We start from the raw sequence: 55,469 nt of genomic DNA on the forward strand, positions 1-55,469 counted from the left end.
TAACCGGTCCGGTATTCACGCGGCAACTCCCTCGTCTCGGAAGCCGCCAGCGATGGCGGCGCGGGTCTCGCGGTCGGTCTGTCCGGCGCCCATCCCGGCGTCGTACAAGGCGTTCATGGCGTCGCGGAGGCTGATGGTGTTGGCGGCGACCATCCGGGCAACGCCTCGAGCGCAGCCGTACAGGGTGGCGCGGCGGCGGCCCTTCGGCGCGTGGCGGACGGTGTCGAGCAGGGACTTGAGCAACGCGTCGGGTGACGAGATGCCCCCGCCCCACGTCGTGCTCGTCGCCCTGGCCGTGCCCGTCGACGGCTCCGTGGCCGGCGCGGGTCGGCAGGCGGCGACGAGACCCGGGGGCATCTCAACCACCGGCCGCCCGCTAACCCACCGGTACGGGCGGCCGGTGCGTGGGTGGATCGACGGCGGCGCAACGACATACCCGCCGTCCCCGCGCACGTCGATGCCCTCGCCGAGGCGGCCCTGGCTGTTCAGGACGGCCGTTCCCGGGTGGCGGTAGTACAGGTGCCACCCGCCGCTTCCCGTGACGACACAAGAGGTTTGCGGCATGAGTGCGGGGTCGAGGGCGCCGCCGTGGCCGGGGTCGATGTCGACGACAACCAGGCCGGCAACCGCGCCGGTGCGGATCGCCAGGAGGCCGGTCGGCTGCGCGGCGACCATCGCGGTGATGCGCTGCGGGTCGAGGGTGGCGGCGTAGAGGCCGTGGCAGAACAGGCAGGGGCAGGCGTCGCGGTCGTGGTCCGGCGCGGCGTCGCGGCAGGCGTCGCAGTTGGCCATGGGCCGCTTGGTCCGGCCGAGCAGGAACACCGGCCAGCCGCGCCCGATGTAGTCGATCGCGTTGCGCAGCAACGCTTGGGAGTCAGGCCGAAGGTCCATTCGTGGTTCCTCCCTCGGATCGGTTGAGTGCGGAGAGCAGGACGTCGGCGTGGCAGGGCTGATCGAGCGGGCACCAGCAGGCCAGGTCACGGCCGGTGAGCTGGCGGCGGGCCGCCGCCAGCAGGTCGGGACGCGCGGTGAGCCAGGTGGTGTACAGGGCCACGGCCGCCGCCCTGCCGGCCGGAGTTGGGATCGCGGGGAATGGGTTGCCCCACCGGGTCGGCCGCCCGACGTAGATGGCCCCGGCGGGCATGCGCCAACCAGGGGTGCGGCGCCGCTGGATCCGCTGTGGCATCAGGCAGCCCTCCGAGCGCTGGCGCGGGTGGCGCGGCCGATGATGGCGGCCAGGTCGCGGGCAAGGCCGAGCAGCTGCACCCGCGCGCACGGCTCGTCGTCGGCCAGGGCGATGGTGAGCCGAACTTCGGCGTGCTCCCGGCCGTCCGCGCCGCGTACGCGGGTGAGGGTCGCCCGGCCGTAGCCGGGCAGCGCGATGACGAGCGGGTCGGCGCGGTGTTCGCCGAGGTTGCAGCGGTGGCCCTGGGCGCACCAGTCCGGGTGGCGCTGGGCAGCGCGTGCGGCGCGGCGGGTGGCGAGCGTGGTCATCGGGTGCCTCCCTTGCGGTGGCTGGTGTCGTTGGCGTGCAGGGTGCGGAGGTAGTTGAGGGCGCGGCGGCCGGGGCGTAGTTGGCGGCCGGTGCCGTCGCAGCGGCGGCAGATGCCGAACGCCTTGCCGCCGAACAGGGCGCGGCGTTTGCCGGTGCCGTGGCAGCGGCGGCAGGCGACGAACGGCCAGAGCCAGCACGCCATTGCGTAACCGAGCGTCATGACGATGAGGGCGAGGAAGAGGAGTGCGGCGGCGGCCGGTTGGTGGGTAGCGGTAGCGGCGAGCGGGGTCACGTGGGTGCCTCCAGGGCCGGTTTTTGGGTGCAGAGGGCTGCTGGCGCTACCTGCTACCGGTGTGGGTAGCGGCTGGCCAGGTTGGTAGCGGGGTGGGTAGCGGCAGCGCTACCGGTAGCAGGGCCGCCGCTACCGTTCAGGCGCTCTTGCGGCGCTCGATCGCGGTGTCGATGTCGGCGAGCCGGGCGCCCCGGAGGACCTCACCGCGGACCTTGACGTTCACGCTCGGTACACGGTCGCGGAGTTGTGCCGAGATGGCGTCGGCGGTGATGTCGGCGTAGTGCTCGGGCAGTTGCTCGGCGAGCCGGGCGGCGATGACCGGCCAGTGCAGGCCCTTTTCCCCGGGCAGGAAGACGGCGCGGACGTCGGCGAGGGTGTCGCGCATGTCGCGGGTGATGGTCTCGCCGATCGCGGCGCCGGACAGCGTGCCGGCCGTTTCGCGGTGCTTGCGGGCGGCGGTGAGGATGCGCTCGGCGTCGGCGTGGTCGGCGAGGTACGTGCGCACGGTCGGGGTGTCGTCGGTCGAGCCGTAGAGGTAGCCGACGCCGCGGTACTGCGGGCCGTTGGGCAGCGCCGACGCGTCGTAGCCCTCGGAGTACGCCTCACCGCCGAGGATCGCCTCAGACACCAGGCGGTTGCCGCACTTGAGGGCGAACCGCACGGCGTGGTTGTCGCGGTAGCGGTTGAACAGCCGCCCCACGTCGCCGGCGCCGACGCCGGAGGGCTTCTGGCTGCTGGACAGCAGGATCACGCCCGCCGAGGGACCAACGGCCATGATGAAGCTGAGGAGCGCGGCGATTTCCTTGTTCTGCTCTTGGCTGTCCAGCTCGTAGTAGACCTGGAACTCCTCCATCACGAGCAGCCACACCCGCAGCTGCGGGTACTTCCGCGACAGTTCCCGGGTGATCTTCCCCTCCGGGCACTCCGCAGTGGACAGCGAGGCGAGGAAGTCGTTGACCTCCTGGATGTGGGCCTTGACCTCGCGCAGCACTTCGAGGAGGTGCTCGACCGGGTCGTTGTCGCGGCTGTTCGGTACGGTGCCGAACACCATCCGGTGCGCGACCAGCCGGAACTTGTCCCAGTCCGGCGACATCTTGCCGTCCACGACGATGATGCGCACGTACGGGTCAAGCGCCGCGTAGAGGGCGAGGAGGCGGGCGGCGAACGTCTTGCCTTTGCGGGGCTGCGCGCCGACCAGGACGCTGATCCACATCAGCAGCAGGGACACCTTCCGGCCGCGCTCGTCCAGGCCGAGGGGCGCCTCAGTCCAGATGTCGCGGGGCTTGCCGTCCAGCAGCGGCGTGCGGCCGGCCGGGATGGCGAGGGGGTCGCGGTCGGCGACGAACAGCAGGTGCCGCCGATGGCTGGACGGGTCGCGGGTAAGGAAGACCTGGTTCACGGACACGTCGAGGCCGGAGGCGATGCCGCCCTTGGCCTTGAGCACGTCCTCCCACGTCTTGCCGTAGGGCAGGTCAATGACCACCTGCGAGCCGGTGCCGGTGGTGTCGCGGGACATCGTGGAGCCAAAGGTGATCTGCTGGTTGGGCTTGTCCGGGTGGCCGAGGCCAGCGGCGTAGTAGGCGCGCAGGATGATGTCGGGGTTGACCCGGCGGTAGCGGCCTTCCACCACGGCCGGGCGCAGGATGGGCCGGTCCTGCGGCCGTCCGATGCGGGCCAGCCCGCACACCGCCCCGGCGGCGGCCAAGCCAACGACCCACCAGGGCGCCATCGCGTAGGCGATCGGGCCTCCGATGCCGAGGGCCAGGGCCTCGGCGGCGAGGACGATGCCGCGCCACGCGCGCGTGGCCTTGACCTCGCGGTGCAGCTTGTACCAGGTAGCCGGGTCGTTGGCGTCGGCCGCGGCCTGCCGCAGCCCGTACTGCTCCGACAGCCACCACCAGCGCAGTTGCCGCCCGACGAGCTTGAACACGCCCACGGCGGCCCAGAATCCAGCCTGCACCGTGTACCAGGGCGCCCGCACGGCGTGGTAGCCGGCGCGGTGCAAGACGTCCTCAGCGATGTCGCGCACGGCCGCCTTGAAGTTCTGCCAGCCCAGCAGCCGCCCGGGGATGATCGGGCGGCGGCCCTTGGGGTCGGCCGGCGGCGCGTCGACCAGCACGCCGCCGGGCTCGGGCTCGTCATCGAGCGGGACGTCGAAGTGCCCCGCAGCGGCCGGGCCGCCCCTGCGGGCGCGGGCCGCGCCGAGGTCGACCACGTCGGCGACGTCGGCCACTTCGGCTTCGTAGGTCGACCAGTCGAACCCGTTCGGGTCCTCGCGGTCGGAGTGGTTGTTCGTCATGCTGGAGGTCTCCTGACTCCTTGTGGAGAGATGGGGACCGGTGCGCGGCCAGGTTTCCTAGGCCATGGGGCCGCGCACCGGGCGGCGCTACTCGTGGTTGGCGTGGATCAGGTGCGCGAGGGCGGCGCCCATGCCGAGCACGGCGACGGGCAGGCAGGCAACCGCCGTGGTGATCCACCAGGGGGCATGCGTAACTCCGGCGGCGGTGAGCAGGTGATAGGCCACCTGACCGGCGCCGCCGAAGACCAGGGAGCCGATCGCCGAGGCGCGGGCGAACCGGCGTGCGGCGACCGGCGCGGTGCCGGTCAGCCACACGAACAGGGCGTACGCGGCGTACGTCTCGACGCCGATCGGCAGCGTGATCGCGGTGTTCAGGCTGAACGAGTCCACGATGCCGGGAAGCGGGTGCACGACGCCGAACCCGGTCAGCTCGCCGAGGCCGACCCACCCGGACCAGATCGCCACGAAGGCGGGCAGGGCCAGCAGCATCACCGGCCAGGAACGCGGTCGGCGTACCGTCCGGGCGACCGGCGCGGCCTCGGCCGCCGGGGTGTCGATGGTGGCATCGGCGCCCGGGTGTCCGTCACCCGTGGCCAGCGGCGCCGCCTCGGGCGCCAGATCGGCCAGCGCGGGCGCCTCGGCCGCCTCGGGTTCGAGGTTCACGGTGATCGGCTCCGGGTCCGGCGCGACGTCGGGCAGGACCGGCAGCGCGATCGGGGCGGCGGTGAACTCCGCGGCCTGCAATGCCTCGCGCAGCGCGGTCGCCTTCGGCGCGCCCACCTTCAGCTCCTTCATGAGCCGGTTGCGCGACGGGACCTCGCCGAGCTGCACGGCCATCTCTCGAGCGCGGGGCAGTAGGGCGGACAGGTCGAACGGGTACGCGCTCGGCGCGGTCGTGGTGCTCATGCGGCGGCTCCGATCAGCTCGGCGGGGATGACGGCGATGACGGCGTGGTACGAGACGTGCAGGCGCTTGGCGATCGCGGTGGGCGTCATCGCCCGGCCGCGCAGCCGCTCGACGGCGGCGGCGAACTCCACCCGGGTCAGCTCGACCCGCTCGCCCCGGCAGGCGAGGTCCACGGCGATCTCGTCCACGTAGTCCGGGTCAGGCGTCAGCTCACGCGGCAGGCCGCACTCCACAGCGAACCGCTCGTCGTCGCGGATCGCCCGTTCCCAACAGGCGCCGCAGGCCACGGTGCGGGAGAGCGGTGAGCGGTGCCCGTCGCAGTGCCGCGCGGCGACGTCGGCCAGGACGTGGCCGGGGCCGAAGTGGGGCGTTTCGGGGGACAACTTCCTCAACCTCCAGTGGAAGAGTTGCGCTTCTCTGTTGCGCAACACGGTAGCGATACGCGGGTCTGTTGCGCAAGCCTGTTGCGGTACGGTGTGTGAGTGAGCGATGAACCTGCGGTCGATGCCCGAGACGAACTAGCCGGCGCGACCAAGCGCTACCGGCGCACGGAAACCGCCCATGAGCAGGCCCGCCAGGAGGCCATCGCGGCCGTGGTCGCGGCGCTGAAGGCGGGCGTCCCGCCGACCGAGGTCGAGCGGCTGTCGCCGTTCACCGGGGCGTACATCCGCAAGGTCGCCCGGGACCACGGCATCCCGCCAGCGCCGCCCGGACCGAAGCGGTCCGGCGGCTCGTCGTGAGCCATCTCCGTCATGCCTCAAGCACACCAGCCACGCGGCACACATAGAACGGCGGCTATACGGCTGACGCTCGTCAGCCTGTAGGCATCCAGTAGGCATCCGGCAACACATCGGGCAGATTGACGACCCTGGGGAGGTACCAAGTGCCCTCGAGCGCGGCCGACGCCACGCCGAACGTTGTGCTCTACAACCTGCGGGAGAATGCCGGCGAGACTCAGCAGGACGTCGCCGAGGCGCTCAACGCGTTGGGCGCGAAGTACGGCCGCCCGCTCGCCATCACGGCCAACCAGGTCAGCCGCTGGGAGCGGGGCATCACAGGCGCCACGCCCTTCTACCGCAAGTTGCTCGCCGAGCACTTCGGCGTGTCCGTCGCCGAACTCGGCCTCACGCGCCCGCGCGTCACGAGCTCGCCGCGCGCCGAGACCGCCGACGTGTTCGCGATCCGCAGCGACACGAATGAGCCTGAGATGCCCCGCCGCGTCGTGGAGAGCCAGCAGCAGTGGCGCACGACGCGCCGCGCCCTCAACGCTCACCGGGTCGCCCTCGCACGGGAGGCCGTCCGGCTCTACGACGCCGAACTACGCATAGGCACCACCGGCCTCATCGCGCCGCCGAGCTGGTTGCCGAGCGCGCCACTCGAGCTGGCTGCGTTCGGCGTCGCCCTCGACAGCGCGGCCAGCGAACCGGACGTCACCGGCACCGAAGACGCCAGCGCCCACACGCGGCCGTTGGCCAGCGAAGAGCGGCGCTATGCGCGGTACAGCCAGGCAATCCGCGACGTCGACCACCCACGGCTGTTCGAGAACCGGCTTGCCTGGCGGCTCACCGGCGTCGACTGGGACCAGGCCGATGCGGCGCTGACCTTCAGCACCTCTACGTACTTCGGCATGGTCGACACCGCCGAGGCCTTCGCGCACGAGATGGCCGCGCAGCACCTCACCGGCACGGCCGGGGGCATCTCGCCCGCCTCATGGCGCGGGTTGACGTTCCGCCGCCACTTGGGTGACCCATTCGACCTCCACCGCCGCGCCCTGGTCTCGTCCACCGATACCCTCACCATCCGGCTCGACGCGGACGGCGCCACGTTCGTGCTGCACAACCGCAGCGCGGGCAACGTCGCCGTGGCCGGCGGGATGCTGCACATCATGCCGGCGGGCGTCTTCCAGCCCTCGAGCATCTTGCCCGCCGCTCAGGCCGCCGACTTCGACCTGTGGCGCAACATCATGCGCGAGTACAGCGAAGAGTTCCTCGGCAACGCCGAACACGGCGGCGACGGCAACCCCGCCGACTACGCTGCCGAACCGCTCGCGTCCTTCGAGGCGGCCCGCACCACCGGCCGCATCCGCGTGTACTGCCTCGGCGTCGCCCTCGACGCACTGACTCTCTACGGCGAGCTGCTCACCGTGGCCGTCTTCGAGGGCGAGACCTACGACCGACTGTTCGTCGACATGGTCGACAGCAACGACGAAGGCGTCGTAGTCAAGACGGGCAAGGTTCAGCCGACGTCGGCCCTGCCGTTCACCCGGCACGTGCTGGATGAGCTGGCCCACGGTGGGCGCCTCGCGCCCGCTGCGGCAGGATGTCTTGAACTGGCCTGGCAGCACCGCCACACGATCCTCGGGAGGAACTGACGTGCGGGTACTGGTCACCGGCGGACTCGGCTACCTCGGGCATGCCGTCACGCTCGAGCTCCAGGCCACAGGCCACGACGTCACCGTAATGACGCGCGGCCGGCCCGACGCCAAACCACCCGCCGGCGCCGACCTGGTGGAGGGCGACATCCGCAACCGCGACCGCGTCGCCGAGATCGTCCGCGCCGGCCACTTCGAGGGCGTGTGCCACCTCGCCGCCGTTACCCAGGGCCGCGAGTCGTTCGCTGATCCCCTGACCTACTGGGATGTCAACACCAGCGGAACCCTCAACCTCTTGCTGGCACTCGACGCCGTCAAGCACGAGCACCCACCGGCACGGTTCGTTTTCGCCTCATCCCACGTTGTCTACGGCGCTGAATACGAGGGCAGCCTCACGGAGGACCTACCCCCTCGGCCGAACAACCCGTATGGGGCTTCCAAGGCGGCCGCCGAGAGCTTAGTGAACGCCTACGCTGCAACCGGTGCAATTGGCGCGCAAATCCTGCGGGTCTTTAACCTCGCCGGCGCCGTTGCCGGCGTCGGCGACACCGACACGGCGCGCATCATTCCCAACATCTTCCGCGCCGTCACTGGCGAACTCGAACAAGTCACGTTGAATGGGACCGGATCGGCTGTGCGGGACTTTGTGCACGTCCGAGACGCAGCCGAAGTCTTTCGGCTTGCACTGTGTGCGGTCGAGACGCAAGCAAGCAACATAGTGAACGTCGCAAGCGGCAAAGGAACAAGCGTCGCCGAGATTATCGGCGCAGTTGAAGGCGTAACCGGCCGCACCGTACCTGTCGTGAGAAAGTCGCCGCAACCTGAAGCGCAGCAACTGGTGGCTGACATCAGCCGTGCCGCCTCGACATTGCGATGGGCGCCACAGCATTCGACGTTGACTGAGATCGTGACTGATGGCTGGGAAGCCTGGCGACGTGAGCGCGATATCTAGAGCGAGACGCTAATTCGCATCCGCCAAACTGGCATTTAAGTTCCGGCTTTTAAATTGTTCAAACTTCGCCGAAAACACGTAGACGTAGTCAAGCAACGCCTCGGCAAGTTCCAACGCATCACGTGCGTCGTCCGCATTGATGGCGCCGCCAGCAAAATGAGCCGCCTTGTTGCCCAGCACTCGCAACTCTTGCGCCCACTCCAGGAGTCGACCCTCGATCAACCCACGCGATTCCAACTCTTTGAGCGACGAGATCAAGCTTCCGGGCTTGGTTCCGAGGTTCTGCCCCACGCCTTCAAGCGTGCGCCTGACCATCACTGCGGCGGCGGTGTATGCCTTAGCCCGAAAGCAAATCCGAGCCTCGTTGTGAACATCACGAAGTTCTTTCGGTATGGCATCGCTCAGTTCGCGTTCCGGGGCAGGCCAAACGCGCTCAGGGGACGCACCCGGCGTGGACTTACTCATCAGAGTAGGCATCAGGCAGGACTCGCACTGCAGCAAAAGCAAGCTACTATCGGCCGCTACCCCATTAAATTCTTCCGGCACACCAACAGTCCCAGCAACTTCCATTAACACCGGATCATCGCAGTTGGGACAGACCAGAGTAACTTCCCGTGGCTTAACGCCCGACGGTTCAAACTTCATGCAAGGATGATACGCCTATCAATGATCCCAGGGAAAGCTCTCCTTGTCGATCAAACTCGACTCGATGTCGACGTTCGCCTGTAGAACACGCTCTGCCGGGGAACGTTCGCCGCCTTGTTGGGAACTCATGCGGTCGCAGTAGCTTCCCCCGACAGCACTTGCGCAATCACGCTGCCTCTGCGGAGCCGGCGAGCGCGTTCGTTCGAGCCAGAGATCACCGCCGCATGATACTGCTGGGCTTCACTCGAACTGTCCTCGCCCGCGTTGACAGCCTCCACTGCGGAGTAGAAGCCGCGCAACCGCGTTCCTGCTGCTTCAATCGCTTCACGATCGTCAACTGAAAGCGCCGACCTATCAATCTCGGTCAGCAAGGTCAGAAGATCCGCTTTCTGCCACGCCCTGCTGTCTTCACCGAGATTAAGGGCCTCAGCAAGCTGGATTGCCCGGTCTATCCGGCCACGCAAATCGTCAGCTTCCAGCAATTCGTCATTATGCCTGCGCAAGAAGTTTTCGTGCTCAGTGTCTCGATTAAAGTAACCGCTCATAAATGTGATAAGCAGAGTAAGGCACCAGCCAACGTCGCGCATCCGCCGAATGTCGACCACATTGAAGACTTTGTGGTCTTCAAAGAACGGCTCTTCAGACAACGAAGATGCCAGTTCCTTTAGCGGACCCGCGAAGCGCGCGTTGTTGACTTCGATCGCATTTAGACCGTAGTTGGTTGAGTTCATCCTATGAAATACCTCCCTGACCTCATCCTCGGTCAGGGTGCCTAGGTCTCGTACTACTACCTCATAGTTTAGATATGCGCGCTTTTCCTCGTCGGCGAGGTCGGAATAGGCTTTTAAATCACCCAACGTGAACTCGGGACTCGATGTGAAGTACTGAAATAGGGTCGTCACTCGCTGCTGCCCGTCGACAACTAGCCTCTGGCCTTCCCCCGTAGTGAGATCTACCTCTCCGTCGCATAGGAATATCTCAGGAAATGGCAGCCCCTCTAGCACGGTTCGAATGAAAGCCTGTTTGTGCTTCTGAGTCCACACCAACCGCCGCTGAAACTCCGGACGCGGTACAAGCCGATCATTGGCAAGATCCGCCATTATCTCGCGTACTTTCTTATTCGTGGCGGTTGTCTTCATAACCCCTCCCGGACTCGACATGCAGCCACTCCTGCCGCTTGATAATCTTCAAGAGACCGGATTGAGTGCCATAATGCAATCTTGACTGGATACGGTCCCGCCGCGCGCTGTGCCTGTAACGACCTCTGAATGTCGAATAGTCGGCGCTGGGATGGAACTGAAGGTGAAACCGGCAGGTCCTCGATTCGTATCCGACCCTTCAGGTGATAAGACCTGAACCCCCGCAGCCTGTCAGGCTCCCACAATCCCTTGTTGGAATGGAATACGCGAACCTCGTCCCACACTTCGTGGTACAGCACTTCCGACACGATGGCAAGGTCGACATCGCTTTCATCGCCAAAAGCCCTAAACATGGCGTGCGGCTTGAGGCTAAAGCCTAGCTGCGCGGACCCGACTGTGTACACATCGCGATTGGGATGGACACCAAGTGCGGAAGCAGCCACTCGACGGACTCGCGCATGCGTTGCCCGATCGAGCATGGCACACGAGCCGTGCGTGACGAACTCCCGCACAATGTCAAGATCAGACACCGTTTGGTCTCGAAGGGCCGACCTAAAATCGGCAAGACGAACCGCTATCGCGTCATCAGCGACGGTGTCCATGCGCAGGACCTTACCGTGGCCCCTGTCGACTTCCTACAAGCCGGGGTGTCGCGTCCTCGGCGACAGGCCCAACCTGCGAGGCAATCCCAGGATTCTCGCCCAACACCCATCGCCACGCCGGTGGCTCAGCCCGTCCAGCGGCGCTGCATCGTCTCCCGGCACCGTGCTCCCCCGCCGCCGGCGAGACGACCGGTCGACCCCTCGTCTGATGCCTTTGCGGCAAATCCGCGGCCAAAACCTACGGCGAGTCGGGAAACTCTTGGGATATCCGCAGGTGAAGGGCCATGCACATGCAGAAGAGCCTGCCCCTTCCGGAGGCGGTGCTCATTGCGCTCCATCCCCTGACTGACGTCTGCTGCCAAGTCGTCGGCCCTCGACGGGAGGCCTCAGTCGAGTGCCCAAGTGAGTGTCAGCGATGTCGGACAAAGACGGACACCCGCGAACCGCGACGCCCGGCGATGGCTGGTGAGGCAAGGACTTTGCGCAGGCCAGGACACATCCAAGACGCCTTGACACGGAAGAGGTCACTGGTTCAAACCCAGTATCGCCCACCACGAAGTACCAGGTCAGAGGCCAGATCCGGAAGTCGCGGATCTGGCCTCAAGATCATTTGACGGTCATTTGACCGTGGACCCAGCCCCAGACGGTGGCACAGATCACCACGTCGTTCGGTAAATGTTGCCTCGTTCGCGCAGGGGGGTGCCGATGCCCTGGACTCGACGACGGGCTGGCAACGCGAGGACGCATGACGCGCCGGACGGATAAATTCGGCCACGCAGTCTCGCCCTGTTCGGTCAACTCGCCGCGGCTCGAACGCCGGATCCAACCTTGAGAACGGGAAACATGGCGTTCGTCTTGCCGTCTCACGAGGGAGGCGGGCTTCGATGATCCTTACTTTGTTTCGCTTCCTGAACGGGCATGTGCGTGGCGGGCCGGCATCAAGCCCGCTCTTGGCCGCTTCTGGCGGAGTCGTAGACGTCTGAGACCACGCTGTGTATGGCCTTAATCGTCTCGACAGCTCGGTCGATCGGTATGACCGTATCGAGACGACCGTGCACGGCCTTGCTCCGTAGCTCAAAAGCGTCACTCAACGTCTCAGCGGACTCTGGCAGCAGGAGGCTCCGCCGGGTCGCCTCTCGGATGAGGTCCTGAGGCAACGTGTCTGTTGGTACGTCGAGGCACCGACACAGCGCCGCTTCCAGTGTCGTCCAAGTCCAGGAGACGGCCACCGGCACCATCTCGGGACGTTCAAACGCGTGAGTGGTTAGGTCCCGAGCGGTCCGCAGGCGTTCCGCGATGTCGTCCGGTACAGCCGAGGAAACCTGCCATCGCTGTACATACTGTTGCAGCGATGGTTGGTCGCCGAACGCGGGTTGCTGCATGGCGAGCTTCGCGAGGTTCGCCTTGTGGGCGAGTCGAAGGGCGATCGGGGGCCGAAGATCGACGACATCCAGCATCTCCAGCGCGAAGCGACGAACCACGTCACGTTGAGCTGCGGGCAGGTTTTGGGTTTCCGTGATTAGGCCATCGATCACCTGTTCCGCGCCGTCGTCCCTGAGTTGGCGGGCGATCTGCACGGCGTACTTCCCGACATTGTTCCACTCTGGCCTGCCTAGGCGTGGCGCAAGCTCCTGCGCCACCTGCGGAGCATTGTAAACGGTACGAGCTAGATGATTGGCGGCGCAGAACTCCATGAACGTCCGGTGGAAGAACCCGTACGCCCCGTCGCCGTCGGCAGTAAGCCCAAGATTGGCGATGACCGCGGCGCGTTGTTGGAGGAAGTCCAGTTCCAGCCTGGCGGCGTGCTCAGCGTTGTCTCTATCGATCGCCTTCTCGCTCAGGAACGCGGCTACTACCTTGAGGAGGGTCGTGCGGGAAATCGTCCGGTCCTCTCCGGCGTGGCTCAGCATCCAGAACGCTAGATAACCGAGGGTGGACATGTCCACCTCAGTTGGATGCCGGGCGACCTTGACGCCCCGGCTTGCGTCCCAGTCGAGCTGGCTCTGCCAGTACGCCTGGTAGAGCTCCGGTCTCGTTCGGGGAAGGTGGCCAAGGCGCCGGTACAACTCGCACAGCAGAGACAGCTGCAGAGGGTTTGATCGAAGCTCGGTGACAGAGGCGCTCTCCTCCATGAATCGCACAGCCGTCTGTTCGGCATCATCGGGTGGCACGTCGAGAGCCTGGAGAAACCACCTGTGTGCGTACAGCCGTACCTCGGCGTCGTCGAGTTCGGCGAGGCCGAGCGTGGTGAACCGCGCTGGATCAACTGGCTGCTGCTCGTATCCCACTCTGCGAGAGGTGACGAGGATACTAGCGCGCGGGTAGTCGTCGGCGAGCAACTCGATGACCGACGAGACCAGGGCGCGATGGCTCGACAGCACGACCTCGTCAAGTCCGTCGAACAAGATCAACGCGTTGCCGGCGGCCAGTTGACGTTCGACGAATCCTTCCGGAGGCTGGACCTGGTACAGGGTTTCGAGGCGATGCTCGATGAACCCGACCACCGAACGCGCCAGCGGAATCTCGGCCGCGAAGTCGCGTATGGGAACGAGAAACGGCGTCGGGAGATCATCATCGATGGCGTGGCGATAGAGGAGCATCGCGCAGAACGCGCTCTTGCCGCCCCCCGGGCCGGCCAGGAGAACGGCCCGGCTGATCGGGGCGTCCAGCCGCCAGGTGTGCGTGGTCCCGCGCCGACCCGAATCGTCAGATCGGTCGATCACGAAGATCCGCTGAGGCACGTAAAGGTCGACGATGTCTGCTCGACCGTGATGTAGCCACGGCAATGAGAAGAATCGATGCCGTTGCGCGGCCCGTCGGCGATACCTGATGAGGAATGCGAGATCGTCCCGCTCGGGTGCGGTCGGGGTTGGCGATGCTGCAGTGGTAGCCGACCACAGGATGCGGAATCTGTCCTCGTCTCCGGCGAGTTGCTGCACGAGACTCGCAACAATCGGCCACGACGGCGTCCGGCGCCCGGCGAGCGCTTCCGAGACCGTGGTGTGGCTGACCGTGCCGATTTGCTTGGCGAGGGCGCGGGCGCTCGGCGCGCCAGCCTGAGCGTGTAGTTGTCGCAGGGCAGACGCCAGGGTTCGACCGGGGCCGGCCTCGGCCTCCTTGCCGCCGCTGATCGTCATGGGTCCCCTTGTTGCGCTGGGTAATGCCCGCTTGCTACGCTGATTGGCACATTGATCTTACAATAGCATCTGCCGCAGCTCAAGGTGGGTCAGCTCGCGGATCTCATGGTCACGTCAACGGTCACGGAGAGGCCAAGTGTCGAGTCACGGTAGCTTCACGGCGAGCGACGGGCAGGACTATCGGATCTCGTCGGCCGACCTTGGAAGCGGCGGGTTCGGTGCGGTGTTCGCAGGCAAGCGTGCAGATGGCGTGGAGGTGGCGATCAAACGCGTTGTGGGCGCCGCAACTCGCGGCCGCGCGGGCGAGCGTGAGCTGGACATTGCCCTGAAAATCGGCCAGGAACCGGTTGCGTATCTGCTTGCGCCGTACACCTGGGCATATCAGGGGGATGACCTTCTGCTGGTGATGCCGCGGGCGCGTCGGAACCTCAGAGAGCACCTGGCCCTGCACCCGGGCGGTCTGAGCGACGACGAGCAGCTTGCCGTGCTCCACGACGCAACCCGCGGTCTGGTCGAGCTCTCCGCGCTCGGTGTGGTCCATCGTGACTTCAAGCCCGCCAACCTCTTGCTGTACGAGGATCACTGGTGCACCGCCGATTTCGGCATCAGCCGTGACCTGGACGTACGGACGGCGACTGTGACGTTCCAGCACGCGGGCACCTTGCCGTACATTTCGCCGGAACGCTGGCGGGGTCAGCCCGCGACCCACAAGAGCGACTTGTACGCGCTCGGCTGCGTCGCCTACGAGGTGTGTACTGGCCGGCAACTTTTCGTCGGAACCCAGGACGAGATTCAGAATCAGCACCTGCACGCCGAGATTCCGGCATTGCCGGTCGCTCCTGCGCTGGCGCGATGGGTTCTGCGTCTGCTCGACAAGGATCCGGCCCGGCGCCCCCAGAACGCCCGCGCCGCGTTGGCCGCGCTGCCGCGCCACATGCGTGCCGGGGGTGGATTGGCTACCGCCGCGCTGGCCTTCCAGCAGCGACGCCACGCACAGACGGTCGCCGATGCAAACCTGACCACCCTCGCGGTCGAGCGGGCCAATGCTCGGCGCCAGGGCCTCGCAGACCTGGCCGACCTGTGCGCGAGTGCCGCCGAGGAGGCCCAAGCTGAGGTACCAGATCTGCGATGGGAGGACGACGGTCACGCACATCGCTTCGAGGTCGACGCGGTGCGGCTGGCGCTCACGTTGTGGCTGCGCGAACCACCCCTCTCCGCCAGCGAGCCGCTGATCATCGCGGGCGAGGTGCTCGCCTTTGTACGTGGACACCGCCGACGCCTAGGCAACATCGTTTGCGAGCGCGACGGCGAGCAACAGGTCTGGTACCTCGATTCGTTTGTGGCGCACGCCCTGACCGGGCGGCAAGAGGATCCGCAAGGGTTCGCCGAGGACGTCTTCTTCGCCGAGCGCCCGCATTTCGAGGCGGGCGGCATCCACACCTGGGTGCGCCAGCGCAGGCCGCTGACGGCGGATGCCATCGTTGAGCTGCTGGCCGCGGCGATTCGGGAGGCAGCACGGGGATGAACAGCACCTGGCGCACTCCAAACAACGGCGACTGGTCGGCGCTGATCTGGATCCGGGACCTCAGCAGCCCGCACCTTGCATCAAGCGCCCGCCTTGGAACCGGGAATCTTCCCCCGGAGATACGTATCGCGCTGCGCTTGGCGTGCAGCCCGCTGCCGGCAACGACGCCGGTCACGTCCGACGTTTCACGGGCGCTGCTGCGCACACTCAGTCAATCACCGATTCGCGATCTCGTCTCCGAGGTGACCCACGTCGAGGGCCTGACATGGCGCCGGTACCAGGGGCACGGCCGGACTTCGTTCGCCGCTGTGCTGAGCAACGGGGATGACGAGCAGGCACCCACAGCCTGGGCAAGGTTCAACCCGCCGCCGCTCGCGAGTGTCCAGATGCTCGGCGATCCCGCGTGCGCCGACTTCGTCCTCGCGATCGAGCCGCGAACTCGTCACGGCGACATACGCCCACCAGCCGACCTACATTTCTGGTTTCGTTGGCTGGTACGAGCGCTGTCAGTTCCCGCTGCGGTGCGCAACCTGGTGACTGAAGAACTCGGCTTGTCGAGTGCACCGGACCCACCTGACCGGGTGGGGGTTTTCTTCCGCACCCCCCGCGCGCTCACTGAGTTGGTGGATATCGGGGATCTCTCACGTGTCCCGGGCAGCCACATCTCCCAGCATTTCATGGCTGGTGCCATCGCCGACAGCGGCGGACAGGATACGGCGGCGACCGCGCGAGGATGGATCATGCAGCTGTGCGACCGGGACCTGCCCCTCGACGGCTACGAACACATTCTGCTGACGCTGGGGTCGTGACCAACTAGCCAGTCCTCGTCGAAGTGAAGTTCAACGGTTGCCGGATGTCCTAAATTAGAAGACCGCTGCCCGGTCGGGCAGGCGAGCAGGTACCGCGCGGGCACGGCCGGGCTGCGCCGGGTCTTGCCCTTCGTGCCAGCCTTGAGCCCTCGGCCGGGACAGCTCAGGTGCTCGAACATCGCAGGTCCGGACGGAACGGGTGGGTGTTGGTGTACGTGAACCGCGACAGCGGACCAAGGTAGTCGCAGCCGGTGCAGCGCAGCCACTGTGGGAATACCCGTGCCGCGATACCGAGGTCGGAGCCTTCCTGGGACTGCGCACGGGGGCCACGTCCGCTGGGGTGGTGTACGGCGTGGCAGGTCCGCCGTGCCGGCAGACCTGCCGCGCTGTGACCCTACTGCGGTTATTGCGCTTCGGTCGGCAGCCAGCGGTCATTCGTGTCGCCGACGCCGAGCTGGCCGAGATAGTTGTAGCCCCAGCACTGCAGGCTGCCGTTGGACTTGATGCCGCAGGCGTGTCGCCTTCCGGTGGTGACAGCCGACCAGGTGCCTTCATTGAGCCATCGGCGTGGTGCGTTGCGGTTGATGCTGTCCCCGATGCCGAGTTGCCCAAAGATGTTGTAGCCCCAGCAGAACCGGGTGCCGTCGCTGTAGAGCCCACAGGTGAACTCCTGGTAGGGGTAGGAGCCACCGTCGCTGCCGACGTCCACTCTGGCCCAGTTGCTGGTGGAGCCGACTCTGGTCGGGACGCTGGTGTAGGTCTCGCTGGAGGTGTCGTTGCCCATCTCGCCGGACATGTTGCTGCCCCAGCAGTACATTTGGTGCAGGCTGGTGACGCCGCAGCTGTGGCCGCCGCCGGCGGCGATGTTCAGCCAGGTGTCGCTGCTGGCGACCGGGGCCGGCGACCACCTGTCGCCGGGGGTACCCGTGCCGAGCTGGCTGTGGTTGTTCGCACCCCAGCAGTACGCCTTGCCGGCCGTGTTGATCGCGCAGGTGGCGTACATGCCCGCCGACACCGACTTCCAGCCCGCGCCGACCAGGTGGGGAGTGCTCCACTGGGTTTGCGTGCCTAGCCCGAGCAAGCCGCCGCGTCCGTCGCCCCAGCAGTAGAGCTGGTTGAAGGTGTCGATGGCGCAGGTGTGGGTGGCACCCGCGGAGATGGAGACGAATGTGCCGAGGATGTAGACGGCGCGGGGTGTCGGAGAGGTGACCTGGTCGTGAGTGCCGAGCTGGCCGAAGACGTTGGAACCAAAGCAGTAGGCGTAGCCGACCGTGGTCAGTGCGCACACGTGGCCGCTGCCGACGCTCACCGACGCCCAGGCGAGGCCTGGAGTGGTGATCTTCGTCGGGACAATGCCGAGAGGGGTCATGCCGTAGTCGAAGCCCCAGCACCACAGGGTGTTGTCGGTTTTGATGCCGCACGAGGTGTCATAGCCGGTGTCGACGGTGCGCCAGGTGGGCGCGGCGCTGGCCGGGGCGGGGAACGCGACGGCGCCGACGGCGGCGGCGAGCGTTGCCACGGCTAAGCCGATTCGCAGCCGAAGCTTACGAGTCATGGGGTTCCTTCGGATCGGATGCATTGAGACAGGGCCATCCCTATATATAACCCACGTACACGTTCCGAGCGTTGGACGGGTCCCAGCTGCCCAACCCGACCCACCACGGCCGCCGTCTTCTCCTTCACGACCCGCCCAAGATCAGGCCCGTCGTACACCACATCCCTGGACGCTGCCGCGCACGGGCCTTCGGCTGCCACGGGAACGGCCGCAGGTGCTGGACTCGCGGACCGAGGTGCAGTTGGACCAGCTTGAGCAGTCGAGGCTCTTCGATCGTCGGCACCGTGGGCCGGCGCTTCCAGATCGGCTCCCAGTCGTCCAGCCCTGCTGGCATGATCGAGAACTGCGGCAGGTCCATGATGGAGCCGACGCCGTACGTGTAGAGCAGCGACGATGGTCGCGCGGAGCCGACCTTGGCCGGTCGATCAGGGCATGGAGCGCAGACTCCTCGTCACGTACTCCGCCGTAGTTCGCCGCCGCCACACCCACGACGAACGGTCCGCAGAGCAGACGCCGCGCCACGCCGCTCAGGAACGTGGCGCGGCGCAGGCGCTCCCGTCCGGGGCTTGCCGCGGCGGTGCCGATGGGAGCCCTACGGCGTCACACAGGGCGAGCGCGACACCCCTCCGGATGCCTCGACCGCAACCGACCAGGGCCATTCAGGGCACAGGCCATAAGTCAGGTTTCGGCGGGGGCACCCTCGAAAAGGCGTTGACGTTCAGCGGCTACAACCTCTCGGGCGAGTTCAGCCTCAGACAGGTCCACAGCATCGGGAGCGGAGTTGGCAGTGTCGCTGACCCGGGCGAAGTCGTCGAACAGCCGCTTCTTGCCGGCCAGCAACTCGACGATCCGTTGATCGACACCGTCTTCGGACAGCAACCGGTGGACCTGCACCGACTGTACCTGCCCCATCCGGTGTGCGCGGGCGATGGCCTGGGCCTCGGTGGTGGCCTTGAGCTGGGGCTCACAGATAATGACGACGGATGCAGATTGGATGTTGAGTCCGACCCCGCCGGCCACGATCTGGGCGACCAGGACGGCCCCGTGCTTGGCGGAGGAGAACTCGTCCACCATCTGCTGGCGGTGGCTCGCCGGCACCGACCCCGTCAGCGGCCCGAACACCGGCCCCGGCAGCGACCGGGCAACCAGGTCCAGCACCTGCCTGAGGTGGGAAAACACGATGACCCGCCGCTCGTTCTCCTCTGCCTCGCGAACGATTTCGATCAGCCGTTGCACCTTGGTGGACTTGGGTCCTTGGAGCATGGCCGCCTGACGCATCGCCATGAAGTTTCCCAGCTCGACGGCGGCGCGGTAGCGGGAAACGTCCGCCGCGGACATGGGCAGCCATTCCTCGACCTCGACGAGTTCCGGGAGTTCCGTCAGCACGTCCTCCTGGTTGCGGCGGAGGTACGCAGGCGCGATCTGCCGCCGGAACGTTCTCGGTGAGAGGTCCGTGGCATCGACGGTGAGGTCGGGGCGCACGTAGGACGCCAGGTTGCGGAACTCCTCGACCCGGTTCTCCAGCGGCGTACCGGTGAGGAGGATGGCGCGGTCGGCACGCGTGATGAGGTTGTTGGTCCTGATCGTTCGCTGTGCCTCCGGATTCTTGATGTAGTGGGCCTCGTCGACCACGACGCACGCCAGATCGCGAACCTTCTTCAGCGCCGGCTCCCACCACGCCAGGGTCTCGTACGTCGTGATGGCGACGCCGCCGTCGCGCACCCATGTCCGGGCTGCGCGTTCGCGCTCCGGTCCGTGGACTCGGTGCGCTCGTAGCTTCGACTTGCCGGTCACCTCGCGGACCCAGTTGGTCACGACTGCGGCCGGGCATACCACCAGGAAGTGGGTCTCGCCCCGGCTGCGCAGGTGGGCGAGGACGGCGAGGGCCTCGACGGTCTTGCCGAGGCCCATCTCGTCCCCGATGATGACCTTGCGCTGCACGAGGGCGAAGCGGGCCGCGAAGCTCTGGTAGCCGCGCAGCGACGCGGTCAGGTGTTCACCGCTGAGCGCCTGGTTCCGTACCGCCTCGATGATCTCCTCGGGGAGATCCCCATGCACCGCGTTCTCGTCCTCGGTGAGGAAGCCGAGTTCGGAGAGCATGGCGAAGTAGTCGGCGGGTCGGGTGAGGAAGTCGTCCCACGGGTCGGCTCGGACACTGCCCTGGCCGGATGCGGTGGACATGCCGAGTAGTTCGGCTCGCCGTTTGACGATCTGGATGCTCTCGCGGAGTCCGTCGGCTGCGGCGGTTCCGGCCGGGATCACAAGAGCGTGGCTCGTCCAGGCTCCAATGGCGGTCCGCAACGGCGCGAGCTCGGCTGCGCGCTCGAGGTCGGCTGACGCGAGGCGACGGCCGGACGGACGGTGCAGTCCGGAGGAACCCGCCGCAGCCGGAGGCGCAGCACCTCGTCGCCGACGTCACGCTTGCCGCACGCGATCTCCGTTGGATACCGCGCCACTCAACCCTGAACGAGATCGTCACCGACGCATAGAGTGTATGGGCGTAATTGTCCCTGCTGTCCCTGGTGTCCCTCAACCGTCATTGAACTGCGCTTTTGCCGGGGACACCTTGATCACGTCTGTCCCTGAACCCCCGACGATCAACGAGCGGCTGGAATAGATGGGATCGGCCAACCCCTTCTGTTCCAGCCTGCTTGCAGGCGTCTGGTATGTGTTCGGGCAGTCGTGGTGGCATGGGAGTTGTGATGGTGGATGGCGCGGCTTCGTTGTTTGAGCGTGAGCTGTTGTCGGCGGCGTTGTTGGGGTGGTCGGCGGTGCCGGCTGGTGGGGTGCGGCGGTTGGTGGGGTTGGCTGCGGCGGAAGGCCGGTTGGGTGAGCTGGTAGTGGCTCCGGGGTTGTTGTCCGATGTGGATCCCGCGGTGTTGCTGCTGGCGTTGTCTAGTGCTGGTGAGCAGGGTCGGGTGTGGGCGGCGGTGCTGTCGGCTGCGGGGCTGCCGGCTGCGGGGGTGTCGGCTGCGGGGCAGGGTGATCGGTTGCGGATTGCGATGTCGGGGTTCGGGGCGGTTGATGTTGGGGCGTGGGTGGCCGGTTGGGGCGGTGGGTCGGTGGTGGAGCCGGTATGGAGCACCGTGCCGTGGGCGTTGGGTGCGCCTCTGACCGGCCACACCGGCGGGGTCCGTTCGGTGGCGGCGGTGCCGCTGCCGGACGGATCGATGCTGCTGGCCTCCGGCAGCCAGGACCGCACGGTGCGGTTGTGGGATTCCGGTACCGGTGAGCCGGTGGGTGCACCGCTGACCAGCCACCACAACTGGGTCACGGCGGTGGCGGCGGTGTCGTTGCCGGATGGGCGGATGCTGCTGGCCTCCGGCAGCGACGACGGCACGGTGCGGTTGTGGGATCCCAGTACCGGTGAGCCGGTGGGTGCGCCGTTGGACACCGGCCGGGTCAAGGCGGCGGTGTCGTTGCCGGGCGGGTCGATGCTGTTGGCCTCCGGCAGCGACGACGGCACGGTGCGGTTGTGGGATCCCGGCACGGGTGAGTCGGTGGGTGCGCCGCTGACTGGCCACACCCACAGGGTCGTTTCGGTGGCGGCGGTGTCGCTGCCGGATGGGCGGACGCTGTTGGCCTCCGGCAGCGACGACGGCACGGTGCGGTTGTGGGATCAAAGTACCGGTGAGCCGGTGGGCGCGCCGCTGACCGGCCACACCGACTCGGTCCGTTCGGTGGCGGCGGTGCCGCTGCCGGATGGGCGGACGTTGCTGGCCTCCGGCAGCCAGGACCGCACGGTGCGGTTGTGGGATCCCAGCACGGGTGAGTCGGTGGGCGCGCCGCTGACCGGTCACACCAACGGGGTCGCAGCGGTGGCGGTGGTGCCGTTGCCGGGCGGATCGATGCTGTTGGCCTCCGGCAGCGGCGACGGCACGGTGCGGTTGTGGGATCCTGGCAATGGTGAGTCGGTGGGTGTGCCGCTGACTGGCCACACCGACTGGGTCGTTTCGGTGGCGGCGGTGCCGTTGCCGGGCGGGTCGATGCTGTTGGCCTCCGGCAGCGGCGACGGCACGGTGCGGTTGTGGGACCCCACCATCGATGACCAGGTGGGTGCGCCGCTGATCGGCCACACCGGCGGGGTCCGTTCGGTGGTTGCGGTGTCGCTGCCGGATGGGCGGACGCTGTTGGCCTCCGGCAACCGGGACGGCACGGTGCGGTTGTGGGATCCCGGCACCGGTGAGCCGGTGGGTGTGCCGCTGACTGGCCACACCGGCGGGGTCCGTTCGGTGGCGGCGGTGCCGTTGCCGGGCGGGTCGATGCTGTTGGCCTCCGGCAGCGGCGACGGCACGGTGCGGTTGTGGGATCCCGGCACGGGTGAGCCGGTGGGCGCGCCGCTGACCGGCCACACCGACTCGGTCCGTTCGGTGGCGGCGGTGCCGTTGCCGGACGGGTCAATGCTGTTGGCCTCTGGCAGCCGGGACGGCACGGTGCGGTTGTGGGATCCCGGTACCGGTGCGCCGGTGGGTGCGCCGCTGACTGGCCACACTCACGGGGTCGCGGCGGTGGCGGCGGTGTCGCTGCCGGACGGATCGATGCTGCTGGTCTCCGGCAGCCAGGACCACACAGTGCGGTTGTGGGATTCCGGTACCGGTGAGCCGGTGGGTGCGCCGCTGACTGGCCACACCGACTGGGTCGTTTCGGTGGCGGCGGTGTCGCTGCCGGGCGGGCGCACGCTGTTGGCCTCCGGCAGTTTGGACTGCACGGTGCAACTGTGGGATCCCAGTACTGGTGAGTCGGTGGGTGCGCCGCTGGCCGGCCACACTGACGGGGTCGTTTCGGTGGCGGCGGTGTCGCTGCCGGGCGGGCGGACGCTGTTGGCCTCCGGCAGTTATGACGAAACGGTGCGGTTGTGGGACCCCACGACGAGTGAGCAGGTGGGCCACACCGAGACGCCAGGGGAGGTGTATGCGCTATCTCTGCTGCCAGACGGCCACCTCGCCGTAGGCTACGGCAGCCAGGTCGCCGTCATGCGCCTATCCGCTGACCTTCCGTAAACACACCTGACAAGAGATTCCGTACCGTCCATATGGCCTGTTGCAGCCGAACATCCGGTTCACGACCTCGGCGCCGCTTAGCAAACACCGGCCGTAGCTGGTGCCGGTATACCGCCCTTCTGCCGCAAGCTACTCGCCGAGATCTTCGGCGTGAGTGGCCAGGCAATCTCCCAGCCCGCACACAATGACGGCGTTCTTCGCCGGGCTCGCGGAAATCCGGTTACAGCGGCGTCCAGTCGGGTGCCAGGATGTCGCGATGACGCACACCATCAGAGCGGTCCGGGCTGAGGACTGGCCGTTGGCCAAGGAGATCCGGCTCGCTGCGCTGCGGGATCCGGTCGCGCCGATCGCCTTTCTCGAGACGTACGAGCAGGCCGCCGCAATGCCGGACGAGTTCTGGCAAGGGCGCGCAGCGGGTGCGGCCGAGGGGAAGACCGTGCGGCAGTTCGTCGGGGAGGACGCGGACGGGCGGTGGCTGGGTACCGTGACCGTGCTGGTCGAGCTGCCCGGCGTGCAGGACTTCTTCGGCGGCACGCCGGAGGTTGCGCAGACGCATGTCGTGGCGGTGTTCCTGCGGCCCGAGGCGCGTGGCAGCGGGCTTGCCGAGGCGCTCTTACGGGCCGCGCTGGAGTGGTCGTGGGCGGTGCCCGAGCCACACATCGAGCGCGTGCGGCTCTACGTGCACGAGGACAACGCGCGGGCCGAGGCAATGTATGAGAAAGTCGGATTCAAGCGGACCGGCGCCGTTGTGTCGTCCGTGGCTGGCCGTGAGTTCGAGCTCACCGTCCAACGCTTATAACTGCTAACCCGGCCGATGGTAACGACGACAGCAACGGCCGCGCACGGCTACGATCGCCGTCAGCACAACTGGGACCCGGGATGCTGCGCCCGGCGCGGTCGCGGCCTCGGCGACACGGACACCGCACGGATCATCCCCAACGTCTTCCGCGCCATCACTGGCCAACTGGAGTACGTGACGCTCAACGGCACCGGATCGGCGGTGCGCGACTTCGTCCCCGTCCGGGGATGCTGCCTCGGCGGTCCTGAGCGAGCTCAACGCGGCGCGTGCCGGGGAGAGCCGGACGTACAACATCGCCAGCGGGCACGGGGTCAGCGTCGCGGAGATCATCGAAGCGGCTGAGCCGACGACCGGACGGACGGTGCCGGTCCGGAGGAACCCTCCGCAGCCGGAAGCTCAACACCTCGTCGCCGACGTCACGTTTGCCACACGCGATCTCGACTGGACCCCGCGCCACTCGACACTGAACGAGATCATCACCGACGAGTGGAACGCATGGGCGTAGCTGTCCCTGGTGTCCCTCAACGACCGTTGACACCCGGGGAGGTCCATACCTAGGTTCCTAGGTATGGACCTCCGAGGCCATCTCGACCTCCTGCTCCTGGCCACCCTGCGGCGCGTGGAGCCCGTCCACGCGTACGCGCTGATCGCCGCGCTGCGGCAGCGGTCCGACGGCGCGTTCGACCTGCCGGAGGGCACTGTGTACCCGGCGCTGCACCGGCTGGAGCGGGACGGGCTCGTGCACAGCGAATGGAGTGCGGATCAGCCGCGGCGTCGGCGGATCTACCGGCTCACTGACGCCGGCGCCGCGGCGATCACGGTCAAGCAGCAGGAGTGGACGATCTTCGAGCGAGGCGTGCGGGCCATCCTCGGCCCGGGCGCCACGGAGGGGTGGGCGTGAGCGACATCGACCACTATCTGGATGAGCTGTTCGACCGGCTCTCCGGCCAGGGCGCCGCCGGCCGGCGCATGCTGGAGGAGGCCGAACAGCACCTGCGGATGGCCGCGGCCGACAAGGTCGCCGATGGCATGCCGGCGGAAGAGGCCGAGCGGGAGGCGATCGCCCGGTTCGGCGAGTCCGGCCACGTCGCCGGGCTGCTGGACCGGGTGTACCAGGGCCCGCGCCGCGTGACCGCCGCCTCGGCCGCTGCCGCGGTCGCCGGACGGGCGCTGCTCATGCTCGCCGGGGTGTACCTGGTGTCGGCGCTCGCCCTGATCGAATGGGGCACGAGCGATGCGATCATGCGCCAGACGGCCGCGGTGGGCGCGCTGCTGCTGGCAACGGGCGGGATCGTCCTGCTCGTCCGGTGGCTCGCCGCGCGGGCCGGCTGGCTGTCACCGGCGAGCCCGCCGTACGCGCTGTTCGGTGCGGCGGTGTTCGCGCTGGCCGGGCTCGTGGTGCTGGTCGACCTACCGCTCGTGGCCGGCCTGGCCTTCGGCGAGCGCGGACTCCACCGGCAGGCCGCGGCCCTGCTCACCGGCCTGGCCGCAGTCAACTTGCTGGCGATCGGCGCCGCGCGTTCCGTGGTTTCGCTCCGGGCCCGCCGGCTGCCGAGCGACGCGGCGGTCGAGGCGGGCTGAGCCGTACCGCACCAGCATGATCGGCCATGGTCGAGCAGCTGGTCCCGCGCCTGCGGCAGGACGGCAGCTGCACGGTCGCGCCCGACAGTAGTTCGTCGCGACTGCCTCGCTGAGCGGCGCCGGGCACAGCCCGTGGCCGGCAGACCGTCCCGGGTATGACCCACGAGGCTGCGCACCCGTGCGCCTGGTCTCACGGCGTTCGCCATACTGGCGTATGGTAGTTGTATGGCTACGAAGAAGGTTACCGTCACTCTGCCCGAGGAACTCGTGGACGCACTCGGGACTGCGGCCCGCGAGGATGGCGTCGCATTGTCGCGGCTCGTGGCCAATGCGGCGGAATGGGAGCTGCGGCGACGGGCGGGCCGGCGGCTGGTCAGCGAATGGCAGGACAAGCACGGGGCGTTCACGGCAGGAGAGCTTGCCGCGGCCAGAGCGGAGATGGCTGCGGCTGATGCCGAGTCGTTCAGCGGGTACGGGTCGGCGGCCGCGTGAGCATTCCGTACGTCTACGACGCCGGTGCGCTGATCGCGATCGACGACAACGACCGGCGGATGTGGGCGATCCACCACTTGGCGATCGAAGAGGGCCGGCGCCTGCTCGTCCCCGCGGTCGTGGTGGGGCAGGCGTGGCGCGATTCCCGCCGCCAGGTCCAGCTCGGCAGGTTCCTGCACAGCTGTGAGATTGTGCCGGTCGGGCTCGAGCTGGCGAAAGCGGCTGGCATCCTGTGTGGCAGGGCCGGTACCGGTGACGTCGTCGACGCCGTTGTGGTCACGATCGCTCAGGCGCACGGTGCGATCGTCTTCACCAGCGATCCGGAGGATATCGCGCACCTGTCGGCCGCATCGGACATCAAGCCAGGGCTCGTCATCCGCAGGCTCTGACGGTGGTGATCTCCATCGGGTCAAGCCCAGCCACCGAGTGCTGATCATCCGCTGACCCGAGGGTACGAGTTCCTGGCGCCCCGAAAATCAGTCGACTGGATGGTCTCACCAATGCGGTCTGACCCGGACGGCAGCGAACGGATAGCCTTACTTCCATGCACCGCAGTCGACTAGTCGGAATCCTCATCGACACGCCTGCCACGCAGGTCGGCGCGGAAGTGGACTTCTGGTCCGCAGCGCTGGGTGGCTCGACCTATCCCGCGCCGGGCGAGGAGCAATTCACCCTCCTGACCGACGCCGTCCCCGGTCTGTTCACCGTCGTCCAGGCGGTCGACGACGCACCGCGTTACCACCTCGACATCGAGACCGATGACTTGGAGGCAGAGGTTGCCCGCCTGACGGCGCTGGGCGCGGAGCAGGTGAGCCGCTGGAAGGACGCCTTCCATATGCGCTCACCAGGTGGCCACCTGCTCTGTGTGGTACCCGTGCACAGCGATCCCGAGACGTTTGGCGGCTCAGCTCGAACCTGGCCGTGACGCTACGCGCTCCTTCCGGGCGGTGCCACATCGGCTGCACAGCCCGAAGGAGTGGGCTACGGATGAACCGACCGACGCCAGGCGGCTCGTACGACTTCGTCGCCGCGTCGGCACCGACGGTTACCCGGCAACGCAATGACCCTGGCCAACGACACAGCACCGTGATCGGTGTAGCAACGGACCCGCGCGGCTGCAGCCGGTCCTGGTCGACCGAGCACGGTCACCGGGCCGCTAATGCCGCGCGCCGCCGGAACTGTCCCTGCTGTCCCTCGTGTCCCCGGATTGCCGCTGAGCTGCACATTCTTAAGGTCAATTCAGGGACACCTTTTATTACGTGTGTCCCTGAACACCCAGGAACGGCGCCAAGGGGATGCGCCGGAACAAAGGGGGGTGGCACGAACCTGTGCAGCACTCCCTCTGTTCCAGCCGATCTCACACCTGTGGCTGCTCCAGCCTTTCTCGCGGGCCCAATGAGGGCCGCTGGCGATGTACTCCGGGCCGGCGAACGCGTACGTCGTGGGCCACGTCCGTCTCCCGATGGCGCTCGTGGACCGATCTCCGCACGCCGTCATCGACCTCCACGCAGTTCATTTACAGCGTGCGGCCGAAGGTGCGGCGGTTGACGAAGTTCTTGTACCCCGCCCGCTCGAACGCCTTGAAGATGCCGATGTTCGAGGCATCGCAGTCGCCCCGGATGTCGGTCGCGCCATCTGCGGCGAGGACGTGCGTGCCCCGGGCGACGACCGCAGTCGCGTAGCCGCGGCCACGGTGACCGGGGAGAACCCCAACGAAGCCGATGATCGGAAACGCGGCGTTGCGAGCCGGAAGGCTCACCGCGACCGCGTTGCCCTCCCCGTCGTAGCCGATCTCGTACCACTCGGGCTGGTGTTCATATCGGGCAGAGTCGGTCCACAGCTGCTCGGCGGCACCACGCGGGCCGTGGTCGGCCACAAGCGCCAAAAGCAGCGCGTCCTTGGTCTCAGCCAACAGATCTTCCAGCATATCGATGAACGGCTTGTTGCCGAGTTCGGCCAAGCTGCGCCAGGTCAGACGGGGATCTTGCGGCGGCAGCGGTGTCTGTGCGGTCCAGCGGAAGCGGCAGCCGTCGCGGGTGGGGGCAAACCCAGCCTCCGCCAACACTTTTTCGCGAAAATCGGGACGGCGCTGGAACTGCGGTGCCTGGGCAGGCAGATCGAGAACGTGCCCTTGCGCGGTGGCACCCAGCCGGTGGGCAAGGGTTCCAGCCTCGGCGAGCAGGCCAGCCGCGACGGTTTCGTCCGCAGCCTCGAAGAGCACGATGTCCATCGGTATGTCGTGGCCGGGGAAAGTCCAGAGAACGACGCTGCCAGTAACACGGCCACCGCGCTCGGCGACAAGGCACCACTGCGGCCGAGTGCAGCCGGACTCTAGCAGTCCGGCCAGGTAACCGGCCGTGGCCGCGTTGCGTTCGGTGTCTCCTTCATAGGTGACCAGATGGGGAAGCTCATCCGAGTGGGCAACGCGAACCTGAATCATCGGTACAGGATAAGCGCCTGAAGATCCATCCGCTGTTGTCCACGCAATCACCGATAGACGTAGCCTGCTCATAGGCTGCGCCTATTCGCCGTTTCGGTGGTGGATTCCTTCCGCTCGCTTCGCTCGCTCGAGGCGCGGGGTTCCCACCCCGCGCCCCCCATGCCTCGCTTCGCGTCGGCACTGGCTTCGCTGCGCTCGCCCGGACTCGGCCTCGCTTCGCATCGGCCGCGGGGTCAGCGTCGCGGAGATCATCGAGGCCGCCGAGGCGACGAGCGGACGGTGCCGGTCCGTCGGAACCTCAGCACCTCGTCGCCGACGTCACGCTCACCGTACGCGATCTCGGCTGGATACCGCGCCACTCGACACTGAACGAGATCATCACCGACGCTTGGAGCGCGTGGCCGACCTGAATGCCCGACGATCAAGAAGCGGCTGGAACAGAGAGGGATGGGCCGGCCCCCTCTGTTCCAGCCTTCTTGCAGGCTCTGGTGTGCGTTCGGGTGGTCGTGGTGGCATGGGGGTTGTGATGGTGGATGGCGCGGCTTCGGCGTTTGAGCGTGAATTGCTGTTGGCGGCGTTGGTGGGGTGGTCGGCGATGCCAGCCGATGGGGTGCGGCGGTTGGTGGGGTTGGCTGCGGCGGCAGGCCGGTTGGAGGAGCTGGTCGCGACTCCGGGGTTGCTGTCCGATGTGAATCCCGCGGTGCTGCTGTTGGCGTTGCGCAGCGCTGGTGAGCAGGGTCGGGTGTGGGCGGCGGTGCTGTCAGCTGCGGGGCTGCCGGCTGCGAGAGTGTCGGTTCAGGGGCAGGCTGACCGGTTGCGGGTGGCGATGTCAGGGTTCGCAGCGGTTGACGCTGGGGCGCGGGTGGCCGGTTGGGGCGGCAGATCAGTAGTAGAGCCGGTATGGAGCACCGTGCCGCCGGCATTGGGTGCGCCGCTGACCGGCCACACCGACTGGGTCCATTCGGTGGCGGCGGTGCCGCTGCCGGACGGGCGGATGCTGCTGGCCTCGGGCAGCAGCGACGGCACGGTCCGGTTGTGGGACCCCACCACCGGCGAGCCGGTGGGTGCGCCGCTGACCGGCCACACAGGCCGGGTTTGGGCGGTGGCAGCGGTACAACTGCCGGACGGGCGGACGCTGCTGGCCTCGGGCAGCAGCGACGGCACGGTCCGGTTGTGGGACCCCACCACCGGCGAGCCGGTAGGCAAGCCGCTGACCGGCCACACTCGCTGGATCGCGGCGGTCGCAGTGGTGCCGCAGCCGGACGGGCGGACGCTGCTGGCCTCCGGCAGCAGCGATGGCACGGTCCGGTTGTGGGACCCCACCACCGGCGAGCCGGTAGGCAAGCCGCTGACCGGCCACACCAGCTGGGTCGCGGCGGTGCCGCAGCCGGACGGACGGACGCTGCTGGCCTCCGGCAGCAGCGATGGCACGGTCCGGTTGTGGGACCCCGCCACCGGCGAGCCGGTAGGTACGCCGCTGACCGGCACAGGCCACGTTTGGGCCGTTGCGGCGGTGCCACTGCCGGACCGACGGACGCTGCTGGCCTCCGGCAGTAACGATGGCACGGTCCGGTTGTGGGACCCCGCCACCGGCGAGCCGGTAGGCAAGCCGCTGACCGGCCATACCAACGCGATCGGGGCGTTGGCGGCGGTGCCGCTGTCGGACGGGCGGACGCTGCTGGCCTCCGGCAGCCAGGACAAAACGGTCCGGTTGTGGGACCCCGCCACCGGCGAGCCGGTAGGCAAGCCGCTGACCGGCCACACCGGCTCGATCGCGGCGGTGACGGGGGCGCCGCTGTCGGACGGGTCGACGCTGCTGGCCTCCGGCAGCCAGGACAAAACAGTCCGGTTGTGGGACCCCACCACCGGTGAACCGGTAGGCGCGCGGCTGACCGGCCACACCAACTCGGTTCGGGCGGTGGGGGCGGTGCCGCTGGCGGACGGGCGGACGCTGCTGGCCTCCGGCAGCCTCGACCGCACGGTGCGGCTGTGGGACTCCACCACCGGCCAGCCGGTAGGTAAGCCGCTGACCGGGCACACCGACTGGGTCGCGGCGGTGACGGCGGTGCCGCTGTCGGACGGGCGGACGCTGCTGGCCTCCGGCAGCCAGGACAAAACGGTCCGGTTGTGGGACCCCATCACCGGCGAGCCGGTAGGTAAGCCGCTGACGGGCCGAACCGGCTCGATCACGGCGTTGGCGGCGGTGCCGCTGCCGGATGGGCGGACACTGCTGGCTTCCGGCAGCCGGGACCGCAGGGTCCGGTTGTGGGACCCCATCACTGGCGACCCGGTGGGTAAGCGGCTGACCGGCCACACTGACGAGGTCCAGGCGCTGGGGGCGGTGCCGCTGTCGGACGGGCGGACGCTGCTGGCCTCCGGGAGCAACGACGGCACGGTCCGGTTGTGGGACCCCATCACCGGCGAGCAGGTAGGTCCACCGCTGACCGGCCACACAGACCGGGTTTGGGCGGTGGCGGCGGTGCCACTGCCTGACGGGTCGACGCTGCTGGCCTCCGGCAGCCAGGACGAAATGGTCCGGTTGTGGGATCCCACCACCGGTGTGCCGGTAGGCGCGCCGCTGACCGGCCACACCAGCCGGGTCAAGGCGTTGGCGGCGGTGCCGCTGCCGGACGGGTCGACGCTGCTGGCCTCCGGCAGCAGCGACGGCACGGTGCGGTTGTGGGACCCTGCGACGCGTGAGCAGGTGGGCCACACTGAGACGTCAAGACAGGTGTATGCGCTATCTCAGTTGCCAGACGGCCACCTCGCCGTAGGCTACGGCAACCACGTCGCCGTCATGCGCCTATCCGCTGACCTTTCCTAAAGACACCCGACAAGAAGCGCCGTACCGTTCACGTGATGGCCTGTTACAGCCTTCCCCGAGGGGGGCTGACAGGGGGTCACCGAAGCGAACAGCGGACCTAGAACGCTTACCCAGCAACAGGTTTCGGCACGTCCTGCCCGGACGTTATGGCGTTGACACGGAAGAGGTCACTGGTTCAAACCCGGTATCGCCCACCAGCTCGGGGCCAGTTGGCGTTATGCCGCTGAGGGTGCTCCCCGTTCCGATCACCAACACTGGCTGTTTGGTGGGTGCAGCAAACCGACGTGAATGACGTCCGAACGGCGTTCAACGGCTCGCTGCGGCACCCGGTTGACCTGCCGGAGCGTCGTTTCGGCAGGTCAACCGGCCTGCCCGGCAAAGTTGTCACTCAACAGCGCCCAACGGCGCTCAAGAGCGTTGAAGCGCAGGTCAAAGGCGTGATCGAAGGTGACAACCTTCCACACCGGCGCCCTGCACACTTCTCAATTGCAGAAGTCCGGCCGACTCTGCGCGATCGAGCCGGGGAGAGCGACAACTTCCTACGCCGGCGCGGCCGACCGAGCGCTTTGTACGCTTTATCCGGCACTGCATCGCGACAGCTTCCGAGATGCGGAAGTCCCGCTCCCAGGGGTGACCACTTTCCGATTATGGAAGCTTCCGCGATCGTCTATTGATGGTCACGCGCACTCTTCTACCGATGAGGGCGCGTCGGGCGCCTGGCCCACCAGGTCAGCGCCTGTGCATGGCGGACGTCGACGACGATCCAGTTCTCACCGACCAGGAATCGATCCGCTCACTGGCCGTGGTCTTCCAGCAGCGCCGCGCCCTTGGCCCACTCGATCCGATACCGCGATCGCCGGGGCGGCGCCGCGCAGGGCCCGGGCCATCGCCCGGTGCCGGTCCGCGTTCAGTCGCAATTCCTCGCGGTACCGCGCGAGCAGGAGCAATGCGTAGTCGGTCCCGATGCCGAAGAGGACCACGGTGACCACGACGGCGTTGCCGGGGTCGACGGTCACATGGGCGTACCGGCCGAGCAGGTAGGTGACCGCGTCCGTCAGCACCGTCGCCACGCCGACGTTGAGCAGCGGGAGCAGCCACAGTACCGGGCTGCCGTACATGATGAGCAACAGCGCCATGACCACGAGCCCGGTGACGAGCATCGCGGCGCGGCCGAGGCGGTCCCGGGAGTCGGCGGCCGGCCGGGCCGGTGAGGTGCACGGCGAGCCCGGCGGGCAGGCCGGCGCGGGCGATGTCCCGCACCCGGGCGGCGGTGTCGCTGCGGCTGCCGCGGACTGAGCGCTTGTCCAGACCCACACCAACCGGGCGCCGTCCCCGCCCGGGGACGGCGCCCGTCGGAGGGCTGGTCAGCAGATCAGCTGTTGACCAGGCCCTTGGGTGATGCGACCGTCGGTCGGGCCCCATCCTTCTTGATGTGACCACCGCCGTTCTTGGTGGAGTCGAACACCTGGGTGTCAAAGGCCATGTGTGCGACCATGTTGGCGAAGGTCTTCGACACCCAGGTCAGCACCTCGGGGTCGTTGTTGCTGAGGTTGTCGCACCAGCGGAAGGGGTTGTCCACGCAGCCTCCGTCGTTCCCCGGCACAGTGCCCTCGAAGTTGCCCTCGGAGCCGCCGAAGAGGTCGACATCCGACGCGAGCTTGCAGCAATCCTGGCCGGTGAGGACACCGCTCGCCGGGATCCCGGCCTGCTGGAACATGAAGGCATCCGTGCCGTCGGCCGAGAAGAGGATGTGGTTCTTCCCGATCGAGTTGAGGTAGTCGATCCCGAAGTCGCGCCCGATCGCTGAGGGAGCCCAGATGCTCGGCGGCATCGGGGTGCCGGGGTCGCGACCGAACAAGGTGACCCCGTCCTTCGGGTCGAGGACGCCCGCGACGTAGTTTGGCGTGGCCGTGACGTCGGCGTCCAGATCGTACTTGATCTTGGCGAGCGCGTCGGCCGGGAGGGTGTTGACGTAGTAGTCCGAGCCGAGCAGGCCGAGCTCCTCACCGCCGAACCAGATGAAGCGCAGCTTGTTGCGGGTGTTGGTGTTCTTCAGCTGCTGGGCGATGTCAAGGATCGTGGCCGAGCCCGATGCGTTGTCGAGCATCCCGGCTCCGTAGATGGCGTCCAGGTGGGCGTCGATGACGAGGATGTTGTTCGGGTCGCCGCCCTTGGAGTCGGCGATGACATTCCAGTCGGATCGGTTCGGGTCGTCGATGATCCTGACGTCGATGGTCAGAACCGGGCCCGAGCCCGGGACGTACTGGCCCAGAAGCTGGGTGCCTACGGCGTAGGACGTGAAGACGACGGGGATGTGCTCATTACCTGAGAGGCTCCCATTGAAGACACCGGTCCGTCCTGGGTTGCCCTCGTTGAAGATGACGGCCACCGAAGCACCGGCGGCCTCGGCGTTCGCCACCTTCTCGGCGAAGGTGCACCCGCCCCGCTGTATCAAGGCGATGTTGCCCGGCACGAACCCGACGAAGTCGGAGGCTGAGCAGCCGCTGGCCGAGCTGGGTGTGGGCGTCGCGGGCACGACAATGCCACCCACGGGTTGGAGCTTCGCGCTCGTCGAACCGGCGACTGTTGCAGGGTTGAAGTCCGTGCCGAGCCCAAACGAATGCGGCGTCGGCGACTCCTCTCGCAACACCGGTTCCCCGACGAAGCTGCGGTAGTGGAACTTGTACTCCTGCAACGTCACGTCGTAGCCCGCTGCCCTCATGACATTGGCCACGTAGTCGACCGAAGCCTTGTAGCCGGGCTCCCCCGAATTGCGGGACGGGTGGCCGTCGGCGCCCGGATTGGCGTCCGCGATCTGCTGAAACTTGACCATGTGGGCCCAGAGGTCATTCCTGTTGACGCAGTCGACGAGCTTCCGCGGGGTGTTATTGACCCGTTGGGCACACGCCGTAGGGTTGGCGTCGGCGGTCGGAGCTGTGGGATTAGCGCTCGAAACGACCGGTGACAGGGCCACGGCCGCCGCCACTGCAGCCGCAGTGGCCATCGCGAGCCTCCATCCTGGACGTCGTCCGTGTCCTGGGCTCATCGTGATGCTCCCTTCCTAACGGCGGAACCCGCCGGCGTCGTCGTCGACGAGTCTTCCGATGTTACTGCCGTAAATACTCCCGAACACGAATCGATTGAGCCTCGGATTGACGCCGGCGGGTGCGTTTGCGGTTGACGACCAGGCCCTCCCGCGCCGCGATCGCGTGGCATTTGCGCCATTCCCACCGCGAATACCGCGCGGAGATCTGCCGCAACCGTGCCCACAGCACCGTGTCGGCATCACAGGCCTGGGGCGGGCCGGCGCTGCGCGGAGCGGTGCTGCCCCACCACCCGGCACGCCCGGCGTTGGGAGACGCCGAAGCGCTGCTGCAGGAGTACACGTCGGAGGCGAAAGCGCACTGCGCGGCGCCGGGCTGGAGGACGTGCTGTCCAACGCGGTGTCGTATCCGCGGCGGTTGCGGTCAGCCCGAGCGCCGAGGCGATCGAGATGAAGCTGTGCCGCAGCTCCCGGGGCGTCCACCGCTTCGGGGCAGCCTGGCCGCCGTCGCCGCCCGGCGAAGCACTCTGCGGACGTTGGCCGCATCGAGCGCCGTTCCGCGCGCCGACGTGAACACCAAGCCGGTCTCCGTCCACTCGTCTAGGCAGCGGCCGGGGTGGAAAGGATGAGGCGGACTTCCGTGTTGCGGTAGCCGAAACGTTCGAAGGCCGCCGCCATGGGGTGGTTGCCGAGATCGGTGGTGGCGGTGATGCGCTCGGCTCCGTCGGCGGCGTGGAAGCGCGTCATGAAGGCGAGGATCTCCATGACGTATCCACGCCCACGGAATTCGGGGACGACGCCGAGGTAGCCGACGTTGCGGTGGTAGGGCGTGGCGGATGGGATCGCGAGTCCGGCGAGGACTCCGTCGCGGGTGTGCGCCAGCCGCCACCATTCCCGCCTGCCCGGCCGGTCGTGGTAGAACGCGAGTGCCTCGCGGGCGGTGGCCTCCGCCCCGCGTGCTGCCTCGCCTTGCCGGGTGTGCGCGTCGAGTGTGCCCTCAGCGACCCGCAGCATCGCCGCCAGGAATGTCTCGTCGTCGGGTTCGGGGGTGAACACCAGCCGCTCGGGCGAGGACGGGATGTCGGCCTCGGGCGTCCACTCGTACTGCAGCCGTTCCACCTCGTTGGTCAGCCCGGCGTTGCGGGCGGCCTCCTGGCGCCAGGCCACCGCAGCGGCGTGGGCGGGGTCGTCGCGCCAAGAGTTGGGCAACTGCATGAGGTTGTAGAGCGGCGGTTGCGGTGCGCCCGCCGTGTGGAAGGCGCGATGCCCGGCGTCGAGCAGCCCGGCGGCGAGGGCGGCACGCTCGGCGGAGGGCACCACGTCCGCGGTGAGGAGGCAGTCCAGTGCCAGGGGGTACGCGCTGTCGTGTTGACCCCACCACAGGGCGCGGGCCAGGATTCGGCCGCCGGCGTCCTCGGCGATCCAGGTCCACTCGGGACGGTATTGGCGTTCGGCGGCCTCGGCTCGGTAGCGGTCGGCGGGCAGCCGCCAGAGGGGCTCGGCAGATGTCATGTCGAGCACCCGATCGAGTTCGGGCCCGGATGTCTCAACGGAACGGAAGCGCACGGCGGCGGTGCCCCGACTCATGCGGCGGCCATCCGGGTGTAGGTCTGGAGGGCAACACCGGTGTCGAACGTACACGTACCCGTGAGAGTGAACGGGGTCGGAGTGAACGCGCCGTCGAACAGCGGGACGCCGGCGCCCAAGACGACCGGGTTGCGCTTGATGATCAGCTCATCGATCTCCGGCAGCAGTTGGGCCGCCAACTTGCCGCCGCCGCACAGCCAGATTCCGGACCCCTCCTGCTGCTTGAGGCCGCGTACGAATGCGGCCGCGTCGCCGGAGACGATCTCGATCTGCGGATCCTGGGAGGTGATCGTGTGCGAGAAAACGTACTGCTTGAGGTGCGGGTAGGGAGAGGTGAGGCCGAGGGAGAGGCCGGGCTCGTAGGAAACGCGACCCATCAGGACCGTGTCGAAGCGCTTGTTCGGTGCATCGGCCAGACCCAGCGGCCCTCGACCCTGCACCGGGATCGTCTCGGGGAACTCGGCCAGGATCGCCGGGACGATGTCGCCTTCGAAGGCGAAGAAGTCGAACTCGCCGTGCGGGCCGGCGATGAAGCCGTCGAGCGTTGCAGCGACGAAGTAGGTGAGCGTGCGCAACGGCCGCTCCTCTCTGTCCGGTCATTCCAATGCGGCTGCGTGACGAGTCAGCCCCGTATGGAACGGCACGTGCCGTGCCGTTCCGCCAACAGCGTAACACGTGGGCGGGCGCAACCGATACGGCACGTGCCGTTCTATACGATCGTTGTATGACTCAGCACGCTGCGCGAAGTTCAGACCGAACCGAAGCCATCAAGCAGGCCACGTTGGAACTGGCCCGGGAGGTCGGCTACGCCAAGCTCAGCATTGAAGCCGTCGCCGCCCGCGCCGGCGTCGGCAAGCACACGATCTACCGCCGCTGGCCATCGAAGGGTGCTCTGTTCCTCGATGCGCTGCTGTCCACCAACGCGCCGGTATTCGAGTATCCGAACACCGGCGATGTCGAAGCCGACCTGCGCGCACAGATTCACGCGGCCATAGACCTGCTGGGCCGGCCACCGTTCGGGCCGCTCTACCGGGCCCTGCTGGGCGAAGCCCAGCACGATCCCGCGATCGCCGCGGCGCTCAACGAACGGTTTATCACCCCGCAGGCGGAGAGAACCGTCGCCCGGCTCAAGATCGCCCAGGAACAGGGGCAGTTGGCGGCCGGGTTCGATCTCGACCTGGCCGAGGCGATCCTGTCGGGTGCCTTCTACTTCCGGTTCCTGGTCACGCAGGAACCCTTGACCGATGACTATGTCGACCGGGTGTACGAAGGACTCTTCGCCGGGATGAGGCCAAGACCTTGAGGCACCGTTGTATTCCGCAATGCGTCACGGGGGCGTCGGCGTACGGCCGTCACGTTCACGATCGGTCCCTGAACAGCGTGAACGTGGTTCGGTTCTGCCGCATCCGGTCCACCCCCATGTCCCCAAACCTCGCTCTAGCCGGCGGGGACAACGTTGATCGCAAGTGTCCCCGCCTGGCCTTTGGACCCGTGGTGCGGCTGCGTTTTACGCGTTATACGCTGGGCAGGTGGCAGACCGGGAGTACGGGTGGACCGACGCCGGCAAGGGCGGTGCTGCTCGTAGCGGTGTGACCGAACACGAGGTGGTCGATGCGCTCTACTCATCGCAGCGGATCGAAAACCGCATCGGCACGCTGCTCGTAGCCGTCGCTGGGCTGGCCGACACCTCCCGTGTGATCGTCGTGTTGTGCGAGCGGGTGGGCAAGGTCAACAGCTACGCGATCCTGGCGGCGCGGCCTGCGACTCCGGAGGAGATCAAGCAGTGGATGGAGGGGACTCGATGACAACGTACCGAGACCCACGGACGATGAGCCGGGACGAGTTGGTGGCGTACTTCGACGGCGGCGGCGACATCTCCGAACTGCTCCGCGACGCCGTCCCCGGACCGGAGTTGGGCCCAGCTCCCGCGGAGATCCCGATGATCGTGACCGGTGTTCGGCTGCCGGCGGCAACCGTCGAACGCCTCGATGCACTCGCCGGCAACGACAAAGGCGGACGGTCAGGCCTGATCCGCCGCGCGATCGACGAGTTCCTGGAGCGGCACACGGGCGGCGCGACCGCCTGAGCCGGATGGGTGGCAGCGTACGCATGGACAGGTTGATGCCTGGACACGCTGCGCGCCTACGCCGGAGCCACAGAGGTCGCTGGTTCTTATGCGGGGGCTTGTTGGTAGACGCGGATGTAGTCGACCTCCAGCTGGCGGACCAGGGTGGGGTCGGTCAGGCCTACGTTCCAGCGGCGCTGCCAGTTGTTGTCCACCATCATGTGCAGGATGAGCTGCATCGGGCCCTTCTCGATGACGCTCGCGTTGGTGAAGCGGGCGCACTCGACGCCGTTGATGTACCAGGCGATGTGGTCGGGCTCCCAGTCCAGGCCCATCCGGACGAAGTCCTTCGAGTAGTCCTTCACTGCGCAGTGGCCGTTGTTGTACTGGCCGCTGTTGCCGGAGAATGACGTGTCGCGATTGTTGTAGTGGTACGTCATGAACATCGTGGTCGGGTCGTTGCCGAGTTCTTCCAGAATGTCGATCTCGGTCCGATAGTTGTACGTCGGGTCCGTCGGCAGCATCCAGAACGCGGTGAAGAATCCTCGGGTCGCGGGGAACTTGAATCGCGACTCCACGTAGCCGTACGTGAACGAATAGAGGTATTTGGAGCCGTTGCTGGCCGTCGGGCGCGCGGTCGAGAGCAGGCCCGCCTTGTACGTGCAGGAGCCGTTCTGGCAGGCGCTGCTGGAGAAGGCGGGGCTCAGCGGGGCGGCGATGAGCTTCGCCGTGCCGTTGGAGACGACGACCTGGCTCGGCTGGTAGTGCTCGCGGCCCTCGTTGAAGGTCGACGTGCAGTCGCCGGTGTTCCAGTCGAAGCAGGGGCTCAGCTTGGAGCGGTCCAGGGTCGTGCCGTTGAACTCCTCGCTGAAGCTGACCTTCCAGCGCTTGCCGGCCGCCGCGGCGATCGGCGGGGCGCCCGTGCCGGCGGTCGATCCGCCGCCGTTCGAACCCACGCTGGTGGTCGGGCGGGCCGACGCCGAGGCGGACGCGGCTGCGCTGCCCGAGGCCGATGCGGACGCCGCCGGGCCCGAAGAGCCGGATTCAGTGTCGGATCGTGGACCTAATGCGCTCACGCCGTCGCTATTGGTGCTCGGCGTGTCGCGGGCCATCAAGCTGACCGCGCCCGCGCCGGCGGCGACGATCAGAACGGCGACGGCCGCGAGGGCGACAACTCCCAGTTTCCGTCCCCGACGCCGTCGATGTGGCGACCGAATCATTGTCCCCATGTGGTCGTGGTCGTCGTTCTTCGGTGTACCGATCTCCGTTGCGCGCAAACGCATCTGATTACCTATCGGCTCGCGTCTTTCGCATGACAAGAAAGTGCCCGACCGTTGGCGAGCGGCCACCATATCATCGCGGCGGGACGGCGTGCCATGATCGATACTCGCGGCGGTATGGGACGTGGGCCTCGGAAGTGGACAAAAAGGGTGTCGGATCACTGCCGCGGCCGGACAGTTTGCGCAGGTAGAGCGCTCGATGTCGATGGCGGACACACCTATCCACTTGATTGGCACAACCCACGCCATCGGCCGCGCCTATTGCCTTGTTGTCGGTGGATTCTTGAGCCTTCCTCGCTTCCCGAGCGAGCTTCCCGAGCGAGCTTCCCTGCACGAATGCTACGTCCGTGCACAGATGAGTGGCCGGTCGGGTGATCCCGCCTCGGCGCGGTCGCCGGGCCTCTGCGGCTAGCGTCCATGCCGATACCTGCACACAGGAGGTACCTACAGCAGGGGTACCTACGACAGGAGGTAGCGAATGGCATGGAGAGCCGCACGCTCGCTGCTGGTCCTCCATCAACAACTGCAGGCCGGGGCGCCGCGGGCGCGGCCGCCGGCGACCTCGACCGACGAGTGGGGGCTGATCGGCGACGCAGCGCACGACCCGACCTCGGACCACACGCCCCACAACTTCCCCGGGTGGGGCAACGACATCGTGACCGCCGCCGACTTCCCGAACCGGCCGGACCTCGGCCTCGACGCCCACAAGGTGCTCGACGACATCCGGCGCTCGCGTGATCCCCGGGTCAAGTACGGCATCTCCAACGGGCAGATGTTCTCCAGCTACGGGGTCCGGGGGTACGACGGCTGGACCTGGCGGCCGTACAACCCCAAGAACGGCGACAAGCACTTCACCCACGGCCACCTCTCCGTCGTCGGCGACGCGCGGGCGGACGGGACGCAACCCTGGCAGACGATCGGCGCGGGCTCCGCCGCCGACAGCACGGAGGATGACGACATGGGCGCTTCGTTCGGGCCGATCACCATCGAGCGCGAGGGCGTCACCTCGCTGACGATCCCGCCGGTCAACGGAGGGGTCGCCGACCCCCGGCCCGCCTGGCTGAACTTCTGCAACGACACGAGCCAGACCTACGGGCTGCGCGTCTGGTACAGCACGGGCAACGAGAGCTTCGCGCCGCTGCCCGGCACCAACGGCGGCCTGCTCGCGCTGCGCTCGGGCCAGCGGTTCTCGCAGATGCTGCCGGACGGCACCGCCTGCCTGTCGATCGCGCGCAAGGCGATCGACCCGGACGGCAACGTCGTCGAGCCGACCGCCGACCTCAAGCCGTTCGCCGGCCACCTCACCTGCGCGATCGAGCGCGGCGCGGTCCGCCGCTGACCGCCGGGCGGCCGCGGTCCCGCCGGGACCGCGGCCACCGCCGCGCCTGATCGCCGCGCCGATCAGTCGGGCTCGCGGGGTGAGACGGGCGCCGTGACGGCGGTCTCAGCGTGGTCCGGCGGCGGGTTCGACATGATTAAGTGGTGAACTTCCGGTCGATTTACGCTCACGGCTTCGCCCGGGTGGCCGCCTGCACCGGGCACACCGCCATCGCCGACCCGCCCGCCAACGCCGAGTCGCTGCTGCGGCAGGCCCGCGCGTGCTCGGAGGAGGGCGTGGCCCTGGCGATCTTCCCGGAGCTGGGCCTGTGCGGGTACAGCATCGAGGATCTTCTTCTGCAGGACGCGGTGCTCGACGGCGTCGAGGACGCGGTCGGCACCGTCGTGGCCGGGTCGGCGGAACTGCTGCCCGTGATCGTGGTCGGGGCGCCGCTGCGGCACCGGGACCGCGTGTACAACTGTGCCGTCGTGGTGCACCGCGGGCGGATCCTCGGCGTCGTCCCCAAGTCCTACCTGCCCAACTATCGCGAGTTCTACGAGGCCCGGCAGCTCACCGCCGGTGACGCGGAGCGCGGCGGGACGATCCGGGTCGGGGGTGCCGACGTGCCGTTCGGGGTCGACCTGCTCTTCGCGGCCGAGGACCTTCCTGGTTTCGTACTGCACGTCGAGATCTGCGAGGACATGTGGGTGCCCGTCCCGCCGAGCGCCGAGGCCGCGCTCGCCGGGGCGACGGTGCTGGCCAACCTGTCCGGCAGCCCGATCACGGTCGGCCGGGCGGAGGACCGCCGGCTGCTGTGCCGGTCGGCGTCGTCGCGCTGCCTGGCCGCCTACCTGTACTCGGCCGCGGGCCAGGGCGAGTCCACGACCGACCTGTCGTGGGACGGGCAGACGATGATCTACGAGAACGGCTCGCTGCTCGCCGAGACCGAGCGCTTCCCCGACGGCGACCGGCGGTCGGTGGCCGACATCGACCTGGACCTGCTGCGGCAGGAGCGGCAGCGGATGGGCACGTTCGACGACAACCGCCGCAACCACGCCGGGCGGGTCGGCGACTTCCGGCGCGTGCCGTTCACGCTCGACCCACCCGCCGGCGACCTCGGGCTGCGGCGCAAGATCGAGCGCTTCCCGTTCGTGCCCTCCGACGTGGAGCGGCTCGCGCTGGACTGCTACGAGGCGTACAACATCCAGGTCGTCGGCCTGCAGCAGCGGCTCGCGGCGATCGGCGAGCCGAAGGTCGTCATCGGCGTCTCGGGCGGGCTCGACTCCACCCAGGCGCTCATCGTCGCCGCGCGCGCGATGGACCGGGCCGGGCGGCCGCGCACCGACATCCTGGCCTACACCATGCCGGGGTTCGCCACGTCCAGCGGTACCAGGGAGAATGCCCACGCCCTGATGCGCGCCCTCGGCGTCAGCGTGCACGAGCTGGACATCACCCCGACCGCGCGGCTGATGCTCGCGGAGCTGGGCCACCCGTTCGCGGCCGGCGAGCCCGTCTACGACGTGACGTTCGAGAACGTGCAGGCCGGGCTGCGGTACGACTACCTGTTCCGGATCGCCAACCACCGCGGCGGCATCGTGCTGGGCACCGGCGACCTCTCGGAGCTGGCGCTGGGCTGGTCGACGTACGGCGTTGGCGACCACATGAGCCACTACAACGTCAACGGCGGCGTGCCGAAGACGCTGATCCAGCACCTGATCCGCTGGGTCGCGGGCACCGGCCAGTTCGACGAGGAGGTCGGCAAGATCCTCTACGCGATCCTCGACCAGGAGATCAGCCCGGAGCTGGTGCCGGGCGAGGCGCTGCAGTCGTCGGAGTCGAAGATCGGCCCCTATGCGCTGCAGGACTTCACGCTCTTCCATGTGCTGCGGTACGGCATGCGCCCCTCGAAGATCGCGTTCCTGGCCTGGCACGCCTGGCACGACGCGGACGCGGGCGCGTGGCCGGCCAACTTCCCGGACGCCAAGCGAGTCGCGTACGACCTGCCGCAGATCCGGCACTGGCTGGAGGTCTTCTGCCGGCGCTTCTTCGGCTTCGCGCAGTTCAAGCGCTCGGCCCTGCCCAACAGCCCGAAGGTCTCGGCCGGCGGCTCCCTCTCCCCGCGCGGCGACTGGCGCGCCCCCTCCGACGGCAACGCCAACGCCTGGCTGCGCGACCTCGAGCGCTGGGACCTCACGTGAGCTGCTTCAGCCGGGGTCGCTGACGGGCGGCCCGCGCAGATTGACGGCCTCGTGCCAGGCGGTCTATGTGCGCGGCGCCGAGGGGTCCGGGATCGCCTTGAACTCGTCGCGGAGCACCGAGTAGAGGTACAGGCTGCACCACCGGCCCTCGCGGAACTGGGCCGAGCAGCCTACCGGCCGCTCACCGCGGGGGAGAGGCGATGCGGCGGTACCGCTGGGCGTTTTGGTCAGGTTCGCCGCTGACCGGTCGATGTGCCCGATGTTCCAGATCTGCGATGGGCGGGGCGATGCCGCAGGGGCGAGGAGAAGGGCGCGGCCGGGTCGCGCAGGGCTTGCGACCACCGGTAATCTCAGCGGTTTGAGGGAGCATGCAGCGGCCATGGCCGACCATCGAGCGGACCAGCTGACCGGCGACGCGACCGGCGGCCCGGTGACGCTGACGTTCGCGGAGCTGGAGTTCGTGCTGCGCTCCGCGGCCGAGCGCGGGGTCGACGTCGACGGCGTGCGCCGGCGCCTCAACTTCCAGCCGGGCGTCTCCACCGGCATCGTGGTGGCCTCCGGGGTCGCTTCGCTCGTCGCCCGCGACCTGTGCCGGCTCGAGGGCAGCCGGGTGGTGCCGGGCGAGTTCGTCCAGTGCGCCATCGCGGCGCTGGCGACCCGGCACACCAGCACCGAGGCGGCCGGCTGGATGGGCGAGCGCCCCGTGGTCGTGCACCTGTTCAGCGGCGTCACTGGCCGGCTCGCGGTCTACCCGGGGTCGTACGGGCTGTTCTCCGTCGAGCTGATCGACGCGGCCGAGCCGCTGGCCGCCCCGGTCCTGCGGTTCCTGGACCTGTGCACGTCGGGCCCTGGTGCGCCGGGCCCTGGTGCGCTGGGGGGTGGCGCGGCGACGGTGCTGGTCCGCACGCAGGCCGGCGACGCGGAGGAGGCGGGCGTGGCCGTGGCTCGCAGTGCGGCCGGTGCCTGGTTCATGTCCGACTCGTTGGAACGCCCGGACCCGGGCCGCCCGATCGGCCGCGAGGCGGTCGTGGCCCGGCTGCTGGACCTGCTCGCGCAGCCGGTGGGTGTCTGATGGCGGAGTTCGGCCGCTCGCGGTGTGCCGCCGCGGTGGAGGTCTGATGGCGGTGGAGGTCTGATGGCGAACATCCGCGCCGGCGCGGCGACCGACGTCGGCAAGGTCCGGCGTCGCAACGAGGACAGCGCCCTCGTCGGCACCGGCGTCTTCGCCGTCGCCGACGGCATGGGCGGCCACGCGGCCGGCGACGTGGCCAGCCGGCTCGCGGTCGCCGCGCTGCAGCGCCTCGACGAGCTCGCCGCCCGGGGCGGTGCCGGCCCGCTCGACGTGCGCGACGAGATCGTGCACGCCAACGCCGACATCCTCGCCGCGGCCGCCGCCGACCCGACCCAGGGCGGCATGGGCACCACCGCCGCCGGCCTCTGTCTCGGCATCGTCGACGGCGACGAGTGCTGGATCGTGTTCAACGTCGGGGACTCGCGGGTGTACCGCTTCGCCGGTGGCGAGCTGGGCCAGCTCACCGTCGACCACGTCGCCCCCGAGTCGGTCACCATGCGCCGGGGCGTGATCACCCGCGCGCTCGGCACCGACCCGGGCCCCCGGCCGGACCTGTGGGTGCGCACTGCGGTGCCGGGCGAGCGGTACCTCGTCTGCTCCGACGGCCTGTCCCTGGAGGTCGCCGACGAGGAGATCGCCACCGTCCTGGCCACCTGCGCGGATCCCGCGCAGGCCGCGGAGGACCTGGTGCGCCGCGCCGTGCTGGCCGGCGGGCGCGACAACGTGACGGTCGTCGTGGTCGACTATCTGCCGGATCCGGCCTGACCTGACCTGACCCGTCTTGACCCCGTCTTGACCCCGCCTGACTCGGCCTGACTCGGACCGGGTGTCTTCAGCCGGTCGGCCAGCGCATGCCGGTGCCGGTCGCCGGGTGGACCTCCTCGTCCTCGCCGATCCGCACCACCAGGACGGGGACGCCGTCGGGCAGGCCGAGCTCGTCGCGCTCCCTCGGCGTCGGCATCCGGGCCCGGACCACGCCCTCCGGTGGCACGTCGACGATCGTCGGCGGGCGCTCGGGCGCCCCGCGCGCGGTACGCAGTTGCACCGGGCCGACCCGCACGACGTTGTCCCGGCCGAGCAGGAGCAGGCCCTCGCGGCGCAGCAGCCGCAGCGCCTTGAGGGCGGTGTCGCGCCCGGTGTCGTACTCGTGGGCCAGCCGGTCGGCGCTGGGCACGGGGTCGCCGGGCGGCAGCGCGCCGGATGCGATCTGCCCGCGCAGCGCGTCGGCGAGCTCTTGGTAGCGGGCCACCTCGTCAATGTAGCCAAGTGGCCATAACGATGCCAGAGGGGGGCGGGTCCGGACACGGCGCGTCCGGACCCGTCAAGCAGGAGTCAGGCGGCGGGGGCCGGGGCGCGGCGGTAGGCCAGGACGCCCATCACCAGGCCCGCCAGGCCGAGGACCAGGCCAGCGATGCCGAGGCCGATCGCGGTGCCGTTGCCGCCGGAGTCCGACGAGCCGCCGCCGGCCACGGGGGCAGCCGACGTGGTGGTCGACACCGTCGTCGTGTCGGCCTTCTTCGTGAGCTTCAGGACCGGGGCCGGGTGCTCGGCCTCGCCACCGGCCGAGGGTTCGTCGATCCAGCGGACGATCTCGCCGCTGGAGTACGTCTGGAGTGCCTTGAACACGATCTGGTCCGTCTCCGGCAGCGGGCCGAGCGAGACGTCGAACTCCTGGAACTCGTGGGGCTTGATCCCCGAGTTCGCGTCCGCGGTCCAGGTGATCTTCGAGACGGCCTCGGTGACCTCGTCGCCGCCGTGGGTCTTGACCGGGGTGGCGAGCTTCGTGGTCTCCGTCGTCGCCGTCCAGCCCTGCACCGGCTTGAGCGACACCGACACGATCGGCTTGTCGGTCGGGATCGCCACCTCCACCTTCGTGGTGCTGGCGTCGTCGCGTTCGGTGGGCACGCGGAACGTCACCTTCGCGTAGCCGCCCTGGAAGGCCGTGTTCGGGTTGACGGTGACGTGCGCGGAGGCGGTGGCCGGGAAGGCCAGGGCCGCGGCGACGGCCGCGGCCGCGGCGACACCGGTGCGGACCACGTGGGTCAGGCGCATGGCGAGCGTTCCTCTCGGGATACCGGGGATGTGTCGCGCGGATAGTCGCCACACATCCCCGCGAAGTTCCCGATCGGAACTACAGGTCCGACGGATCGGCGTACGCCGTGCCCACCGCGGTCACCGCGAACAGGCCGACCGCCAGCACGTGCACCGCCGTGCACCACAGGCAGATCGCGTTCAGCGTGAACAGCTCGGCGAAGACCAGGTAGAAGACGAAGAGGACGCCGATCGAGGCGAGGGCCAGCCGGCCGTAGCGGACCGCGGGGAGCGTGGAGCGCCACAGGGCCGGTAGCGAGAGGACCAGCATCGCCACGAAGTACACGAGGCCGAGCACCGCCACCGGGATGCCGAACACCGCCGACTGCTCCGAGGTGGTGACCTTCAGGCAGTTCAGCGCGCCGGTCTCCGGGCAGGCCAGGGTGGTCGACGAGGTGAAGTGCTCGATCGTGAGGTACACCGAGACGCCCAGGCCGGCCACGGCGAGCACCAGCGACGCGAGCGGCACCCAGGACTGCACGAGCCGCCGGTCGATCGCGACTTCACTTGCCGACATTGGTGAACTCCCCTTGGAAGGCCTTCACGGCGGCGCTGGAACACACGTCGGTGGGCTGGTCGCCCGTCATCCGGCAGATCAGGGCGGTCAGGGCGTTCGCGTTGCCGTTGACGGCCCCGCCGAGCTGGCTGTTCGGGTCCTGGATCGCGCTCACCACCTGGGCGTGCGTGTGCCCCTGCAGCAGTTGGGGGCTGAACGTGGCGCCGCCCAGCAGCGCCTTGTTGCCGAAGTCCATGAACGGGATCGTGCCGGCGGACTGCTGCGACACGAACGGCGGCGCGTTGTACTTCTGCACGACCGCCGCCTGCGCGTCGGTGAGCTTGTCCAGCGTCCCGTACGTGCCGTTCTTGCGCACGTTCGTGCTCGTCTCCACGCCCTGGAAGGCGATGTACTGGCTGGTGTAGGTGGCGCCGTGGAACGACAGGGTCGGCGTGTTCGGAAACACGTCGTCGGCCGCCGACGTGGTCAGCCCGAGGTTGCTGAACGTGCCGAACCGCGACAGCGCGACGACCACCGGCCAGCGCTGCGCGGCGCAGAACGGGCAGTACTCGGCGCCGACGTAGAGGATGAGCGGCTTGCCGCCGTCGGTGAGCGGGGGCTGGTCGGTGATCACCGAGGGCAGCACCTGGGCGGAGCCCTTGCCGACGGAGTCCAGCGTCGCGGCCGGCACCGTCGTCACCCCCTGGACGATCTCGGCGGCCGCGGCGCCGGTGGGCAGCGCGCTCGGCGCCTCCTGGCCGCCGCCGGTACTGCCGAGCTTGACCACGATCATCACGGCGAAGATCAGCAGCACCACGCCGATGGCGGAGTACGCCGTGCGCATCCGGCCGCGCCGGGCGTTCGACCGCTCCTGGATCATGCGCATTCGGCGCGCGTATTCGCGCGAGTCGCGTTGCCGTTTGGACACGCGGCCACCTTCCGGATCCGTCGGTATTCCACTTAGTCGCACGCGACGCGGCGAAGGTTCCCAGATCTCGCGAAAGATCACCCGCCGACGACCGATCGTAGGCGACCGGGCGCGCACCGGACCGGGTCGAAGGTCCCGGATGCGGGGCTCCGAAGGCCCTACAGTCGGCAGGAACATCGTCGTGCACGGATGCGAAGGGACGATTCGAGAAATATGCAGAGAAGACACCTGCTCGCGGCGGCCGGGGGAGCCGTCGCCGGCGCCGCCGGGCTCGCCGGGACCGCCGCGGCGGCCCCCGCCGGCGGCAGCGCGCTGCGCCCCGGCAAGACCCGCCTCATCAGCCTGTCGCACGTCAACGACCCGGCGAAGACGAACATCTACCCCGGCGACCCCGAGTTCACGCTGGAGACCATCGCCACGATCGAGAACGAGGGGTACTACCTGCAGTACGTCCGGGAGGGCGAGGCGACCGGCACGCACTGGGGCGCGCCCGGCCACTTCAACGCCGGCGAGCCGCTCGCCGACGAACTCGACCCCAACGACCTGTTCCTGCCGGCGGTGAAGATCGACGTGCGGGACAAGTGCGCGCGCAACGCCGACTACGCGCTGACCGTCAACGACGTGAAGCAGTGGGAGCGCCGGCACGGCCGCATCCCCGACGAGTCCATGATCATCATGTGGACCGGCTGGGAGTACAAGTGGGGGACCCCGGCCTTCCCCAACCTCGACGCCGACGGCGTGCTGCGCCAGCCCGGCTTCGCGCCGGAGACCGTGCAGTGGTTCATCGACACCGGCCGGATCGGCCACAACGGCGGCACCGGGATCGACACGTTCGGCCCCGACCTGGGCACCGACCCGGAGTTCCGCGCCTCGCTGCTGGTGTACCAGCGGCACCGGGTCAGCCTGGAGATCCTCGCCGGGCTCGCGCACTTCCCTGCGACGGGCGCGTCGGTGCTCTGCGGCGGCTTCATCAACCACAAGGGGTCGGGATCGACCGCCCTCATCTTCGGGGTGATCCCGCCGGGCGTGCGGGTGTGATGCGTGTGTGAATCGACACGGGCCGGTGCTCACGGGCGCCGGCCCGATTGACGTAAGGAGTGCCCGGCTCTTAGTGTCTGACGTGTGACGGTGTGAGGGAAGCTGGTGCAAGTCCAGCACGGTCGCGCCACTGTGAGCCGCTTCTCGCGGTGAGTCAGGGTACTCCTCCGCCACGACGCCCCATCCAGACGAGGGACGCACGATCCCTGAAGGAGGCCCACCGATGAGCTCCATCTCCGGCGCCGAGACGCCCCAGGCGACCACCACTCCGCTGGTCCTGCCGATCTCCCGCTCGCTGTTCTGGCTCGGCGGCACCGCGCTGCTCGCCCTGCTGGTCTACTACTTCGTCGGCATCGACCAGGGCGCCGTGTCGATCTTCGGCAACGACGCCCACGTGCACGAGTTCGTGCACGACGGCCGCCACTTCCTCGGCTTCCCCTGCCACTGAGCCGGCGCCCGCCCACAATGGAAAAGCGACTCATCCTGCGCGGCGTGCTGGCCGGCGCAGTCGGCGGCGTGCTCGCGTTCGTCTTCGCCCGGATCCTCGCCGAGCCCCTGATCCAGCAGGCCATCGACTACGAGGAAGGCCGCTCGCACGCCCTGGGCGAGGGGCACGAGCACGAGATGTTCAGCCGCACCATCCAGGAGAACGTCGGCATCGGCGCGGCGCTGATCCTCTTCGGCGTCGCGATGGGGGCCCTGTTCGCCGTCGCGTATGCGATCTGCCTCGGCCGGGTCGGGCGTGTCCGGGCCCGGCCGCTCGCCCTGCTGGTGGCCGCGGCGGCGTTCACCGGGGTCTACCTGGTGCCGTTCCTGAAGTACCCCACGAACCCGCCGGCGGTCGGCAACGACGCCACGATCGGGCTGCGCAGCTCGCTGTACCTCGTCCTCACCGGCGCCTCCGTGGTGCTCATGATCCTGGCGACCTGGCTCGGCCGCCGGCTGCACCCGAGGTTCGGCACGTGGAACGCGGCCCTGCTGGCCGTCGGCGCCTACGTGGTGGCGATCGGCATCCTGTTCGCGCTGCTGCCGGACCTGGGCGACCTGGACGCCAACAAGGAGCTGCACCAGTCGACCGAGACGCCCCTGCCGCTGCTCGACGGCGACGGGAAGATCATCTTCCCGGGCTTCCCGGCCGACCTGCTCTACCAGTTCCGCCTGTACGCGGTCGGCGCCCAGCTGCTGATGTGGGCCGCGATCGGCCTCGTCTTCGGTACGTTCGCCGAGCGCCTGCTGGAGCGGCCGCGGGTCGCCGAGCGCCCCGCGGCGGTCACGCTGGCCTGAGCACGCAGTCGCCGCACGTGCCCCCGCCGGGGATGCGGTAGTACAGGCAGCAGTTGCGGCGGCGCAGCGACCCCTGCCCGCCGGCCCCCTGCCCGACGATCGCCATGCCGGCCAGTGGCGGCCTGCCCAGCAGGTCCGCCACGGCCGGCCACGCGCCCTTCGGCAGCTGCCCGGCCGCCCCGCCCAGCGCGGAGGCGACGTTGCCCCACAGCACCTGCGGCGAGAGCCGGAACCGCGCCCGGAACACCTCCAGCAGCGGGGCCACCAGGCCGAGCACCGCCACGTCGAACAGGTCCGCGGCCGGCCGCGCCTCGACCGCCCGCGCGGCGATCGGCAGCGGCCCGCCGGGCACCGGCCGCCACCACAGGTCGGCCGGCGTCACCCCGCGGATCGTCCCCTCCAGCGACTCCGCCAGCAGCGGCGACAGGAGCCGCGACGCGTACCCGAGGAACAGCACGGACGCGACCACGCGCTCCGGCACTGCGTCCTCGGCGAGCCCGAACATCGCCACCAGCGCCTGCCGCGACACCGCCACCCGCTCCGCCACCACGCCGGGGTCGAGCAGCTCGGCGAACGGGCGCCAGCCGGCCCCGGCCTCGGGGTCCTCCCAGACGAAGTACGGGTTCACGCCCGTACCCTATCCGCCGGCTCGGGATCCCGGCGGTTGGTTGAACCTTGAACGGCCTCGTGGTGTAGACCCGTGTGGGGAGGCCGTCGAGAGGGGCTGCGCGTGACGCGCGACGAGGAGCTCATGACCGCGCTGTACACCGAGCATTACGGTGTGTTGCTCGCCTTCGTCTCGCGGTACGAACGGGACCGCCACCGCGCCGAGGACCTCGTGCAGGACACGCTCCTGCGCGCGTGGCGGCACATCGAGCGCATCGACGTCACGCGGGACACGACCCGGGCGTACCTGCTCACCATCGCCCGCAACGTGGTCAGCAACGCATGGCGGGCCGACCAGCGCCGCCCGAAGCTCGTCTCCGATCCCGACGCGCTCACCGCCGTCGCCGACCCCGACAACGTCGACGCGCTGGTCGAGGGCTGGCTCATCCGCGCCGCGCTCGACCGCCTCTCCGCCGAGCACCGCGACGTGATCAGGTCCGTCTACTACGACGGCCGCACCGTCGCCGACACCGCCAAACGCCTGGCGGTACCGGAGGGCACCGTCAAGTCGCGCGCGTACTACGCGGTCCGAGCGCTGCGAGCGGTGTTCGAGGAGATGGGAGTCTTACGGTGACCGGCGGGCACGAGGCGGTTCGCCGGCTGCTCGGGGCGTACGTCCTCGGCGGCATCGACGACGACGACCAGGCCACGGTCGACGCGCACCTGTCCACGTGCGCCGAGTGCCGGGCCGAGGTGGGGCGGCTGGCGGCGGTACCGGAGCTGCTGCAACGCCTGCCGCCGGGCCCGGCGGCGCCGCTCGAGCCCCCGTCGCGCGCCGGCCTGGACGCCCTCCTGCGCCGGGCCCGCCCCCGCCGCCTGCCGGTCGTCGCGCTGACCGCGCTGGCTACGGCCTGCGTCGTGCTGGCCCTGGTCGCGGCCGTCCTGTCGCTGCGCCCGGTCCGTCAGGCGCAGCCGCAGGCCCAGCCCTCGGCGACCGCCCCGGCGGGCACGGTGGTCCAGATCGTGGCCGCGGAGGGCAGTGGCCTGTCGGGCCGGGCGACCCTGGTCCCGCGCCAGTGGGGCGTGTCAGTGTCGCTGGAGCTGGCCGGCCTGCCGGGCGAGGGCCCGTACGTGATGCGCGTCCTGGGTCGCGGCGGCCAGGCCGAGCAGGCGGCGTGCTGGGGCCGCACGACGACCGCCCAGGCCCGGGTCACCGGGGCGAGCTCGATCCAGCTGTCCAACGTCGACTCGATCACGGTCTCCGACCACGACGGCAGCCTGCTCGGCTCCGCCCGCCTCGCCTGACCAGGCACCCCGCGCGGCGGCGGTTTTCGTCAGGTTGCGAAACGGGTGGCCGATGGTTGCGGCGTGGAGGCCACAGGCAAGCGTAAGGGGCTGTACTCGCAGGGCGGGCTGGCCGCGCGGCCGGTGGCGCGTTTCCGACACTGCTGGCGGCAAGCAGCGGACTCACCTGATCTCGGTGCCGCCGTTAGGGTCTTCGCAGGGCCCGCCGCCGGTAAGGAGAGGACAACGCAGTGACCGGTTTCCGCCACGACCTGGCGCAGCTGTTGAAAGCCAGGTTCCCGGTCCTGTACGTCGAGTCGTACGAGGAGCACCGGGTGCTCTCGGAGCTCGCCGCCGTCGCCTCCGACGCGGCGCTGGTGCGCACCCCGCGGCCGGTCTGGACCTGGTCGGCGACGAGCGGGCTGCTGCAGCCCGACGGGGTGGCCCAGCAGTACACCACCGAGCCCGACAACGCCCTGGAGACCGTGCTGCGCATCCAGCAGCCGGGCCTGTTCGTCTTCCGCGATCTGCACAACTCGCTCGGCGGGGACGTGCCGGTGCTGCCGACCGTGGTGCGCCGGTTGCGCGACATCGCGGCGGGGTTCAAGGCCGGGGTCGCGCCGCGCACGCTCGTCATCGTCGCGCCGGTCCTGCGGATCCCGGCCGACCTGGAGAAGGACGTCACGATCGTCGACTTCCCGCTGCCCAGCGAGGCGGAGATCCGCGGGGTGCTGGAGGGGATGATCGCGAGCAACGCCGCCGGCGGGCGAATCCGCATCGACCTCGACCCGATCGGCCGGGAGAAGTTCGCCAAGGCGGCGGCCGGGCTCACGCTGAGCGAGGCGGAGAACGCGTTCGCCCGGGCGATGGTCAACGACGGCGTGCTCGACCTGAGCGACCTGGACGTGGTGCACGAGGAGAAGCGGCAGGCGGTCCGCAAGGCCGGCGTGCTCGAGTACGTCGACGCGGACGTGCGGCTGGACCAGGTCGGCGGGCTGGAGAACCTCAAGCGCTGGCTCGCCAAGCGGGACAACTCGTGGCTGGCCGCGGCCTTCGAGTACGGGCTGCCCGCGCCGAAGGGCGTGCTCATCACCGGCGTGCCGGGCTGCGGCAAGTCGCTGACCGCCAAGGCCGTCGCCGCCGCGTGGGGGCTGCCGCTGCTGCGGCTGGACATCGGGCGCGTCTTCTCCGGGCTGATCGGCTCCAGCGAGCAGAACATGCGCACCGCGCTGCGCACCGCCGAGGCGAGCGCGCCGTGCGTGCTGTGGGTGGACGAGATCGAGAAGGGCTTCTCCACCAGCGCGAGCAACGACGGCGGTACCACGAACCGGGTCTTCGGCACGTTCCTGACCTGGATGCAGGAGAAGACCGGGTCGGTGTTCGTCATCGCCACCGCCAACGACATCGAGCGGCTGCCGCCCGAGCTGCTGCGCAAGGGCCGCTTCGACGAGATCTTCTTCGTCGACCTGCCCAGCCGCGCGGAGCGGGCCTCCATCTGGGAGGTGCACCTGCGGCGGCGGCTGGCGCGGCCCGCGGTACAGGGCCATCTGCACCTCGACGAGCCGCTGCTGCGCGAGGTGTGCGCCCTGTCGGCGGGGTATTCCGGCGCCGAGATCGAGCAGGCCGTCGTCGCCGCGCTCTTCGACGCGTTCTCCGAGCGTCGCCCGCTGCGCCGCGAGGATCTGCTGCGCGCCGTCGCCGCGATGGTGCCGCTCAGCGTGACGCAGGCCGAGAAGCTCGACGCGATCCGGCTCTGGGCGAAGACCCGCGCGGTCGCCGCGACCGCGGCCGAGGACTGGGACCCCGACGAGGAGCCACCCACCGCGCCGATGCCGGTGCTCGGCGCGCACGGCCGGGCGATCGAGGCCTGACGATGAGTGTCTCCCTGTTGCTGGTACCGCTGGCGATCGCCGCCGCCGCGGCCCACGCGCGGCTGAGCGAGAAGAGCTCCGCGACCACGGTCTGCCAGGTGCAGACCCGGATGCGCGACGCCGCGCTGCTCGGCGCGGCACTGCGCGACTCCCGGGCGGCGGTGTCGGCCGAGGGCGCGGACCTGGTGGCGGACTGGGCGGGCGTGCGGGCCCGCTTCAGTCGCGACCCGCAGCACATCTGGACCGCCCACCTCACCGGCGACGTCGACGAGCCGCGGGCGATGGAGATCGTGCGCTCGGTCGACGCCGCCTACGGGCGGCAGGTGCAGCAGGCGGTGCTCGCCCGGCTGACCGAGCGCGCCCCGGCCGCGGGGCTGCGGCTGGAGTCGCGCTCGGTCACCCCGGACGCCGCCGTCCGCCTGGTCTTCGCCGTGGAGCGTGGGTGATGGCGACCAGGCGGATCGTGGTCACCGTCGCCGCGGACGGCACCGTGAACGCGGAGACCCTCGGCATCAAGGGCTCGAAGTGCCTCGACTACGTCGCGGTGCTCGAGGACCTGCTCGCGGCGCAGACCGTCCACAGCGAGTACACCTCTGACTACACTGCCGTCACAACCACCGCAACTGTCAGGCAGGAGCAGCACGATGGCCTCTAACCCGGCGAGCTTCGGCTGGCGGCTGCGCAACAGCTGGTGGGTCCTGCTCACGATCCTCGGGCTGGGCTGCCTGAGCGGAAGCGGCTTCCTCTACGTCGGCATCACCGCTCGCCGCCCCGCGTGGTGGATCATCGGCGTGACCTACTTCGTCCTGGCCTGGTCGGGCCTTGTCGCCATCAACCGGCTGCCGCGCGACTCGCAGTTGAGCACGGCGATCGCCGTGGGGTATTTCGCGCTGTGGTTCGCGAGCATCGTCCACGCGCTGATCCTCAACGGCTCCTGGCTGCGCTGGCGCGCCGCGAACCGCCCGTGGTTCGAGCAGCGACCGGCCGCCGCGCCGGCGACCGCCCTCGCCCCGCCGCCGGTCTTCGCCCCGCCGCCGGTCCCTGCCGCGCTGGTGATTCCTGCCGCGCCGGCCGCCGCGGTCGAGGTGAACTTCGCGACCGCGGCGCAGCTGGCCGAGGCGGGGCTGTTCGACCTGGCACGGGCCGAGCGGGTGGTCGCGGACCGGGAGGCGCGCGGCGGGTTCCAGACCGTGGAAGAGTTCGCCGCGACGGCCGGCCTCGCGCCGCACGAGTTCGCCCGGCTGCGCGCGTTCCTGACCTGCACGCCGCGCCCGCGGGCGCCCCAACCCCAGCCTCAGCCGCAGCCGGGCGGCGGCCGTGTCCTCGACTTCTGAGCGCCTGCCGCGCCCGGCGGTCGACCCCGGCACGCTGAGCCTGGGCCGGTTCGTGGAGCGCACGGTGGCCGAGGGCCCGGGGGAGCGGACCGCGCTGTGGGTGCAGGGCTGCACGATCCGGTGCACCGGCTGCTTCAACCCGCACCTGTGGGCTTTCGGGGGCGGCTCGGAGGTGCCGACCGCCGAGGTCGTCGCGCGTGTGCTGGCCGCGGGCACCGAGGGCCTGACCCTGCTCGGCGGCGAGCCGTTCGACCACGCCGCGCCGCTGGCCGTGGTGGCCGCCGCCGCCCGCGCGGCCGGCATGTCCGTGATGACGTTCTCGGGGTATACCACGGGCCGGCTGAACCGGGCTGTCCACGGCGGGCGGGACGACGTGGCCGCGCTGCTGGACGCGACGGACCTGCTCATCGCCGGGCCGTACGTCGCCGCGCTCGTCGACCGGGACCGCCCCTGGGCCGGCTCGACGAACCAGGAGTTCGTCCGCCGCGGCGACCGCTTTCCCGGCCTGCTGGCCGCGGCCGCCTCGACCCCGGACCGCCTGGAGGTCACCGTGGCGGCCGACGGCGTGCTGTCGGTGAACGGCTGGGCAGACGACGAGACGCTGGACGCGCTGCTGCACGACCTCGGCCGGCCGATCGACCGACGAACGGCCCGGCTATCGAACCAGGAAGACCACGAGCGTGCGCGGCCCGTGGACGCCCTCGACCCGGTCCAGCTCGATGTCGCTGGTCGCCGACGGGCCGCTGATCAGGGTCAGCGGCCGGGTCGGGGTGAGCCGGGCGAGGAGGTCGGGGACGGTCTGCACGACCTGGTCGGCGCGGACCACGCAGTAGTGCCGGTCCGGCACTAGCGTGATGGCGCGGCGGCCCTGGTCCGGGGAGCCGTCCAGGGCGATCGTGCCGGTCTCGGCGACCGCCGCGGCGCAGCCGGTGACGACGCCGGCGAAGCCGTCGAGGGCGGTGGCGTCCAGGGTGCCGTCGTCCACGGTCGCGCCGGGCACCGCGAACGGCAGCCCGGGCGGCACGACGAGGGGGGAGATGCCGTCGATGGCCTTGGCCAGGTCGGCGGCGAGCCCGTCGGCGGTCGTGTGCACCACGGTCGCCTTGTAGTC

At 69.1% G+C, this 55,469-nt stretch carries 57 protein-coding genes, 1 pseudogene and 1 riboswitch (2 of these 59 only partly in view); of the genes and pseudogenes, 32 read left to right on the forward strand and 26 right to left on the reverse strand.

What is annotated here, in order from left to right; all coding sequences use genetic code 11:
* The 8 genes from ACGFI8_RS34280 to ACGFI8_RS34315 form a co-directional block, all read right to left on the reverse strand.
* Positions 1-19, reverse strand: the start of a protein-coding gene (locus ACGFI8_RS34280) for a DUF3631 domain-containing protein (protein WP_392810987.1). Its footprint begins 1,244 nt before the window's first position; the window shows 19 of its 1,263 coding nt (coding positions 1-19); its start codon is at positions 17-19; its stop codon lies off the left edge, out of view.
* Entirely contained in the window at positions 16-891 is an 876-nt protein-coding gene (locus ACGFI8_RS34285; RefSeq protein WP_392810988.1) for a bifunctional DNA primase/polymerase, read from the reverse strand. The genes ACGFI8_RS34280 and ACGFI8_RS34285 overlap by 4 nt, the downstream gene beginning before the upstream one ends.
* Positions 875-1,186: a DUF4326 domain-containing protein gene (locus tag ACGFI8_RS34290; RefSeq protein WP_392810989.1), complete on the reverse strand. Its 312-nt coding sequence runs from the start codon at positions 1,184-1,186 to the stop codon at positions 875-877. The genes ACGFI8_RS34285 and ACGFI8_RS34290 overlap by 17 nt, the downstream gene beginning before the upstream one ends.
* Positions 1,186-1,494 (reverse strand): hypothetical protein, encoded by a 309-nt coding sequence (locus tag ACGFI8_RS34295; RefSeq protein WP_392810990.1) that lies wholly within the window; start codon positions 1,492-1,494, stop codon positions 1,186-1,188. Before ACGFI8_RS34295 ends, ACGFI8_RS34290 begins: the two co-directional genes overlap by 1 nt.
* The gene (locus ACGFI8_RS34300; protein WP_392810991.1) at positions 1,491-1,787 is read right to left on the reverse strand and encodes a hypothetical protein; all 297 of its coding nucleotides are present in this window, start codon (positions 1,785-1,787) and stop codon (positions 1,491-1,493) included. Before ACGFI8_RS34300 ends, ACGFI8_RS34295 begins: the two co-directional genes overlap by 4 nt.
* A 136-nt stretch (positions 1,788-1,923) precedes the next feature.
* A complete protein-coding gene (locus ACGFI8_RS34305) occupies positions 1,924-4,086 on the reverse strand; it encodes a cell division protein FtsK (RefSeq protein ID WP_392810992.1) in 2,163 nt (720 codons plus the stop codon).
* An 87-nt stretch (positions 4,087-4,173) separates the two neighbouring features.
* Positions 4,174-4,992 carry an ABC transporter permease gene (locus tag ACGFI8_RS34310; RefSeq protein WP_392810993.1) on the reverse strand — a complete coding sequence of 273 codons (819 nt, stop codon included), beginning with the start codon at positions 4,990-4,992 and terminating at the stop codon, positions 4,174-4,176.
* Positions 4,989-5,375, reverse strand: a complete 387-nt coding sequence (locus tag ACGFI8_RS34315; protein ID WP_392810994.1) for a hypothetical protein — start codon at positions 5,373-5,375, stop codon at positions 4,989-4,991. The genes ACGFI8_RS34310 and ACGFI8_RS34315 overlap by 4 nt, the downstream gene beginning before the upstream one ends.
* Positions 5,376-5,474: 99 nt before the next feature.
* On the opposite strand from ACGFI8_RS34315, the gene ACGFI8_RS34320 reads away from it, so the two are divergent.
* From ACGFI8_RS34320 to ACGFI8_RS34330, 3 genes are all read left to right on the forward strand, one after another.
* Entirely contained in the window at positions 5,475-5,732 is a 258-nt protein-coding gene (locus ACGFI8_RS34320) for a hypothetical protein (RefSeq protein WP_392810995.1), read from the forward strand.
* Positions 5,733-5,875: 143 nt separating this feature from the next.
* Entirely contained in the window at positions 5,876-7,363 is a 1,488-nt protein-coding gene (locus ACGFI8_RS34325) for an XRE family transcriptional regulator (protein WP_392810996.1), read from the forward strand.
* 1 nt (position 7,364) lies between these two features.
* Positions 7,365-8,315: an NAD-dependent epimerase/dehydratase family protein gene (locus ACGFI8_RS34330; protein WP_392810997.1), complete on the forward strand. Its 951-nt coding sequence runs from the start codon at positions 7,365-7,367 to the stop codon at positions 8,313-8,315.
* A 9-nt stretch (positions 8,316-8,324) separates the two neighbouring features.
* Here ACGFI8_RS34330 and ACGFI8_RS34335 read toward each other — a convergent pair whose 3' ends face one another.
* The 3 genes from ACGFI8_RS34335 to ACGFI8_RS34345 form a co-directional block, all read right to left on the reverse strand.
* A complete protein-coding gene (locus ACGFI8_RS34335) occupies positions 8,325-8,960 on the reverse strand; it encodes a DUF4145 domain-containing protein (protein WP_392810998.1) in 636 nt (211 codons plus the stop codon).
* Positions 8,961-9,085: 125 nt separating this feature from the next.
* Entirely contained in the window at positions 9,086-10,099 is a 1,014-nt protein-coding gene (locus tag ACGFI8_RS34340) for a DUF262 domain-containing protein (RefSeq protein WP_392810999.1), read from the reverse strand.
* Between the two features lie 1,540 nt (positions 10,100-11,639).
* The gene (locus tag ACGFI8_RS34345; protein WP_392811000.1) at positions 11,640-13,838 is read right to left on the reverse strand and encodes an NACHT domain-containing protein; all 2,199 of its coding nucleotides are present in this window, start codon (positions 13,836-13,838) and stop codon (positions 11,640-11,642) included.
* 136 nt (positions 13,839-13,974) lie between these two features.
* On the opposite strand from ACGFI8_RS34345, the gene ACGFI8_RS34350 reads away from it, so the two are divergent.
* Entirely contained in the window at positions 13,975-15,363 is a 1,389-nt protein-coding gene (locus tag ACGFI8_RS34350) for a serine/threonine-protein kinase (protein WP_392811001.1), read from the forward strand.
* Entirely contained in the window at positions 15,360-16,172 is an 813-nt protein-coding gene (locus tag ACGFI8_RS34355; protein WP_392811002.1) for a hypothetical protein, read from the forward strand. The genes ACGFI8_RS34350 and ACGFI8_RS34355 overlap by 4 nt, the downstream gene beginning before the upstream one ends.
* A gap of 403 nt (positions 16,173-16,575) precedes the next feature.
* Here the strand turns inward: ACGFI8_RS34355 and ACGFI8_RS34360 are convergent, their stop codons facing one another.
* The 3 genes from ACGFI8_RS34360 to ACGFI8_RS34370 all read right to left on the reverse strand — a co-directional run bounded on the left by ACGFI8_RS34360 (position 16,576) and on the right by ACGFI8_RS34370 (position 19,908).
* Positions 16,576-17,727: an RCC1 domain-containing protein gene (locus tag ACGFI8_RS34360; protein ID WP_392811003.1), complete on the reverse strand. Its 1,152-nt coding sequence runs from the start codon at positions 17,725-17,727 to the stop codon at positions 16,576-16,578.
* 124 nt (positions 17,728-17,851) lie between these two features.
* Complete coding sequence (locus ACGFI8_RS34365; protein WP_392811004.1) at positions 17,852-18,085, reverse strand: hypothetical protein; 234 nt, start codon at positions 18,083-18,085, stop codon at positions 17,852-17,854.
* A gap of 320 nt (positions 18,086-18,405) precedes the next feature.
* Positions 18,406-19,908 (reverse strand): DEAD/DEAH box helicase, encoded by a 1,503-nt coding sequence (locus ACGFI8_RS34370; RefSeq protein ID WP_392811005.1) that lies wholly within the window; start codon positions 19,906-19,908, stop codon positions 18,406-18,408.
* Positions 19,909-20,429: 521 nt separating this feature from the next.
* Between ACGFI8_RS34370 and ACGFI8_RS34375 the strand changes: the two genes are divergently transcribed.
* From ACGFI8_RS34375 to ACGFI8_RS34405, 7 genes are all read left to right on the forward strand, one after another.
* Positions 20,430-22,727 carry a WD40 repeat domain-containing protein gene (locus ACGFI8_RS34375; protein ID WP_392811006.1) on the forward strand — a complete coding sequence of 766 codons (2,298 nt, stop codon included), beginning with the start codon at positions 20,430-20,432 and terminating at the stop codon, positions 22,725-22,727.
* A gap of 184 nt (positions 22,728-22,911) precedes the next feature.
* A complete protein-coding gene (locus ACGFI8_RS34380; protein ID WP_392811007.1) occupies positions 22,912-23,526 on the forward strand; it encodes a GNAT family N-acetyltransferase in 615 nt (204 codons plus the stop codon).
* A 568-nt stretch (positions 23,527-24,094) separates the two neighbouring features.
* Positions 24,095-24,427 carry a PadR family transcriptional regulator gene (locus ACGFI8_RS34385; RefSeq protein WP_392811009.1) on the forward strand — a complete coding sequence of 111 codons (333 nt, stop codon included), beginning with the start codon at positions 24,095-24,097 and terminating at the stop codon, positions 24,425-24,427.
* The gene (locus tag ACGFI8_RS34390) at positions 24,424-25,107 is read left to right on the forward strand and encodes a permease prefix domain 1-containing protein (protein WP_392811010.1); all 684 of its coding nucleotides are present in this window, start codon (positions 24,424-24,426) and stop codon (positions 25,105-25,107) included. Before ACGFI8_RS34385 ends, ACGFI8_RS34390 begins: the two co-directional genes overlap by 4 nt.
* Positions 25,108-25,332: 225 nt before the next feature.
* Entirely contained in the window at positions 25,333-25,599 is a 267-nt protein-coding gene (locus tag ACGFI8_RS34395) for a hypothetical protein (RefSeq protein WP_392811011.1), read from the forward strand.
* Positions 25,596-25,988, forward strand: a complete 393-nt coding sequence (locus ACGFI8_RS34400; protein WP_392811012.1) for a type II toxin-antitoxin system VapC family toxin — start codon at positions 25,596-25,598, stop codon at positions 25,986-25,988. The genes ACGFI8_RS34395 and ACGFI8_RS34400 overlap by 4 nt, the downstream gene beginning before the upstream one ends.
* 155 nt (positions 25,989-26,143) lie before the next feature.
* Positions 26,144-26,524 carry a VOC family protein gene (locus ACGFI8_RS34405; RefSeq protein ID WP_392811013.1) on the forward strand — a complete coding sequence of 127 codons (381 nt, stop codon included), beginning with the start codon at positions 26,144-26,146 and terminating at the stop codon, positions 26,522-26,524.
* Positions 26,525-27,115: 591 nt separating this feature from the next.
* Here ACGFI8_RS34405 and ACGFI8_RS34410 read toward each other — a convergent pair.
* Positions 27,116-28,039, reverse strand: coding sequence for a GNAT family N-acetyltransferase (locus tag ACGFI8_RS34410; RefSeq protein WP_392811014.1), 924 nt, complete (start codon positions 28,037-28,039; stop codon positions 27,116-27,118).
* 397 nt (positions 28,040-28,436) lie between these two features.
* On the opposite strand from ACGFI8_RS34410, the gene ACGFI8_RS34415 reads away from it, so the two are divergent.
* Positions 28,437-30,863, forward strand: coding sequence for a WD40 repeat domain-containing protein (locus ACGFI8_RS34415; RefSeq protein WP_392811015.1), 2,427 nt, complete (start codon positions 28,437-28,439; stop codon positions 30,861-30,863).
* A gap of 770 nt (positions 30,864-31,633) precedes the next feature.
* Here ACGFI8_RS34415 and ACGFI8_RS34420 read toward each other — a convergent pair.
* A complete protein-coding gene (locus ACGFI8_RS34420) occupies positions 31,634-31,999 on the reverse strand; it encodes an MMPL family transporter (protein WP_392811016.1) in 366 nt (121 codons plus the stop codon).
* On the opposite strand from ACGFI8_RS34420, the gene ACGFI8_RS34425 reads away from it, so the two are divergent.
* Entirely contained in the window at positions 31,998-32,159 is a 162-nt protein-coding gene (locus ACGFI8_RS34425; RefSeq protein ID WP_392811017.1) for a hypothetical protein, read from the forward strand. The genes ACGFI8_RS34420 and ACGFI8_RS34425 overlap by 2 nt on opposite strands.
* A 76-nt stretch (positions 32,160-32,235) precedes the next feature.
* Here ACGFI8_RS34425 and ACGFI8_RS34430 read toward each other — a convergent pair whose 3' ends face one another.
* From ACGFI8_RS34430 to ACGFI8_RS34440, 3 genes are all read right to left on the reverse strand, one after another.
* A complete protein-coding gene (locus ACGFI8_RS34430; protein WP_392811018.1) occupies positions 32,236-33,849 on the reverse strand; it encodes a M28 family peptidase in 1,614 nt (537 codons plus the stop codon).
* A gap of 657 nt (positions 33,850-34,506) precedes the next feature.
* On the reverse strand, positions 34,507-35,418 hold the full coding sequence (locus ACGFI8_RS34435) for a GNAT family N-acetyltransferase (RefSeq protein ID WP_392811019.1): 912 nt from the start codon (positions 35,416-35,418) through the stop codon (positions 34,507-34,509).
* Positions 35,419-35,489: 71 nt separating this feature from the next.
* A complete protein-coding gene (locus ACGFI8_RS34440) occupies positions 35,490-36,068 on the reverse strand; it encodes a dihydrofolate reductase family protein (RefSeq protein WP_392811020.1) in 579 nt (192 codons plus the stop codon).
* 149 nt (positions 36,069-36,217) lie between these two features.
* On the opposite strand from ACGFI8_RS34440, the gene ACGFI8_RS34445 reads away from it, so the two are divergent.
* The 3 genes from ACGFI8_RS34445 (at position 36,218) to ACGFI8_RS34455 (ending at position 37,579) form a co-directional block, all read left to right on the forward strand.
* Positions 36,218-36,796 (forward strand): TetR/AcrR family transcriptional regulator, encoded by a 579-nt coding sequence (locus ACGFI8_RS34445; protein WP_392811021.1) that lies wholly within the window; start codon positions 36,218-36,220, stop codon positions 36,794-36,796.
* A 226-nt stretch (positions 36,797-37,022) separates the two neighbouring features.
* Positions 37,023-37,298 (forward strand): hypothetical protein, encoded by a 276-nt coding sequence (locus tag ACGFI8_RS34450; RefSeq protein WP_392811022.1) that lies wholly within the window; start codon positions 37,023-37,025, stop codon positions 37,296-37,298.
* Positions 37,295-37,579 carry a CopG family ribbon-helix-helix protein gene (locus tag ACGFI8_RS34455; RefSeq protein ID WP_392811023.1) on the forward strand — a complete coding sequence of 95 codons (285 nt, stop codon included), beginning with the start codon at positions 37,295-37,297 and terminating at the stop codon, positions 37,577-37,579. Before ACGFI8_RS34450 ends, ACGFI8_RS34455 begins: the two co-directional genes overlap by 4 nt.
* Positions 37,580-37,665: 86 nt before the next feature.
* On the opposite strand, the gene ACGFI8_RS34460 is transcribed toward ACGFI8_RS34455, so the two are convergent.
* Positions 37,666-38,514: a family 16 glycosylhydrolase gene (locus ACGFI8_RS34460; protein WP_392811024.1), complete on the reverse strand. Its 849-nt coding sequence runs from the start codon at positions 38,512-38,514 to the stop codon at positions 37,666-37,668.
* On the opposite strand from ACGFI8_RS34460, the gene ACGFI8_RS34465 reads away from it, so the two are divergent.
* The 5 genes from ACGFI8_RS34465 (at position 38,480) to ACGFI8_RS34485 (ending at position 44,191) form a co-directional block, all read left to right on the forward strand.
* Positions 38,480-38,845 (forward strand): hypothetical protein, encoded by a 366-nt coding sequence (locus tag ACGFI8_RS34465; RefSeq protein WP_392811025.1) that lies wholly within the window; start codon positions 38,480-38,482, stop codon positions 38,843-38,845. The two genes, ACGFI8_RS34460 and ACGFI8_RS34465, sit on opposite strands and share 35 nt — an antisense overlap.
* Before the next feature lie 471 nt (positions 38,846-39,316).
* Positions 39,317-40,177 carry a hypothetical protein gene (locus tag ACGFI8_RS34470; RefSeq protein ID WP_392811026.1) on the forward strand — a complete coding sequence of 287 codons (861 nt, stop codon included), beginning with the start codon at positions 39,317-39,319 and terminating at the stop codon, positions 40,175-40,177.
* A 143-nt stretch (positions 40,178-40,320) separates the two neighbouring features.
* The gene (locus ACGFI8_RS34475) at positions 40,321-42,354 is read left to right on the forward strand and encodes an NAD(+) synthase (RefSeq protein WP_392811027.1); all 2,034 of its coding nucleotides are present in this window, start codon (positions 40,321-40,323) and stop codon (positions 42,352-42,354) included.
* Positions 42,355-42,733: 379 nt separating this feature from the next.
* Positions 42,734-43,426, forward strand: coding sequence for a hypothetical protein (locus tag ACGFI8_RS34480; RefSeq protein ID WP_392811028.1), 693 nt, complete (start codon positions 42,734-42,736; stop codon positions 43,424-43,426).
* Positions 43,427-43,489: 63 nt separating this feature from the next.
* Positions 43,490-44,191 (forward strand): PP2C family protein-serine/threonine phosphatase, encoded by a 702-nt coding sequence (locus ACGFI8_RS34485; protein WP_392811029.1) that lies wholly within the window; start codon positions 43,490-43,492, stop codon positions 44,189-44,191.
* 67 nt (positions 44,192-44,258) lie between these two features.
* Here the strand turns inward: ACGFI8_RS34485 and ACGFI8_RS34490 are convergent, their stop codons facing one another.
* The 4 genes from ACGFI8_RS34490 to ACGFI8_RS34505 all read right to left on the reverse strand — a co-directional run bounded on the left by ACGFI8_RS34490 (position 44,259) and on the right by ACGFI8_RS34505 (position 46,941).
* Complete coding sequence (locus ACGFI8_RS34490) at positions 44,259-44,675, reverse strand: GntR family transcriptional regulator (RefSeq protein WP_392811030.1); 417 nt, start codon at positions 44,673-44,675, stop codon at positions 44,259-44,261.
* 83 nt (positions 44,676-44,758) lie between these two features.
* The gene (locus ACGFI8_RS34495) at positions 44,759-45,478 is read right to left on the reverse strand and encodes a YcnI family protein (RefSeq protein WP_392811031.1); all 720 of its coding nucleotides are present in this window, start codon (positions 45,476-45,478) and stop codon (positions 44,759-44,761) included.
* 79 nt (positions 45,479-45,557) lie between these two features.
* Entirely contained in the window at positions 45,558-46,034 is a 477-nt protein-coding gene (locus ACGFI8_RS34500; protein WP_392811032.1) for a vitamin K epoxide reductase family protein, read from the reverse strand.
* On the reverse strand, positions 46,021-46,941 hold the full coding sequence (locus ACGFI8_RS34505; RefSeq protein WP_392811033.1) for a DUF929 family protein: 921 nt from the start codon (positions 46,939-46,941) through the stop codon (positions 46,021-46,023). Before ACGFI8_RS34505 ends, ACGFI8_RS34500 begins: the two co-directional genes overlap by 14 nt.
* Before the next feature lie 213 nt (positions 46,942-47,154).
* Here ACGFI8_RS34505 and ACGFI8_RS34510 point away from each other — a divergent pair, with 213 nt between their 5' ends.
* From ACGFI8_RS34510 to ACGFI8_RS34520, 3 genes are all read left to right on the forward strand, one after another.
* On the forward strand, positions 47,155-47,979 hold the full coding sequence (locus tag ACGFI8_RS34510) for a cyclase family protein (protein WP_392811034.1): 825 nt from the start codon (positions 47,155-47,157) through the stop codon (positions 47,977-47,979).
* A gap of 54 nt (positions 47,980-48,033) precedes the next feature.
* Positions 48,034-48,169, forward strand: a riboswitch (cobalamin riboswitch).
* A gap of 33 nt (positions 48,170-48,202) precedes the next feature.
* Positions 48,203-48,427, forward strand: coding sequence for a CbtB-domain containing protein (locus ACGFI8_RS34515; RefSeq protein WP_392811035.1), 225 nt, complete (start codon positions 48,203-48,205; stop codon positions 48,425-48,427).
* Positions 48,428-48,444: 17 nt separating this feature from the next.
* Positions 48,445-49,263, forward strand: a complete 819-nt coding sequence (locus ACGFI8_RS34520; protein ID WP_392811036.1) for a CbtA family protein — start codon at positions 48,445-48,447, stop codon at positions 49,261-49,263.
* Here the strand turns inward: ACGFI8_RS34520 and ACGFI8_RS34525 are convergent.
* The gene (locus ACGFI8_RS34525) at positions 49,250-49,891 is read right to left on the reverse strand and encodes a (2Fe-2S)-binding protein (RefSeq protein WP_392811037.1); all 642 of its coding nucleotides are present in this window, start codon (positions 49,889-49,891) and stop codon (positions 49,250-49,252) included. The genes ACGFI8_RS34520 and ACGFI8_RS34525 overlap by 14 nt on opposite strands.
* A 102-nt stretch (positions 49,892-49,993) precedes the next feature.
* On the opposite strand from ACGFI8_RS34525, the gene ACGFI8_RS34530 reads away from it, so the two are divergent.
* The 7 genes and pseudogenes from ACGFI8_RS34530 to ACGFI8_RS34560 form a co-directional block, all read left to right on the forward strand.
* Positions 49,994-50,503, forward strand: a complete 510-nt coding sequence (locus tag ACGFI8_RS34530; protein WP_392811038.1) for a sigma-70 family RNA polymerase sigma factor — start codon at positions 49,994-49,996, stop codon at positions 50,501-50,503.
* On the forward strand, positions 50,500-51,174 hold the full coding sequence (locus ACGFI8_RS34535) for an anti-sigma factor family protein (protein ID WP_392811039.1): 675 nt from the start codon (positions 50,500-50,502) through the stop codon (positions 51,172-51,174). The genes ACGFI8_RS34530 and ACGFI8_RS34535 overlap by 4 nt, the downstream gene beginning before the upstream one ends.
* 230 nt (positions 51,175-51,404) lie before the next feature.
* Positions 51,405-53,024: an AAA family ATPase gene (locus tag ACGFI8_RS34540; protein ID WP_392811040.1), complete on the forward strand. Its 1,620-nt coding sequence runs from the start codon at positions 51,405-51,407 to the stop codon at positions 53,022-53,024.
* 2 nt (positions 53,025-53,026) lie between these two features.
* Entirely contained in the window at positions 53,027-53,470 is a 444-nt protein-coding gene (locus ACGFI8_RS34545; protein WP_392811041.1) for a hypothetical protein, read from the forward strand.
* A complete protein-coding gene (locus ACGFI8_RS34550) occupies positions 53,470-53,679 on the forward strand; it encodes a DUF2997 domain-containing protein (RefSeq protein WP_392811042.1) in 210 nt (69 codons plus the stop codon). The genes ACGFI8_RS34545 and ACGFI8_RS34550 overlap by 1 nt, the downstream gene beginning before the upstream one ends.
* Positions 53,669-54,358 (forward strand): ComEA family DNA-binding protein, encoded by a 690-nt coding sequence (locus ACGFI8_RS34555; protein WP_392811043.1) that lies wholly within the window; start codon positions 53,669-53,671, stop codon positions 54,356-54,358. The genes ACGFI8_RS34550 and ACGFI8_RS34555 overlap by 11 nt, the downstream gene beginning before the upstream one ends.
* A 64-nt stretch (positions 54,359-54,422) precedes the next feature.
* Positions 54,423-54,821 (forward strand): annotated as a pseudogene (locus ACGFI8_RS34560) (4Fe-4S single cluster domain-containing protein); the annotation flags it as partial.
* Positions 54,822-55,013: 192 nt separating this feature from the next.
* Here ACGFI8_RS34560 and ACGFI8_RS34565 read toward each other — a convergent pair.
* A protein-coding gene (locus tag ACGFI8_RS34565) for a lactate utilization protein C (protein ID WP_392811044.1) crosses the window boundary here: on the reverse strand, positions 55,014-55,469 show its 3' portion. 162 nt of this gene lie beyond the right edge of the window; the window shows 456 of its 618 coding nt (coding positions 163-618); its start codon lies beyond the right edge, outside the window; its stop codon occupies positions 55,014-55,016.

It is taken from the genome of Dactylosporangium sp. NPDC048998 (assembly GCF_043197855.1).
Classification (GTDB): Bacteria; Actinomycetota; Actinomycetes; order Mycobacteriales; family Micromonosporaceae; genus Dactylosporangium.

Excerpts from the sequence above, each read along its gene's own strand:
- ACGFI8_RS34290 (WP_392810989.1), bottom strand. The coding sequence starts at position 1,186 with ATGCCACAGCGGATCCAGCGGCGCCGCACCCCTGGTTGGCGCATGCCC.
- ACGFI8_RS34550 (WP_392811042.1), top strand. The coding sequence starts at position 53,470 with ATGGCGACCAGGCGGATCGTGGTCACCGTCGCCGCGGACGGCACCGTG.
- ACGFI8_RS34355 (WP_392811002.1), top strand. The coding sequence starts at position 15,360 with ATGAACAGCACCTGGCGCACTCCAAACAACGGCGACTGGTCGGCGCTG.
- ACGFI8_RS34365 (WP_392811004.1), bottom strand. The coding sequence starts at position 18,085 with ATGGACCTGCCGCAGTTCTCGATCATGCCAGCAGGGCTGGACGACTGG.
- ACGFI8_RS34485 (WP_392811029.1), top strand. The coding sequence starts at position 43,490 with ATGGCGAACATCCGCGCCGGCGCGGCGACCGACGTCGGCAAGGTCCGG.
- ACGFI8_RS34435 (WP_392811019.1), bottom strand. The coding sequence starts at position 35,418 with ATGACATCTGCCGAGCCCCTCTGGCGGCTGCCCGCCGACCGCTACCGA.
- ACGFI8_RS34340 (WP_392810999.1), bottom strand. The coding sequence starts at position 10,099 with ATGAAGACAACCGCCACGAATAAGAAAGTACGCGAGATAATGGCGGAT.
- ACGFI8_RS34295 (WP_392810990.1), bottom strand. The coding sequence starts at position 1,494 with ATGACCACGCTCGCCACCCGCCGCGCCGCACGCGCTGCCCAGCGCCAC.
- ACGFI8_RS34555 (WP_392811043.1), top strand. The coding sequence starts at position 53,669 with ATGGCCTCTAACCCGGCGAGCTTCGGCTGGCGGCTGCGCAACAGCTGG.
- ACGFI8_RS34500 (WP_392811032.1), bottom strand. The coding sequence starts at position 46,034 with ATGTCGGCAAGTGAAGTCGCGATCGACCGGCGGCTCGTGCAGTCCTGG.
- ACGFI8_RS34395 (WP_392811011.1), top strand. The coding sequence starts at position 25,333 with ATGGCTACGAAGAAGGTTACCGTCACTCTGCCCGAGGAACTCGTGGAC.
- ACGFI8_RS34285 (WP_392810988.1), bottom strand. The coding sequence starts at position 891 with ATGGACCTTCGGCCTGACTCCCAAGCGTTGCTGCGCAACGCGATCGAC.
- ACGFI8_RS34420 (WP_392811016.1), bottom strand. The coding sequence starts at position 31,999 with ATGGCGCTGTTGCTCATCATGTACGGCAGCCCGGTACTGTGGCTGCTC.
- ACGFI8_RS34335 (WP_392810998.1), bottom strand. The coding sequence starts at position 8,960 with ATGAAGTTTGAACCGTCGGGCGTTAAGCCACGGGAAGTTACTCTGGTC.
- ACGFI8_RS34310 (WP_392810993.1), bottom strand. The coding sequence starts at position 4,992 with ATGAGCACCACGACCGCGCCGAGCGCGTACCCGTTCGACCTGTCCGCC.
- ACGFI8_RS34405 (WP_392811013.1), top strand. The coding sequence starts at position 26,144 with ATGCACCGCAGTCGACTAGTCGGAATCCTCATCGACACGCCTGCCACG.
- ACGFI8_RS34380 (WP_392811007.1), top strand. The coding sequence starts at position 22,912 with ATGACGGCGTTCTTCGCCGGGCTCGCGGAAATCCGGTTACAGCGGCGT.
- ACGFI8_RS34545 (WP_392811041.1), top strand. The coding sequence starts at position 53,027 with ATGAGTGTCTCCCTGTTGCTGGTACCGCTGGCGATCGCCGCCGCCGCG.
- ACGFI8_RS34455 (WP_392811023.1), top strand. The coding sequence starts at position 37,295 with ATGACAACGTACCGAGACCCACGGACGATGAGCCGGGACGAGTTGGTG.
- ACGFI8_RS34370 (WP_392811005.1), bottom strand. The coding sequence starts at position 19,908 with ATGTCCACCGCATCCGGCCAGGGCAGTGTCCGAGCCGACCCGTGGGAC.
- ACGFI8_RS34425 (WP_392811017.1), top strand. The coding sequence starts at position 31,998 with ATGACCACGAGCCCGGTGACGAGCATCGCGGCGCGGCCGAGGCGGTCC.
- ACGFI8_RS34305 (WP_392810992.1), bottom strand. The coding sequence starts at position 4,086 with ATGACGAACAACCACTCCGACCGCGAGGACCCGAACGGGTTCGACTGG.
- ACGFI8_RS34515 (WP_392811035.1), top strand. The coding sequence starts at position 48,203 with ATGAGCTCCATCTCCGGCGCCGAGACGCCCCAGGCGACCACCACTCCG.
- ACGFI8_RS34445 (WP_392811021.1), top strand. The coding sequence starts at position 36,218 with ATGACTCAGCACGCTGCGCGAAGTTCAGACCGAACCGAAGCCATCAAG.
- ACGFI8_RS34385 (WP_392811009.1), top strand. The coding sequence starts at position 24,095 with ATGGACCTCCGAGGCCATCTCGACCTCCTGCTCCTGGCCACCCTGCGG.
- ACGFI8_RS34360 (WP_392811003.1), bottom strand. The coding sequence starts at position 17,727 with ATGACTCGTAAGCTTCGGCTGCGAATCGGCTTAGCCGTGGCAACGCTC.
- ACGFI8_RS34345 (WP_392811000.1), bottom strand. The coding sequence starts at position 13,838 with ATGACGATCAGCGGCGGCAAGGAGGCCGAGGCCGGCCCCGGTCGAACC.
- ACGFI8_RS34520 (WP_392811036.1), top strand. The coding sequence starts at position 48,445 with ATGGAAAAGCGACTCATCCTGCGCGGCGTGCTGGCCGGCGCAGTCGGC.
- ACGFI8_RS34480 (WP_392811028.1), top strand. The coding sequence starts at position 42,734 with ATGGCCGACCATCGAGCGGACCAGCTGACCGGCGACGCGACCGGCGGC.
- ACGFI8_RS34510 (WP_392811034.1), top strand. The coding sequence starts at position 47,155 with ATGCAGAGAAGACACCTGCTCGCGGCGGCCGGGGGAGCCGTCGCCGGC.
- ACGFI8_RS34375 (WP_392811006.1), top strand. The coding sequence starts at position 20,430 with ATGGTGGATGGCGCGGCTTCGTTGTTTGAGCGTGAGCTGTTGTCGGCG.
- ACGFI8_RS34470 (WP_392811026.1), top strand. The coding sequence starts at position 39,317 with ATGGCATGGAGAGCCGCACGCTCGCTGCTGGTCCTCCATCAACAACTG.
- ACGFI8_RS34495 (WP_392811031.1), bottom strand. The coding sequence starts at position 45,478 with ATGCGCCTGACCCACGTGGTCCGCACCGGTGTCGCCGCGGCCGCGGCC.
- ACGFI8_RS34410 (WP_392811014.1), bottom strand. The coding sequence starts at position 28,039 with ATGATTCAGGTTCGCGTTGCCCACTCGGATGAGCTTCCCCATCTGGTC.